The organism is Actinoplanes sp. NBC_00393 (genome assembly GCF_036053395.1).
Classification (GTDB): Bacteria; Actinomycetota; Actinomycetes; order Mycobacteriales; family Micromonosporaceae; genus Actinoplanes.
Genome location: NZ_CP107942.1, coordinates 8658172 through 8700000, shown reverse-complemented (window position 1 = coordinate 8700000; position 41829 = coordinate 8658172). Strand labels below are relative to the sequence as shown.

At 70.4% G+C, this 41829-nt stretch carries 43 protein-coding genes and 3 tRNA genes (2 of these 46 cut by a window edge); 19 read left to right on the top strand and 27 right to left on the bottom strand.

From position 1 onward, the window contains the following. The 4 genes from OHA21_RS40295 to OHA21_RS40280 all read right to left on the bottom strand — a co-directional run. Positions 1 to 629: the 5' portion of a Rieske 2Fe-2S domain-containing protein gene (locus tag OHA21_RS40295; protein WP_328464270.1), read on the bottom strand. 241 nt of this gene lie to the left of the window's left edge; 629 of the gene's 870 nt are visible here — the first part of the coding sequence; it begins with the start codon at positions 627 to 629; its stop codon lies off the left edge, out of view. A gap of 40 nt (positions 630 to 669) precedes the next feature. After that, positions 670 to 2037, bottom strand: a complete 1368-nt coding sequence (locus tag OHA21_RS40290) for a dihydrolipoyl dehydrogenase family protein (protein ID WP_328464268.1) — start codon at positions 2035 to 2037, stop codon at positions 670 to 672. Positions 2038 to 2164: 127 nt separating this feature from the next. Further along, positions 2165 to 3478: a cryptochrome/photolyase family protein gene (locus OHA21_RS40285; RefSeq protein ID WP_328464266.1), complete on the bottom strand. Its 1314-nt coding sequence runs from the start codon at positions 3476 to 3478 to the stop codon at positions 2165 to 2167. 1 nt (position 3479) lies between these two features. Beyond that, positions 3480 to 4367, bottom strand: a complete 888-nt coding sequence (locus tag OHA21_RS40280) for a phytoene/squalene synthase family protein (protein ID WP_328464264.1) — start codon at positions 4365 to 4367, stop codon at positions 3480 to 3482. A gap of 69 nt (positions 4368 to 4436) precedes the next feature. Between OHA21_RS40280 and OHA21_RS40275 the strand changes: the two genes are divergently transcribed. From OHA21_RS40275 to OHA21_RS40245, 7 genes are all read left to right on the top strand, one after another. Next, a complete protein-coding gene (locus tag OHA21_RS40275) occupies positions 4437 to 5549 on the top strand; it encodes a polyprenyl synthetase family protein (RefSeq protein WP_442874978.1) in 1113 nt (370 codons plus the stop codon). A 37-nt stretch (positions 5550 to 5586) separates the two neighbouring features. Next, positions 5587 to 7074, top strand: coding sequence for a phytoene desaturase family protein (gene crtI / locus OHA21_RS40270; RefSeq protein ID WP_328464262.1), 1488 nt, complete (start codon positions 5587 to 5589; stop codon positions 7072 to 7074). Beyond that, a complete protein-coding gene (idi, locus tag OHA21_RS40265) occupies positions 7071 to 7622 on the top strand; it encodes an isopentenyl-diphosphate Delta-isomerase (protein ID WP_328464260.1) in 552 nt (183 codons plus the stop codon). The genes crtI and idi overlap by 4 nt, the downstream gene beginning before the upstream one ends. Beyond that, positions 7612 to 8604, top strand: coding sequence for a MerR family transcriptional regulator (locus tag OHA21_RS40260; protein WP_328464258.1), 993 nt, complete (start codon positions 7612 to 7614; stop codon positions 8602 to 8604). The genes idi and OHA21_RS40260 overlap by 11 nt, the downstream gene beginning before the upstream one ends. A gap of 183 nt (positions 8605 to 8787) precedes the next feature. Next, positions 8788 to 8860 (top strand) — tRNA-Glu (locus OHA21_RS40255). Positions 8861 to 8917: 57 nt separating this feature from the next. Further along, positions 8918 to 8991 (top strand) — tRNA-Asp (locus OHA21_RS40250). Between the two features lie 14 nt (positions 8992 to 9005). Beyond that, a tRNA-Phe gene (locus OHA21_RS40245) sits at positions 9006 to 9082 on the top strand. Positions 9083 to 9431: 349 nt separating this feature from the next. Here OHA21_RS40245 and OHA21_RS40240 read toward each other — a convergent pair. Next, positions 9432 to 10562 (bottom strand): calcium-binding protein, encoded by a 1131-nt coding sequence (locus tag OHA21_RS40240; protein ID WP_328464256.1) that lies wholly within the window; start codon positions 10560 to 10562, stop codon positions 9432 to 9434. An 87-nt stretch (positions 10563 to 10649) separates the two neighbouring features. Beyond that, entirely contained in the window at positions 10650 to 11024 is a 375-nt protein-coding gene (locus tag OHA21_RS40235) for a DUF2510 domain-containing protein (RefSeq protein WP_328464254.1), read from the bottom strand. Between the two features lie 124 nt (positions 11025 to 11148). On the opposite strand from OHA21_RS40235, the gene OHA21_RS40230 reads away from it, so the two are divergent. After that, positions 11149 to 11457, top strand: coding sequence for a hypothetical protein (locus OHA21_RS40230; protein ID WP_328464252.1), 309 nt, complete (start codon positions 11149 to 11151; stop codon positions 11455 to 11457). Here OHA21_RS40230 and OHA21_RS40225 read toward each other — a convergent pair. Genes OHA21_RS40225 through OHA21_RS40215 form a run of 3 tightly spaced genes read right to left on the bottom strand, consistent with a single transcriptional unit; the run spans position 11444 to position 12983 of the window. Then, positions 11444 to 12148, bottom strand: coding sequence for a DUF2786 domain-containing protein (locus tag OHA21_RS40225; RefSeq protein ID WP_328464250.1), 705 nt, complete (start codon positions 12146 to 12148; stop codon positions 11444 to 11446). The two genes, OHA21_RS40230 and OHA21_RS40225, sit on opposite strands and share 14 nt — an antisense overlap. Next, positions 12145 to 12534, bottom strand: coding sequence for a hypothetical protein (locus OHA21_RS40220; RefSeq protein ID WP_328464248.1), 390 nt, complete (start codon positions 12532 to 12534; stop codon positions 12145 to 12147). Before OHA21_RS40220 ends, OHA21_RS40225 begins: the two co-directional genes overlap by 4 nt. A 50-nt stretch (positions 12535 to 12584) precedes the next feature. Continuing rightward, entirely contained in the window at positions 12585 to 12983 is a 399-nt protein-coding gene (locus OHA21_RS40215; RefSeq protein WP_328478843.1) for a hotdog fold thioesterase, read from the bottom strand. Positions 12984 to 13134: 151 nt separating this feature from the next. Here OHA21_RS40215 and OHA21_RS40210 point away from each other — a divergent pair, with 151 nt between their 5' ends. Continuing rightward, positions 13135 to 13383 (top strand): hypothetical protein, encoded by a 249-nt coding sequence (locus OHA21_RS40210; RefSeq protein WP_328464246.1) that lies wholly within the window; start codon positions 13135 to 13137, stop codon positions 13381 to 13383. On the opposite strand, the gene OHA21_RS40205 is transcribed toward OHA21_RS40210, so the two are convergent. The 4 genes from OHA21_RS40205 to OHA21_RS40190 form a co-directional block, all read right to left on the bottom strand. After that, a complete protein-coding gene (locus tag OHA21_RS40205; protein WP_328464244.1) occupies positions 13384 to 14643 on the bottom strand; it encodes a PrsW family intramembrane metalloprotease in 1260 nt (419 codons plus the stop codon). It lies immediately after the preceding gene. Further along, positions 14640 to 15221, bottom strand: a complete 582-nt coding sequence (locus tag OHA21_RS40200) for a hypothetical protein (RefSeq protein WP_328464242.1) — start codon at positions 15219 to 15221, stop codon at positions 14640 to 14642. Before OHA21_RS40200 ends, OHA21_RS40205 begins: the two co-directional genes overlap by 4 nt. An 82-nt stretch (positions 15222 to 15303) precedes the next feature. Further along, complete coding sequence (locus tag OHA21_RS40195) at positions 15304 to 15867, bottom strand: RNA 2'-phosphotransferase (RefSeq protein ID WP_328464240.1); 564 nt, start codon at positions 15865 to 15867, stop codon at positions 15304 to 15306. After that, positions 15864 to 16640, bottom strand: a complete 777-nt coding sequence (locus OHA21_RS40190) for a class I SAM-dependent methyltransferase (RefSeq protein WP_328464238.1) — start codon at positions 16638 to 16640, stop codon at positions 15864 to 15866. Before OHA21_RS40190 ends, OHA21_RS40195 begins: the two co-directional genes overlap by 4 nt. Before the next feature lie 19 nt (positions 16641 to 16659). Here OHA21_RS40190 and OHA21_RS40185 point away from each other — a divergent pair, with 19 nt between their 5' ends. After that, positions 16660 to 17031, top strand: coding sequence for a PPOX class F420-dependent oxidoreductase (locus OHA21_RS40185; RefSeq protein WP_328464236.1), 372 nt, complete (start codon positions 16660 to 16662; stop codon positions 17029 to 17031). A 133-nt stretch (positions 17032 to 17164) separates the two neighbouring features. Here the strand turns inward: OHA21_RS40185 and OHA21_RS40180 are convergent, their stop codons facing one another. Then, on the bottom strand, positions 17165 to 17374 hold the full coding sequence (locus tag OHA21_RS40180) for a BldC family transcriptional regulator (RefSeq protein WP_014687221.1): 210 nt from the start codon (positions 17372 to 17374) through the stop codon (positions 17165 to 17167). 281 nt (positions 17375 to 17655) lie between these two features. After that, positions 17656 to 18495 carry a hypothetical protein gene (locus tag OHA21_RS40175; protein WP_328464234.1) on the bottom strand — a complete coding sequence of 280 codons (840 nt, stop codon included), beginning with the start codon at positions 18493 to 18495 and terminating at the stop codon, positions 17656 to 17658. Positions 18496 to 18645: 150 nt separating this feature from the next. On the opposite strand from OHA21_RS40175, the gene OHA21_RS40170 reads away from it, so the two are divergent. Together OHA21_RS40170 and OHA21_RS40165 are read left to right on the top strand one after the other, a co-directional pair. Continuing rightward, positions 18646 to 19725, top strand: coding sequence for a Glu/Leu/Phe/Val family dehydrogenase (locus tag OHA21_RS40170; protein ID WP_328464232.1), 1080 nt, complete (start codon positions 18646 to 18648; stop codon positions 19723 to 19725). Positions 19726 to 19906: 181 nt separating this feature from the next. After that, positions 19907 to 20122 (top strand): DUF3073 domain-containing protein, encoded by a 216-nt coding sequence (locus OHA21_RS40165; RefSeq protein ID WP_328464230.1) that lies wholly within the window; start codon positions 19907 to 19909, stop codon positions 20120 to 20122. Between the two features lie 128 nt (positions 20123 to 20250). On the opposite strand, the gene amcA is transcribed toward OHA21_RS40165, so the two are convergent. From amcA to OHA21_RS40140, 5 genes are all read right to left on the bottom strand, one after another. Beyond that, entirely contained in the window at positions 20251 to 20478 is a 228-nt protein-coding gene (gene amcA, locus OHA21_RS40160) for a multiple cyclophane-containing RiPP AmcA (protein ID WP_328464228.1), read from the bottom strand. Then, positions 20447 to 21550, bottom strand: a complete 1104-nt coding sequence (gene amcB, locus OHA21_RS40155; RefSeq protein WP_328478841.1) for a cyclophane-forming radical SAM peptide maturase AmcB — start codon at positions 21548 to 21550, stop codon at positions 20447 to 20449. The genes amcA and amcB overlap by 32 nt, the downstream gene beginning before the upstream one ends. Positions 21551 to 21795: 245 nt before the next feature. After that, positions 21796 to 22947 carry a phosphoribosylformylglycinamidine cyclo-ligase gene (gene purM, locus OHA21_RS40150; protein WP_328464226.1) on the bottom strand — a complete coding sequence of 384 codons (1152 nt, stop codon included), beginning with the start codon at positions 22945 to 22947 and terminating at the stop codon, positions 21796 to 21798. 34 nt (positions 22948 to 22981) lie between these two features. After that, the gene (purF, locus tag OHA21_RS40145) at positions 22982 to 24592 is read right to left on the bottom strand and encodes an amidophosphoribosyltransferase (protein WP_328464224.1); all 1611 of its coding nucleotides are present in this window, start codon (positions 24590 to 24592) and stop codon (positions 22982 to 22984) included. A gap of 132 nt (positions 24593 to 24724) precedes the next feature. Further along, positions 24725 to 25087, bottom strand: coding sequence for a sterol carrier family protein (locus OHA21_RS40140; protein WP_328464222.1), 363 nt, complete (start codon positions 25085 to 25087; stop codon positions 24725 to 24727). Positions 25088 to 25238: 151 nt separating this feature from the next. Between OHA21_RS40140 and OHA21_RS40135 the strand changes: the two genes are divergently transcribed. Next, a complete protein-coding gene (locus OHA21_RS40135) occupies positions 25239 to 27065 on the top strand; it encodes a carboxypeptidase-like regulatory domain-containing protein (RefSeq protein ID WP_328464220.1) in 1827 nt (608 codons plus the stop codon). A 76-nt stretch (positions 27066 to 27141) separates the two neighbouring features. Here OHA21_RS40135 and purL read toward each other — a convergent pair whose 3' ends face one another. The 3 genes from purL to purS are packed head-to-tail and all read right to left on the bottom strand — an operon-like array spanning position 27142 to position 30631. Further along, positions 27142 to 29667 (bottom strand): phosphoribosylformylglycinamidine synthase subunit PurL, encoded by a 2526-nt coding sequence (gene purL, locus OHA21_RS40130; protein ID WP_328464218.1) that lies wholly within the window; start codon positions 29665 to 29667, stop codon positions 27142 to 27144. After that, a complete protein-coding gene (purQ, locus tag OHA21_RS40125; RefSeq protein WP_328478839.1) occupies positions 29664 to 30377 on the bottom strand; it encodes a phosphoribosylformylglycinamidine synthase subunit PurQ in 714 nt (237 codons plus the stop codon). The genes purL and purQ overlap by 4 nt, the downstream gene beginning before the upstream one ends. Continuing rightward, entirely contained in the window at positions 30374 to 30631 is a 258-nt protein-coding gene (gene purS, locus OHA21_RS40120) for a phosphoribosylformylglycinamidine synthase subunit PurS (protein ID WP_328464217.1), read from the bottom strand. The genes purQ and purS overlap by 4 nt, the downstream gene beginning before the upstream one ends. Before the next feature lie 290 nt (positions 30632 to 30921). Here purS and OHA21_RS40115 point away from each other — a divergent pair, with 290 nt between their 5' ends. Continuing rightward, positions 30922 to 31596: a S1 family peptidase gene (locus OHA21_RS40115; RefSeq protein WP_328464216.1), complete on the top strand. Its 675-nt coding sequence runs from the start codon at positions 30922 to 30924 to the stop codon at positions 31594 to 31596. 56 nt (positions 31597 to 31652) lie between these two features. Here OHA21_RS40115 and purB read toward each other — a convergent pair whose 3' ends face one another. After that, entirely contained in the window at positions 31653 to 33074 is a 1422-nt protein-coding gene (purB, locus tag OHA21_RS40110) for an adenylosuccinate lyase (protein WP_328464215.1), read from the bottom strand. A gap of 149 nt (positions 33075 to 33223) precedes the next feature. On the opposite strand from purB, the gene OHA21_RS40105 reads away from it, so the two are divergent. Further along, the gene (locus OHA21_RS40105; RefSeq protein WP_328464214.1) at positions 33224 to 33676 is read left to right on the top strand and encodes an SCP2 sterol-binding domain-containing protein; all 453 of its coding nucleotides are present in this window, start codon (positions 33224 to 33226) and stop codon (positions 33674 to 33676) included. A gap of 61 nt (positions 33677 to 33737) precedes the next feature. On the opposite strand, the gene purD is transcribed toward OHA21_RS40105, so the two are convergent. Next, positions 33738 to 34973, bottom strand: a complete 1236-nt coding sequence (gene purD, locus OHA21_RS40100; RefSeq protein ID WP_328464212.1) for a phosphoribosylamine--glycine ligase — start codon at positions 34971 to 34973, stop codon at positions 33738 to 33740. Between the two features lie 92 nt (positions 34974 to 35065). Here purD and OHA21_RS40095 point away from each other — a divergent pair, with 92 nt between their 5' ends. The 3 genes from OHA21_RS40095 (at position 35066) to OHA21_RS40085 (ending at position 39250) form a co-directional block, all read left to right on the top strand. Further along, a complete protein-coding gene (locus OHA21_RS40095) occupies positions 35066 to 36355 on the top strand; it encodes an adenylosuccinate synthase (protein ID WP_328478837.1) in 1290 nt (429 codons plus the stop codon). A gap of 3 nt (positions 36356 to 36358) precedes the next feature. Beyond that, complete coding sequence (locus OHA21_RS40090) at positions 36359 to 37315, top strand: diacylglycerol kinase family protein (protein ID WP_328464210.1); 957 nt, start codon at positions 36359 to 36361, stop codon at positions 37313 to 37315. A 153-nt stretch (positions 37316 to 37468) separates the two neighbouring features. Then, positions 37469 to 39250: a chromosome partitioning protein gene (locus OHA21_RS40085; protein WP_442874977.1), complete on the top strand. Its 1782-nt coding sequence runs from the start codon at positions 37469 to 37471 to the stop codon at positions 39248 to 39250. A 158-nt stretch (positions 39251 to 39408) separates the two neighbouring features. On the opposite strand, the gene OHA21_RS40080 is transcribed toward OHA21_RS40085, so the two are convergent. Next, positions 39409 to 39831: a DUF3151 domain-containing protein gene (locus OHA21_RS40080; RefSeq protein WP_328464208.1), complete on the bottom strand. Its 423-nt coding sequence runs from the start codon at positions 39829 to 39831 to the stop codon at positions 39409 to 39411. A 158-nt stretch (positions 39832 to 39989) separates the two neighbouring features. Beyond that, a complete protein-coding gene (locus tag OHA21_RS40075; RefSeq protein ID WP_328464206.1) occupies positions 39990 to 40979 on the bottom strand; it encodes an ADP-ribosylglycohydrolase family protein in 990 nt (329 codons plus the stop codon). A 78-nt stretch (positions 40980 to 41057) separates the two neighbouring features. On the opposite strand from OHA21_RS40075, the gene OHA21_RS40070 reads away from it, so the two are divergent. Next, positions 41058 to 41829, top strand: the 5' portion of a protein-coding gene (locus tag OHA21_RS40070) for an LOG family protein (RefSeq protein ID WP_328464204.1). 416 nt of this gene lie beyond the right edge of the window; the window shows 772 of its 1188 coding nt (coding positions 1-772); its start codon is at positions 41058 to 41060; the stop codon falls past the right edge of the window.

The following is a 41829-nucleotide window of genomic DNA, read 5'->3' as shown; positions in this document are numbered from 1 at the left end:
ACCGGCACCTCACCCGCACGCCGCACCGCGGGCTTGCCCTCGGGCAGCGACGCGAGCGAGCTGACTTCGGTCCACTCCTCCGGGAGACGCGACACCTCGGTCGCCGCGTGGCTGATTCCGGCGCCTTGGGCGTACGAGAGATGGCCGCCCAGATAGGCACCTGCTCCCGCGACCGACAGGCCGGCGAAGGCCAGCACCTTGCCCTGCTGTTGCCGCCCTCGGAGCCGGGCCACCAGCGACCCCGCGTAGAGACCGACCGCGATCGCGTTGGTCACCGCGTGGACCAGACCGACTCGCCGCCGGTCCTTGGTGAGGTCGGACCAGTCCACCCAGCCGGCGATCGCTGCGGGGGCGACGCCGGCGGTGCCGGCCGCGATCAGCGCGGTGGCCGCCTTCTGGGTGCCGGGTACGAGGCGTTCCGGGAGCAGGTCGAGGACGGCCGCCGACATGAAGGCGCCGACCGGCACCTGCACCAGGACCGGGTGCAGGGGATGCCCCAGCCAGGTCCCGTGCAGCAGGTCACGCAGCCGCCGTGGCCGGACCACGGTGGTGACTGCCGCCTGAATCTTGTCGCTCGCGCCGTCGAGGGCGTCCGCCTGTTCGAGCCGGGAAATCGCCTGCCGCAACATGTCTTTGGCCGTTCCCCGACGGGGCCCGGCCAAACACGGCCTATCCGAGGTTGAGGGCTTTCAGGGCGTCGCCGATGCCGCGGTGGAAGGTCGGGTACGCCCAGATGTTGCTGAGCAGTGTCGAGACCGGCACCTCGGCGTGCACCGCCACCGACAGGGCTCCGATCATCTCCCCACCGGCCGGCCCCGCCGTGGTCGCGCCGACCAGCACGCCACGGTCCTGATCGGCGACCACCTTGATCAGCCCTTCGTTGCCCGGCCCGTGGATGAAGCCCCGTGAGGTCGCTGAGAGCGGCACCAATCCGACGCGCACGTTCAGACCGGCGTCGACGGCCTGCTTCTCGGTAAGGCCGACAGCACCGATCTCCGGGTCGAGGAAGGTGACCCGCGGCCGCGCCCGGTAGTCGGCGCCGGGCCCGCCCTGGCCGAGGATGTCGCGGACCGCGATGTCGGCCTCGTACATGGCCATGTGGGTGAAGTTGCCGTTGCCGGTGACGTCGCCGACCGCCCATACGCCGTCAGCCGCGCGCATCCGGTCGTCGGTCGCGACGAACCGGGCCGACGGGTCGATCCCGACCCGGTCGACGCCGAGGTCCCGCAGGCGGGCGGCGCGGCCGGTGGCGACCAGCAGCTTCTCGCCGGTCAGAACGGTGCCGTCGCTCAGGGTGACCGTGAAGCCGTGGTCGTACTGGACGTTCGTGGCGCGGACGGCGGTGTGCAGGCGTACCCCGTCGGCGGTCAGGGCTTTGGCGGCGACTTCGGAGGATTCCGGTTCCTCCATGGCGAGCACCCGGTCGGAGCCCTCGATGATCGTGACCTGGACGCCGAAGCGGGCGAACGCCTGGGCGAACTCGCAGCCGATCGCACCGCCGCCGAGGACCAGCAGGGAGGCGGGCAGGGTGGGGGTCTCGACCGCGTCGCGGTTGGTCCAGTACGGCGTGCCGGCGAGACCGTCGACCGGTGGGATCACGGCCACGGTGCCGGTGGCGAGGACCAGGCCGCGGGAGGCCGCGTACTCCTGATCGCCGACCCGGATCCGGCCCGGGCCGGTGATGGTGGCCGTGCCGCGTACGAAAGTCCCGCCCTTGCTGGTGAAGCGATCCACCGCGACCTTGTCGTTCCAGTCGTCGGTGGCCTCGTCCCGGATCCGCTTCGCGACCGGTGCCCAGTCCGGTTCGACGGTGGCGGATCCGGCCAGACCGGGGATCCGCCGCGCCTCGGCCAGCGCGGTGCCGGCCCGGACCATGATCTTCGTAGGAATGCATCCCCAGTACGGACACTCGCCCCCGACCAGGGTGTTCTCGACGCCGATCACGTTCAGGCCGGCCGCGGCGAGCCGGCCGGCAACCTCCTCGCCGCCGACCCCGAGACCGACGACCACCACGTCCACTTGCTGTTCTGTGCCCATGCTGTCCACCTAAGCAAGCGGACCGGCGCCGAGAAAGCCCAGGGGCGCGAGGCCCGCCGGTGAACGTTTTGACGGACGCAACCTCCGACGGGCCTCGCCCACTGCCGCCCGGGGCGCCGGGCGGAGCTCAGGGCCGCAGCCAGACCGCCTCGTCCCGGTGCGACTCCAACGGCCCGGGGTAGTCGAGGCTGCTGCGCACCGGATCCGGGAGGCGCCAGGGCTGGTGAACGGCGGCGCCGTCGATCCCTTTCAACTCCGGTACGTAGCGACGAACGTACACGCCTTCGGGGTCGAATCGGAGCGCCTGCCGAATCGGGTTGAACCGCCGGTAGGGACGGGTGTCGTTGCCGGTGCCGGCCACCCACTGCCAGTTGCCGGAATTGTTCGGGACGTCCCCGTCGAGCAGCCAGCGGAAGAACCAGTCCACACCGAGCCGCCAGTCCAGGCCGAGGTGCTTGGTGAGGAACGCGGCGGTGATCAGCCGGGCCCGGTTGTGCATCCAGCCCTCGGCACGCATCTGGCGCATGCCGGCGTCGACCACCGGCACCCCGGTGAGCCCGTCCTTCCAGTGCTGCAGCGCATCCTCGTCGTAGCGCCAGCCGGTGTCGCCGGACTGCCGCAACGGCTCGGTGGAGAGCTTCGGGAAAGCGCTCGCGACCTGGTAGTAGAAGTCGCGCCAGCAGAGCTGGCGGACGAAGGCTTCGGCGCCACTCGATCTGGCTGCCGCGGCGACAGCCAGTGGCGAGACACAACCCCATCTGAGGTACGGGCTGAGCCGGCTCGTCCCGTCCGCCGGCAGATCGTCGTGCGCGTCGGCGTACCCCCCGATCTGCCGCAACCAGGCGCTCAGCCGGCGCCGTCCGATGGTCTCGCCGCCCTCGGCGGCATGCGGTGACTCGCCCTCGGGGATCGCCGGCAGCTCCCCGGCCGCGATGCCCTCCGGCAGGGTGATCCGTCGCGGTGCCGGCACCTCGGCCCGCCAATCAGTCGCTGACCAGGCGCGATAGTAGGGCGAGAAGACCCGGTACGCGCTGCCGCCGCCGCCCGGTCGCACCTGGCCGGGCGGCACCACGGTGACGCCCGGGGTGATCTGCAACTCGATCCGGTGCCGGTCACACTCGGCTCGCAGGCGGCGTTCGCGGCGGCGCGCGTACCCGGAGACGTCACCGGCCACCATGATCCGTTCCGCGCCTGCCTGGCCGGCCAACCGCATCGCTTCGGTGACCGGATCGCCCTGCCGGACCACCAGGTCGCCGCCGAGGCCGCGCAGCGACCCGCGCAGATCGGCCAGCGACTGGTGCAGGAACCGCGACCGGTTCGTGGAGAGCTCGCTCAGCGCCGGGTCCAGCACGTAGAGCGGAACGATCGGGCCGTCGCCGGCGAACAGCGGGTTGTCGTGCACCCGCAGGTCACGGGTGAGCAGGGCGATCGTGACGGCCATCTCAGGCGGCCGTCCGGACCGGGGTGCCGGGCCGGGTGAGCAGGCTGCGGACGGCGACCGCGACCCGGCGCTGGTTCGGCACGGTGGCCCGCCGGCTGAAGACGTCGTATCCGGCCGCCTCGATCTCGTCGAGGATGCCGCCGTAGAGCTGGAAGGCGGTGCGCATGCAGGCCTGGGAGGCCGGCTCGAGCAGCGGGATGCCGGGTGCGGCGGCCGCGTAGTGCTCGCGGGCCCGGGCCACCTCGGCCTTGATCAGTTCCTTGATCGCCGGGGTGGCGACACCGCGCTGCAGGATCCGGCGGGTCACCCCGTACTCGGCGAGGTGTTCCTCGGGCAGGTAGATCCGGCCGCGCTGGAGGTCCTCGGCAATGTCCCGGATGAAGTTGGTGAGCTGGAAGGCGAAGCCGAGCTGGCGAGCCGGTTCGCGGGCCGCGACCGGGTCGGACGAGCCGAGGATCGGCAGCATCATGGTGCCGATCACCGCTGCCGAACCCTCCATGTACTCCAGCAGGTCGTCGTAGGTCCGGTAGCTGGTGACGGTGATGTCCATCGCCATGCTGTGCAGGAACTTCTCGAAGTCCACCAGGTCCAGGTCGAAGACCGCGATGGTGTGCAGGACCGCCGGCAGCAACTCGTCGTCGGTCGGCTCACCGCGCAGGCCGGCCAGGAACCGCTCGGACCACGCGGTCAGCAGCGCGGCCCGCTCGGCGGACGGCCGCGACTCGGTGCGGTCGACGATTTCGTCCGCATATCGAGTGAATCCATAGAGGGCATGCACATGCCGTCGCTTCCACGCCGGTAGCAACCGGGTCGCGAGGTAGTAGGTCCGGCCATGCTCGCGATGTAGCTCACGGCAGCGCGCATAGGCCGCCGCCAAATCGGTACTCATCCCGAGCCTCCCGGCAGAATCGACGCACGAATCGACGCAACTTCTGGAAGTTAGGGTACGGTACTGCTCGTGGCCAATCACACCCTCGAGGGAAATCGTCTCGAAGCGATCCCGCGTCAGGCGGTTTCACACCATGCGCTGATCAATGCCGTCGAGGGGACGCTGGCCGACTTCCTCACCTGCCAGATCGCCGCCCTGGACGCCGTCGACCCCGCCCTCGGCGGATTCGCCCGCACCACCCGTGACCTGGTCATGGCCGGCGGCAAGCGGATCCGGCCGACGTTCGCGTACTGGGGGTGGCGGGGTGCCGCCGGCCCCGCTGAACAGCTCGAGCCTGTTCTACCCGCGCTCGGCGCGCTCGAACTCATGCACACGTTCGCTCTGGTGCACGACGACCTGATGGACGAGTCGGACACCCGGCGCGGGCGGCCCACGGCACACCGGTTGTTCGCGGCGCAGCACGGCGCCAAGTTCGGTGGGTCGGCGGCGATCCTGGTCGGCGATCTCTGCCTGGTCTGGGCGGATCAGCTGCTGGCGCGTACCCCGCTGCCCGCCGCGACCCTGCTGGAGGTCCGCAACCGCTACGACCGGATGCGGGTCGAGGCGATCGCCGGGCAGTACCTCGACGTCCTCGGCGAGACCGATCCCGGCAGCTGGTCGGTGGAACGCGCACTGGTCGTCGCCCGGCACAAGACGGCGAGCTACACAGTGCAGTGGCCGCTCAGCTTCGGGCTGGCCATGGCCGGCGGTGACGCCCGGATCGAGGAGGCGTACCGGCGGTACGGACTCGCGGTCGGCGAAGCCTTCCAGCTGCGCGACGACCTGCTCGGCGTCTACGGGGACCCGGCGGTCACCGGCAAGCCCGCGGCCGACGATCTGCGCACCGGGAAGCCGACCACCCTTCTGATGCTCGCCCACCAGCTCGCCACCCCCGAGCAACGGGCCGAGCTCACCACAGACCTCGCCGGAGCCGTCATCCCCGCCGAGGGCTCCGGCGAGCTGACCGCCCTGGCCCGGCGCGCCCGTCTCATCGCGGAGACGGGCGCGCCGGCCCGGATCGAGGAGATGATCCGGGCCCGGGTCGCCGAGGGCGTCGCGGCCCTGGCCGACGCCCCGATACGCCCGGACGCGCGAGCTGCCCTGATAGAGCTGGCCACCACCGCGACGCAACGCCCGGCATGATGAACATCCCCTCCCCCCGATCCTTTGGAGCCGTGACGTGCGTACCGTGACCGGACCCACCGACCGTGTCGTCGTGGTCGGTGCCGGCCTGGCCGGACTGGCCTGTGCGCTGCATCTCGCCGCGGCCGGACGCCAGGTCACCGTTGTCGAACGCGAGCCGATACCGGGCGGCCGGGCCGGCCGTCTCTCGATCAGCGGCTACGAGTTCGACACCGGACCGACCGTGCTGACCATGCCGGAACTGATCGCCGAACCCCTCGAGGCGGTCGGCGAGAAACTGAGCGACTGGCTCGAGCTCACGCCGCTGGACCCGGCATACCGGGCGTACTACCCGGACGGGTCCACTCTGGACGTGCGCACCGACACCACCCGGATGGCGGCCGAGATCGCCCGGGTCTGCGGCGCCCGGGAGGCCGACGGATATCTGCGGTTCGTCGACTTCGCCCGGAAGCTGTGGCAGCTCGAGCGGAACCACTTCATCGACCGGAACCTGGACACCCCGGTCGACCTGATGAACCTGAACCTGTTGAAACTGCTCGGGATGGGCGGATTCCGGCGGCTCCAGCCGAAGATCAACGAGTACTTCCGGGATCCCCGTACCCAGCGGATCTTCTCGTTCCAGGCGATGTACGCCGGGCTGGCTCCGCACGACGCCCTCGCGATCTACGCCGTCATCGCGTACCTCGACTCGGTCGCCGGGGTCTACTTCCCGGTCGGAGGCATGCATGCCGTGCCGCGCGCGCTGGCCGGCGCCGCCGAGAAGCACGGCGTCACCTTCCGCTACGACACGACGGTGGAGAAGGTCACCACGGCGAACGGCCGCGCGACCGGCGTGATCACGGCGGGTGGCGAGCACATCCAGGCTGACGTGGTCGTACTCAATCCGGATCTGCCGATCGCGTATCGCGATCTGCTTCCGCAGCGGCGCCAATGGCGCCCGCTGCGTTACTCACCGTCGTGTGTGGTCCTGCACATCGGCTCCAGCCAGGCCTACTCCAAGATCGCCCACCACAACATCCATTTCGGTACGGCGTGGAAGGGCACTTTCGACGAAGTGATCAACAAGGGTCTGCTGATGAGTGACCCGTCCCTGCTCGTGACGAATCCGTCGCACACCGACCCGACCGCGGCGCCCGACGGCAAGCAGTCGTACTACGTTCTCGCGCCCGCGCCGAACCTGCAGGCCGGCCCGATGAACTGGCGCGGCGGACTGGACCGGCGCTACGCCGACGAGCTGCTGCGGGTGCTGGAACGCCGCGGGTACGTCGGATTCCGCGACGGGGTCGAGGTGCAGCGGATCATCACTCCGGCCGACTGGGCGGACGAGGGCATGGCCGCCGGCACGCCGTTCGCCGCCGCGCACACCTTCGCCCAGACCGGCCCGTTCCGCCCGTCGAACCTGCACCCGACGCTGGGGAACGTGGTCTTCACCGGGTCCGGCACCCAGCCCGGGGTGGGTGTGCCGATGGTCCTGATCTCCGGCAAACTGGCCGCCTCCCGGATCACCTCTCGGAGCAACGCGTGACGGCACGGGAATCCCATCTGGTCGAACTCGTCGACGAAGTCGGCACCGCTATCGGCTCGCTGACCGTGCAGGAGGCACACGACGCTCCCGGGCGGCTGCACCGCGCCTTCTCGGTCTTCCTCGCCGACGACACCGGGCGGGTGCTGCTGCAACAACGGGCCGCGGCGAAGACCCGCTTCCCGCTGCGCTGGGCCAACACGTGCTGCGGGCACCCGGCGCCGGGCGAGGACCTGACGGTCGCCGCGGGCCGCCGGCTCACCGAGGAGCTCGGGATCGACGCGGTGCCGCTGACCGAGGTCGGGGTCTACACGTACCGCGCCGAGGACCCGATCACCGGACGGGTCGAGCACGAATACGACCACGTGCTCCTCGGCCGCGTACCCGACGGCATCGAGTTCCAGCCCGACCCGGCCGAGGTGTCGCGACTGCTCTGGGTGACGCCGTCCGAACTGCCGGAACGGGTGGCGGGCGACCCCGGGTCGTACGCGCCCTGGCTGGCCGGAGTCGCCGCCCGGCTCCTGGCATCGGAGCGGTCGGGTGGCAAATGACGGGCTGAGCGCGGGCGCGGCCGCACGCCGCCTCGGCGTCGCGGTGACCACGCTGCGCACGTGGCATCAGAGGTACGGGCTGGGCCCGAGCCGCCACGAGCCGGGACATCATCGGCGGTACACCGTCGAGGACATGGTCCGTCTGCAGGTCATGCAGCGGCTCACCGCGCAGGGCATCGCACCGGCAGAGGCGGCTGCGTGGGCTCGGCGCTCGGACGCCGTTGGTCCCGGTCTTCCGGAGGGCTCGGCTTCCGATCCCGATGTTCTGGATGGCCCGGCTTCCGGTGCCGGTTCTCCGGACGGACTGGCTTCCGGTCCGGCTTTTCCGCAGGCGCCGGCCGGCGGGGGACCGACCATCGCCCTGGGTGGCCGGGCTGATCCCGCTGCCCGAGGGCTGGCGCGCGCCGCCATGCGCCTGGACGCGCCGTCGATGCGCTACATCATCGAGGGCGCGGTCACCGGCCGTGGCGTCGTCCTCGCCTGGGATCGCGTGATCATGCCGGTGCTGATCGGTATCGGCGACCGCTATCAGGCCACCGAACGTTACGTCGAGGTCGAGCACCTGCTGTCCCGCACGGTCACCGAGGTGCTCGCCGGCGTACCGAGGCCGCCCCGGGACCGGGCCCCCCGCGTCCTGCTCGCCGCCGCCGACGAGGAACAGCACACGCTGCCCCTGGAGGCGCTCGCCGCCGCGCTGGCCGAGAACGGGGTGCCCAGCCGGCTGTTCGGCGCCCGGGTGCCGTCTCGGGCGCTGCTGGACGCTGTGAATCGAACCGGGCCGGCCGTTGTGGTGCTGTGGTCCCAACTGCCGGCCACGGGCGGGGTCGAACAGTTGGCGCGGCTGCTCGGCGTACCCCGTCCCCCGCTCCTGATCGCGGCCGCCGGCCCCGGCTGGCCCCTCGCCAACCTGCCCCCCGAAGTGACCCCGCTCGGCAATCTAGGGGACGCGGTCCGGGCCGTCACCGCTGCCGCCGCCGGATAGCCGACGCGTTTCCGCAGGTCAGAGACGCGTGGCAAGAAAAGGGGGTACCGATTTGGAGACCGCTCGGGGGATCACATATGCTTTGCAGGCCTCAAGCGGGGCGGGCCCAAAGCCATCAAGGCAGGCAAGCCACCAAGCACTGCTGATCGCACAGCCAGCGCGATATGCAATGATGGCGGAGTTGCCCTCATCGTCTAGTGGCCTAGGACGCCGCCCTTTCAAGGCGGTAGCACGGGTTCGAATCCCGTTGGGGGTACTGGTAAGTTAGTGGCGCAAGCGGCTGACAAACCGGAGCAAGACAGTTACGTAGCAAGGTCCTGTGGAGCAGTTGGAGTGCTCGCCGCCCTGTCAAGGCGGAGGTCGCGGGTTCAAGTCCCGTCAGGACCGCAACACCACCTCACGGCCAGGTAGCTCAGTTGGTACGAGCGTCCGACTGAAAATCGGAAGGTCGGCGGTTCGACCCCGCCCCTGGCCACCAAGCTCTTCGCCGGGCTTTGAGCGTCGTCCACCTGCGGAAACGTACGGTGGACGTTCTGCTTTCCGGGGCCGTTTCGCCCTCTCGAAGTCACCCTCTGGTGACCGCAGATTCCCCATGATCGCCGTCGCGAGTCGCCCGCCGGCCCGCGCCGGGCGCAGCCCAGGACAAGGATCCGGCCCGGGGAGACGCCGCGGGCCTTTCTTGTACCTCAGCTCTCTGCTGGGTCGGTCTCGGCCGTGTCCGCGTGCGGCGTGTCCCGCTCGTGGCTCGGTGCCGCGAAGGTGGGCGGCGCACTGGGCAGAGATTCATTGCCGGGCCCGCGGATGTGCGGGCCCGGCGCTGTGGTTGATCAGGGCTCGCAGGCGGTTGCCGTGTCGCCGCGGCCCCGGAAGCAGTCGTCGCCCACGGCTCCGTTGGTGCCACCGTCCAGGCGGTCCGCTCCGGCCGGCTCGTCGACGCCGTACAGGATGTCGTCGCCGGATTCGCCGTAGAGCTTGTCGCGGCCGGCCGAGCCGTCCAGCGAGTCGTTGCCGGCGCCGCCGCGGAGGACGTCGTCGCCCAGGCCGCCGGTGAGGAAGTTGAAACTGCTGTTGCCGGTCAGGGTGTCGTCGCCGAGGCCGCCCTCGATGGCCTCGATGTCGGCGCCTACCCGGTCCTTCTCGCCGGGGCGGCCGTCGTCGGCGACGCCGTCCAGGTCGACGCGGACGGCCTTGCGGTAGTTGCTGTAGTCGGCAGTGTCCACACCGGAACCGCCCAGCAGGATGTCGGCCGAGACCGCGTCGGAGGACATGTCGCCGTACAGGATGTCGTTGTCGGCGCCGCCTGAAATGCGGTCGCGGCCCTGGTAGCCGAGCAGGATGTCGGAGCCGGCGTCGCCGTACAGCTTGTCGTGGCCGGCCTCGCCGAAGATGGTGTCGTCGCCGTTGCCGCCGCGCAGCGTGTCGTTGCCGGTGTCGCCGTGCAGGGTGTCGGCGCCGTCGCCGGCGGCGATCGTGTCGTTGCCGGTGCCGCCGTCGACGTAGTCGTTGCCGGCGAGGCTGGAGATCCGGTCGGCGCCGGAGCCGCCCTTGATCTTGTCACCGCGGGATCCGCCGGTGATCCGGTCGCCGCCGGTGCCGCCGTCGGCCGTCATCCGCACGTCGGTGCTGTTCACGATCGTGTCGACCCGGTCGTACGTGTAGACCGTGACCCGGGTGGGCGCCGCGCTGGGCGTACACCGGACTTTGCTCTTGTCGCCGGCGACCGCCTTGCATCCCTTGCCCGCCTTGACCGCCACCTGGTCGTCGATCGTGATCGTGTTGCCGCTGCGGGTGATCAGGACCTTGTTCTGCTTGCCGGAGGCGGCTTTGTACTGCACCTTGGTGCCGCTGACCGTGGCGACGCCGGTGGTGGCGGCCTGGGCGGGCGCGGCAAGCGCTCCCACGGAGATGGTGGCGAGCAGAGCGAGGCCGGCACGGGTGGGCCAGGCGGAACGGGCCATCGAGATCCTTCCGGGGGATGCGGCATCGAAGATCACCGCGACCCGAGGATCATAGAACGATACGGTCCCGACGCGCCGCCCCGGAATTCAGAGCAGCACCGATACCAGGCCCAGCGTCATCCCGCAGATCGCCTGAACGCGACCGACGGTGGAACGCCGCAGGCCAATTACTCCCCAGACCAGAGCAGCCACCGAGACGAGCAGCAGCGGGTTGAACACCAGCCCGACGATGCCGAAGATCAAAGCGTGCAGAGCCGGTGAGTTCCGGCCCTCGGCCCGGTCGGTCTCGGCGTCGCCCAGCCCCCACCGGAACCGACGGTTCGCCACGGAGGGTGGCGTGAGTGACATCACGAACGGTGCCGGCTGCAGATGGTTCGTCCACCGGAAACCGTCCCACCACCGCTGTTGGGGTGTCCCGGCCGGGTCGGCGTACCAGCCGGCGGGCACGGTCGTGTCGCTCATGGAAACGTTGATCGGGCGCCGAACAGCGGGCTTGAGGAATTGCGGGCCTCTTGAAGGGGAGCCGTCTCGTCTATCAGAGTGTTATCGAGATCGGTCACTAGCACCGTGGCGAGGAGACGACGTCGTGCAGACCTTCACGAACGACGCGGAGCAGGCGGCCTTCAAGCTGGCGGAGGCGCTGAGCGAGAAGGCCATGACCTGCATGAGGTACGCGGAGGAGGCGGCCGAGGCATTCCGCAGCGGCCGGATCGCGATGCGCCGGCAGTTCAAATCACGCGGACTGTCCGAAGCGGAGGCCGACATCCGCTGGAAGGGCACCTCGCAGGCGTCCCGCTCGATCGCCGACAACGATTTCTTCATGTCGCAGGCGACGATGTACAACAATGCCGCCGCCGCGCAGTACGCGAAGGCGCTCTACCTCAGGATGAAGTGACCGCGTCGCCGCCGCCCAGATGGGCGTTCTGACCGGCCCGGTAACCACGGATCCGGCCACTGCCCTGCAACCGGCGTGGCGGCAGTTTGGCCAGTTGCGGGTACAGGTCGTCGCGCCGCCGCTCGACCAGGTCGGTGCGGTCGACGAGGACCAGTTCGGCGCCGGGTGTCTCGGCGGCCGCAGATCGTTCCGCCGCCCAGAGCCGGGCGCTGACCGCCTGGCTGTAACCGACCAGCCAGGACCGCCGGTAGGCGGCCGGATGCTCGCCCCACGGCACCGGGCTGGCGGCCAGGCCGTGCGCCGCCTGGACCAGCAGCGAGGTGAAGAGCAGCTCGACCCGGGCCAGGTCGGCCGCGTGCCCGAACAGATGACTGCGCGCCAGGCTGCGCCGGTCGAGGTGCACGACGCGGCAGCGCATCGGCGCCGCCACCGCCGCGAGCAGGCCGGCCTTGTCCCGCGCGTACGGCGGGTCGATGGTGATGACGCGGTCCCCGACCGGGTCGGCCGCCGGATCGGCGACGGCGAGCATCGCCTGGTCGACGCCGTATTTCGCGATCAGCTCGGCGGCCTTCTCGGTGAAGGCTTCGGCTTCGTCCGGGGTACAGGCCGGGTCCTCGGCCATGGCGAGCAGCTTGCGCACGCGGGCCAGCAGGGCATCAGACATCAGAAAGTACGCGTAGAGCCCGCTCACGCCGCCCGATGACGCAGGGTGGCGACCGTCGATCCGGCGAGGGCGAGCAGGCAGTCGGGCAGTCGCCCGTCCGCGATCGCGGCGCCGAAGAGTGCCTCCCCGGTCGGGAAGTCCCCGTTCACATAGGCGCTGACGAACCGGGCCACCCACCGCTTGTCGTAGCGAGCATCGTCGATGCCGGGGAACTCCAGGGTCCAGGCGCCGCCCGGTGGCACCTGGCCGACCATGGTCGCCGCGAGGCACCAGGCCACGTCCCACGCTCCGACGACGCCCTCCCGGTCGACGACGGCGTCGAAGGTGTCGGCAACGGCAGCGCTGTCGCCGGTGAGCGCACAACGCAGGATCTGCGCGGCGTCCTCGAACGCGTCCTGTGGTACTTCGGTCACGTCAGAAAAGGTACGTCCAACCGTCAAGGAATGCTCGTCGACGAGGCTTTTCAGGCACCACGGAGCAGACAGGTGATCCGCGCCGTGCAGACCCGGTCGCCGCCCTCATCCGTGATGACCACCTCGTACGTCGCCACGGCCCGCCCCCGGTGCACCGGCAGTGCGACACCTGTCACCAGACCCGAACGGGCGGCCTTGTGGTGGGTGGCGTTGATGTCGACGCCGACCGCGAACGGCCGGTCCACGGTCTGCCCGTGCAGCACCGCCCCGACCGATCCGAGTGTCTCGGCGAGCACGCAGGAGGCTCCGCCGTGCAGCAACCCGTACGGCTGGGTGTTGCCCTCGACCGGCATCGTGCCGACGACCCGGTCCGCGCCGGCCTCGGTGATCTCGATGCCCATCCGCTCGGCGAGCGCACCCCCACCGCTGCTGGTGAACAGGTGCTGCATGCCGTCCTCCGCGATATCCACGTCGGCGTACGTTACCGGCGAGTCACGGCCGCACCAGCGACAACCGTCACACCGGGATTGACTGATCCAGCGATCATTCGGGTACTGACGGGCGATCGGGTCGGACCGACCGGCTCAGGGGAGGAGCATCGTGAGCGAGCCGCAGGAGATCATCGAGACCCGCGGGAACGACCGCGTCGACCTGGTGACCAGCGACGCGAACGGTGACGGCCGTCCCGATGTCTGGGTTTCCGACACGGACGGCGACGGCAAGCCGGACCTGTACCAGTTCGACACCGACGGCGACGGGAAGGTCGACATCACGATGGTCGACCTGAACGAGGACGGCAACCCGGACGTGGTCGTCGACGGCGACGGTGGTCTGCCGCCGAAGATCTGATCACGATCCGCCCAGCGCGGAGAGCGCGACCCAGAGGACGGCGATCGCCACGGCGGTGGTGCCGACCGTCGAGGCGGTGTGCCGCCAGGAACGGGTGCCCTCCACCGCTTCCGGGTGGCCCAGGTCGATGAGAACGGCGCGCTGTACGCGTACCTCCGCGCAGTCCGCCGTCGCCGACCCCGATGCCCGGCTGAGCTCGACAGCCAACCGTGCCTGGGCGCGCTGGAGACGCCGCACCGCCGTGCGGCCCCGGCGACCGGCACGCGCCGCGGCATACCGCCGGGCCGCCGCCCGGCGTGACCCGGAACCGAGCACCCGCAGCTCCGCCGTGGTGATCAGTTCCGGGTCCCGCAGCGTGGCCAGCTTGGCCACGTAGTAGGCCGCCTCCTGGTCGTGCGCGCGCCGCACCAGGAAGAGGATCAGCAGCAGCGGCGGCAGACCCTTGAAGACCAGCACCGCGAGCAGGGCCAGCGCGCCGTCGCCGAGCCCGTCGCGGAACAGCGGCGAGTTCCAGAGCACGTGCGAGGCCCAGGCGCCGAACAGGGCGAGCCCGGCCATCGCGAGCCGGTGCCCGCGGGAGCGGTCCGGATTGACCACGAGGTAGCCGATGCCCGCACCGGCCAGCGCACCGAACAGGGTGTGGCTCCAGACGCCAGCCAGGAATCCGCGTACCAGGAACGTGGTGACCACCGGCTGGACCTGGTCGCCCTGCCCGGCCATCGCCACCGCACCGATCGCGAAGACCACGTCCTCGACGATCTGGAAACCGAGCCCGACCAGGGCGCCGTAGACCACGCCGTCCAGCACGCTGTTCACCTGCGCCCGGGCGATCAGCACGATGGCCACCACGCCGAGCGTCTTGGCGATCTCCTCGACCGTGGGCCCGGCCAGGGCGGCGCCCCAGTCCGCGGCCAGGGCCGGCGAGCCAAGCTTCGCGATCAGGTTGTCCAGCGCGGTGCTGCCCGGGATCGACACGCTGGTGGCGACCAGGCCGCCCCAGGCGAAGGCCAGCACCCGCAGGCTCGGCGGCTCGCGCTCCAGGAAGTCCAGCTCCGAGACAAAGAGCCAGAAGGGTACGGCCAGCAGCGCGAACATCGCGATAGCGGTGATCGTGGCGACCGGGTACACGCTGAAGAACCGGCCGGTGATCTGGGAGATCCGCACCGCCCCGGCCGCCAGCAGCGTGGCGACCACCCAGAACGCGGGCTGGCGGGTGAGCGCGGCCGCCCGGGCGACGCCGGGACGGACCGGCTCGCTCACCGGCGACCCTCGAATCGAAGGGTACGGATACTCGAGTCGATCGCCGGCAGAGCGCGTGCCAGATCGGGGTCCGCCCCGGTGACCGTGACCTCGATGGTGAAGCCGTGCGCGACGAAGACCGCGTACCGGCCGCCCTGGTCACCGGCGGTGTACCCGCCCTGGATCCCGGCCAGCCCGCCGGCCGTCGAGACCGCGAGCTGGGTGCCGGAGACCTGGTGGCCGGACGTGCCGGTGATGCGCTGACGCAGGCGTACGGCGGCGGCGGTCAGGTCGCCGTCGAACGGCTGGACGGCGATCGCGTACTGCACCGGGCCGAGGTGGAACAGGGCCGAGCCGCGCTCCCGGCCGGGTCGCGCGCCGGTCAGGTCGAGGGTCGCGCCCGGCGGCGGGACGATCGTGGCGCCCGCGCCCACCGCGTACGGCTCGCCGGCGGCGACCGGGCGCTCGGCCGGCACGGCCCGGTCGAGCCACGGCAGACCGAAAGCGAGACCGGCGAGGATCAGGACGACGACGAACGCGAAGGGCAGCCCCACGATATGGGGGAGATCGCTGACCTGACTCCGCGTAACCCTCCCCATCCGTCCAAGTTAACGGCGGTTCCCGGCCGATGTCCGGCGAACCGGTGGCCGGCCACTGTGGATGGTCGATCAACCTGGCAGATTACGCGTTTGTCCGTTTTACCGACAGGTGCTGTGACGGCACGATAGCGGTAAGCCATACCCCGTTGTCACTGCGATGGAAGACGTGTCCCTCGTCGGCCATCACCCCGGCCGCGACACTGAACACCACCACATCGGGCGAGCGGCGGCGACCGACAGTGATCGCTGTCGGCAGGTCCGTCGAGAGGTGGACATGGTGCCGGCTCCGCGGGCGCAGCCCTTCGCGGAGGATCGCCTCCAGGTTGGCCCGCGGGGTCCCGTGGAACAGCTCGCCCGGGGGCACGGCCGGCGGCAGGTCCAGGTCGACGACGACCCGGCGCGAGTGGCCCTGGCTCGCCCGGATCCGGTCCACCCCGTCCGGACCGGCCGCGACCGCGAACCGCGCCTTGTCGTTGCCCGCCACCACGACGTCGAGCTCGGCCCGGCTGATGCCCAGCGCGGCGAGCAGAACCGGGACCGGCACCCAGCCGTTCGCGTCGAGCGTCAGGCCGGCCACCTCGGGCCGGTGCCGCAGCACCAGGGACATCCGCTTGCTGAGGCGGACCTGGTCGCGGCTGAGCGTCATCCGGTCAACTCCATGACCGCAAGGTAGTACGGCCGGTCCCGGTCGTCGATCGATTTCAGACGCCACGCGGTGCCCGCCAGCAGGCCTTCCAGTTCGGCTGTGGAGCAGTTCAGGTAGTCGAACCACTCGGTCGCCAGCTCCCGGTACCGCAGCCGCAGCCGAAGCTGGCCTCCGAGCCGACCGCGCTCCCGGTTCCGCTGGTGGTACCCCGCGTGCAGCGGGTCCCGCGTGCCGTACGGATCGGAGCCCTGGGCCACGATCCGGGCGCCCGGGGCGGCCAGCCGGGCCAGGGCGGCCAGGAACACCGGCGCCCGCTCGGGGCTCTCGAGCAGGCCCAGGTTGTTGCCGAGCAGCAGGAACGTGTCGTAGCGGACCGCAGCCCGGGAGAACTCGTCGACCGTCGCCAGCACCGTGTCGCGCAGACCCCGCTTACGGGCCACCTCGATCGCGCCGAGCGAGGTGTCCAGGCCGGTCACCGCGATACCGCGGCGCTGCAGCTCGAGCGCGGACCGGCCGGCGCCGACCCCGACGTCGAGCACCCGGCCCCGGCACAGCTTCAGGGCTCGATGGTCGTACGGCTGCCAGTCGTCCGGCTCGTCCAGGTAGTGATCCGCCGGCGCGCCGTTGATCAACCCGTCGTCCCGCTCGATCACCTCGATGACCGGCCGGGGCAGTCGCCCGCCGGCCAGGGGCCTGGGTCCGATCCCGGTGCGCACCGCGTACGCATCCCTGATCATCTCGCCGAAGGCGTCGCCGATCTTCGGCTCATCCATGGTCACTACTCTTGAGGACATGGCCGCACTGGAGCAACTCGGGTCGGAGAAGTACGTCCTGCTCACCACGTTCCGCCGGGACGGGCGCGCGGTGCCGACCCCGCTGTGGGTCGTCCCGGACGGCGCGGGTCTGGCGTTCTGGACCGTCGCCGGAAGCGGAAAGCTCAAGCGGATCCGCAACAGCGGGCGGGTCACCGTGGCCGCCTGCGACATGAAGGGCAACCCGACCGGCGAGGCGATCGAAGCCACCGCCCGGATCGGCGACCACGCCGACCGGTTGCGCGTCGGCGACGGGATCAAGAAGAAGTACGGCATCGTCGGCCGCCTGACGATGCTCGGCAGCCGGCTCCGCCGCGGAGTCGACGGGACGGTCGCGGTCCTCGTCAACTGACGCCGGGTCCACCCCGGAAAACGACAGACGGCGCCGGCTGTTGCCGGCGCCGTACTGACATGATCGGAGAACGTAGAAGGGGCGATCGCCTTCCCCAGCGTTCGCCCCTTACCACGATCTCGGTCGACTTGGGTCAGTCGCCCTGGCGCTGCGTGGGGATCTGCCCCTGCAGCAGGGCGCGAACCTCCGACTCACGGTAGCGACGGTGGCCACCCAACGTGCGAATTGCGCTGAGCTTGCCCGCCTTCGCCCACCGAGTAACGGTTTTCGGGTCGACACGGAACATCGACGCCACCTCGGCCGGCGTTAGTAGCGGCTCAGGATCGTGCGTACGCGATGCCATCGGTCACTCCTCCACAGGTGCCTAAAAACATCGGCCGGGGTCCCGCCGGCCGGTGCGTCTCTCATGGTCCGGCTAGTCCCCGATGTCCGACATGGGCCGAACGGACGAACGTCCCCAGATAGACGGATGAAGCATGCCCGATTTTTACGCGTTTTCTACGCCAGATAGTGTCTCGTTTAGTCCGATTATCACGCTTCGCGGACCGCCGATTACGAAGAGTGTTCGCTTCGGGAGCGCTCTCCAGGACAGTGATTAGTATGCGTCTGTCCTATTTCCGCAGGTCAGTTGCATCGCTCCAGAAGCTGGACCAGACGCCACCTCGCGACCAACTTCTCGTACGCCTCACTGGCTGACTCAGCGTCACCGCGAGAAAGTGCCGAGAGTCCGGCCGCCACCAGTCCGGGGGAATCGTCCTCCGCGAGGTTGTCCTCCGGGAGGAGGTTGACGAGGCCGCCGTAGTCGAGCTCCACCACCGAACGGGGGTGGAACTCCTCCAGCCAGCGGGTGCCCTCCTCGACCGCCTCGGTGATCGGCGCATCGCCGAGGGCCTTGCGCAGCACCGACACCGCTCGGTGCGCCCGCCGGCGCGCCTTGGAGATCTCGGTGCGGTAGCGCAGCGTGCGCCGGCGCCCGGACAGCGAGATCTCCCGCTCCTCCAGGTCGACGAAGGCGAACCAGCGCAGCGGCACACCCCAGGTGGCGATCTGCTCGTGCACCCGCGGCACGCCCTGCTCCAGAACCTTGGCGCCGCTGCGCCAGTCCTCCACCACGGCCTTGGCCTGACCGGCCAGCACCGGCGGCACGAAGGCGTCGGCGAGCACCGCGGGCACGCCGTCCCGCGCGTTCAGGGCGGCCTCGGCGACCCGCAAGCGCAGGTTCCACGGGCACACCAGGATGGAGTTGTCCCACTCCAGCACGTACGCCTCGTCGGGCAGATCGGGCAGCCGGGTCCAGCCCGCGCCGAGCGCCTCGAGCACAGCGGTGCGCTGCCGGACCGGACCCTCGATCGGGCCCAGATCGCGGCCCTCCCGCGCGTACTGGCGCCAGAAGACCTGCCGGTCCCGGTCGAAGGCGGTCAGCGGTTCGTAAACCCGTAGGTACGACGCGAACAGTGACGGCACGGCGCGATCCTTTCACGAAATCGGCCGGGTGGAACTTCCCGCGCGGACGTAATCCCCGTGGCATTCCCGCGACTACGCTCGGCGGTGTCCGGCACACCCCGCCGGGCGCCGTGGCCCCACGAAGGCCGTACCAGATCAGGAGAACTCAAGATGGGTGTGTTCGACACCGACGGCAACGAAGCCACCGGGCACGAACAGGTCGTCTTCTGCCAGGACCGGGCGTCCGGACTGAAGGCGATCATCGGCATCTACTCGACCGCGCTCGGACCGGCGCTGGGCGGGACCCGCTTCTACCCGTACGAGAGCGAAGAAGCCGCCCTCGCCGATGTGTTGAAGCTGTCCCGCGGCATGGCCTACAAGAACGCCATCGCCGGCCTGGACCTGGGCGGCGGCAAGGCAGTGATCTGGGGCGACCCGGGGCGCGACAAGAACGAGGCGCTGCTGCGCGCGTACGGGCGGTTCGTCGAGTCGCTCCGCGGCCGCTACTACACCGCCTGCGACGTCGGCACCTACGTGCCGGACATGGACGTGATCGCCCGCGAGACCCGGTACGTGACCGGCCGCAGCCGGGAGAACGGCGGCGCCGGCGATTCGTCGGTGCTCACCGCCTGGGGCGTCTTCCAGGGCATGCGTGCCGCCGCCGAGCAGACCTGGGGCAGCCCGTCGCTGAACGGCCGCACGGTCGGCATCGCCGGGCTGGGCAAGGTCGGCAAGTACCTGGCCGGCCACTTGCTCACCGACGGCGCCACCGTGGTCGCCACCGACGTCAGCCCGGCCGCCCTGGCCTGGGCCCGCGCTACCCACCCGGAGATCCACCTGGTGGCCGACACCCAGGCGCTGATCACCGCCGACATCGACGTGTACGCGCCCTGCGCGCTCGGTGGCGCGCTGAACGACGACACCGTGCCGGCCCTGACCGCCAAGGTGGTGGCCGGTGGCGCCAACAACCAGCTGGCCCACCCCGGCATCGGCAAACTGCTCGAGGACCGCGGGATCCTCTACATCCCCGACTACGTGCTGAACGCCGGCGGCGTGATCCAGGTGGCCGACGAGATCCACGGCTTCGACTTCGAGCGGGCCAAGCACCGGGCGACCGGCATCTTCGAGACCACCCAGCGGATCCTGCACCTTGCCGGGGACGAGGGGGTCCCGCCCGCGGTCGCAGCCGACCGGCTCGCCGAGAGGCGGATGGCGGAAGTCGGACGTCTGCGCTCGATCTACCTCAACTGAGGCGGTTAAGTAGCTGCCGCGCGGCGCTGGAATGAATGAACTGCGACGCGCGGCAGTGTCACACGCAACCCGAGGTGCCGAACGCGGCGTCGTCCATGTACCGTAAGACCCACGAGAGATGCCTGACGTCATCGGGGCCCGCCTTCGGGCTGCCCCGAATTCTGTGCGAGGGGGTCGAGCCATGGGGCGCGGCCGTGCTAAGGCCAAGCAGACGAAGGTGGCCCGGGAGTTGAAGTATCACTCCCCGAACACCGACCTCACCGCCTTGCAGCGCGAATTGGCGGGTGCCCGTCAATCCGACGGTCATTTCGACGACGACAACGATGAGTTCGTCGACGATGACGAGGATGACGCTGAGGACGACCAGGATTCCTGGTCGCCGACAAGGCGGCATTGACCCCGTTCTGCACAGAGCACGCGGACTGACCGCGTGCTCCCGTGTGTCGGTGTCACCCCACATCCAACGGTTACAACGATGAAGCCCACGCGGGCTGTCTGCCGCGTGGGCTTCGACCGAGCCGCTCTTCAGCGCGGCCGGTTGTTCCAGTTGTAGAACGTGGGGATGTTTTCGAAGTGGTTCCAGGCGCAGACCGCCGAGCCGCCGTCCTGCGGCGCTTCCTCGGCTCGTCGTACCCTGGCGGCTTCCGCCTCCGCGATGAGCGCGGCCAGGCCGGCCCGAGCGCCGTGCACCCGTGCCGTCACCGGATCCGTCTCCACGCCTTCAGACAGCCGTGGCTTCGTGATCTCGGGCATGGTCCAGCACTCCCTCCAATAGGCGAATCTTGCTGTTACGGCAGTGGTCCGTCTCGGTGACGTCGAACCGGCCGTGTTCGAAGTAGCGGTTTGCGGCGTGCGCTCCGCCACAGAAGCCGAAGTAGGGGCAGGTCTGCCGGCACGACTCGATCCCGCGGAGGAACTCGCCGATCCAGGCCGTGTCCTCGGCGCCGGCCAGGATCTCGGGCAGGGCGGTGGTCAGCACGTTCCCACTGCTGAAGTCGCCGTACCGGAGGTCGCGGAAGCCGGCCAGCTCGGGTGAGAGCAGGACGACCGAGCCGTCGAAGGCGACCGTGGGTATCGGGTCCAGCTGGCGGGGCAGCAGGTCGTCCGCGGTGCCGTCGAGGACTGCGGAGGCGTATCGCAGGGACCACTCGATCTCGCGCAGATGGATCGTCGGGTTGCGGCGCCAAGCACCCACCAGCTCGGCCCAGAAGGCGCTCACCGCTGCCGGATCGTGGCGGTTCGCCCGGGTGTTGACGCCCTCCAGCTCCTCGACGTTGATGCCGAGGACTTCGCAGCCGAGGTCGAGGAAGTACTCGTACAGCTCAGTCGCGACGCCCGGCTGCGGGTCGCCGACCACGCACAGCGTGGAGAAGGGGATGTTGTGCCGGCGTAGCGCTTCGACGCCGCGCATGATCAGGTCGTAGGCCGGCTTGTTGCCCCGGTCCACCCGGTCGCCGTTACGTTCCCGGGGCCCGTCCACGCTCACGCTGACCCGCACGTCGTGCTCGATGAAGAACTCGCACCAGGCGTCGTCGATCAGCGTCGCGTTCGTCTGCACGTGGTGCTCGATGCCCGCCCCGAACGGCGCGAAGAGCGCGGCCAGGTGGGAGAGACCTGCGGCGAGCGGCTCACCGCCGTGCCACACCACAGAAAACCTTCCGGTACGCGCGAAGCCCGCAACCCCGTCCGCCACAGCGGCCGCCACCTCGACCGGCATCTTCTGGTTCTCCCGCCGGAACGGGAGATAGCAGTAGTCACACGCGAGGTTGCACAGCGTGGTGGGCTGCATGACGACGTAGCTGGGTATCGCCGAGATGCCCCGCATCCCACTCCACGCATCCGCCATGTCTACTCCCGTCCAGTACCCACCCAGTTAAGGCCGGTGGACACCTCGAGCTGGTGACCCGTGCGGCGCCAGCCGCGCGGTCGGACCGTGCGGCGCCAGCCGCCCGGTCAGGTTAGGCTTCGCAGTCCAGCACACAAGCGAAAGATCCGCATGTGCCGGACATCGACACACGCGGATCATTTCACGCTTGCGCTATCGCGAACCAGGCTCACAAACGGCCAGAGTCAGCCGCGGGTGTAGGAGCCCATCATCTGCACCTCGCCGGTGCCCTCCAGGACCTCGCCGACCTGCCACGCCTCGATACCGCGGCCGGTCAGGTAGGCCATCGCACGATCCGCATCGTCCGAGGAGACGATCGCGAACATGCCGACGCCCATGTTGAACGTGGCTTCCATCTCGGAGTCCTCGATCCGGCCCTTCGCCTGGATGAGGTCGAAGATCGGCTGCGGGCGCCAGGTGGACCGGTCGACGACCGCGTCCACGTGGTCGGGCAGGATCCGCACCAGGTTGCCGGGGATGCCGCCGCCGGTGACGTGCGAGAACGCCCGGACGTCGGTCTCCTCGATCAGGCCCAGGCAGTCCTTGGCGTAGATCTTGGTGGGGGTGAGCAGCTCCTCACCCAGGGTCCGCTGGGTGCCGAAGTCGTCGACCACGGTGTCCAGCCGCATCCGGCCGGCGCCGAGGAGCACGTGCCGGACCAGGGAGTAGCCGTTGGAGTGCAGACCCGACGAGCGCATCGCGATGACCGCGTCGCCGACCTCGACCCGCTCCTTGCCGAGGATCTCGCTCTCCTCGACCACGCCCACACCGGTCGCCGACACGTCGTACTCATCGGGGCGGAGCACGCCGGGGTGCTCGGCGGTCTCGCCACCGAGCAGGGCACAACCCGCGTAGCGGCAGCCGTCGGCGATGCCGGCGCCGATCTCGGCCACCTTGTCCGGGACGACCTCGCCGCAGGCGATGTAGTCGAGCAGGAACAGCGGCTCGGCGCCGCAGGCCACCAGGTCGTCGACGACCATGGCGACCAGGTCGATGCCGATCGTGTCGTGGATGTCCAGCTGCTGCGCGATCACCAGCTTGGTGCCGACACCGTCGGTGGACGAGGCCAGGATCGGGCTCTTGTACTTCTGCGTGTTCAACCGGAACAGGCCGGAGAAGCCGCCCAGGTCGCCCATCACCTCGGGCCGGGTGGTCTTCTTCACCTTCGACTTGAGCAGCTCGACGGCACGGTCACCGGCGTGGATCGAGACACCCGCTTCCGCGTACGTCGCCGAGCGCTTACGAGTGCCGCGGCCGCCACCCGCTGTCCACAGCTGGCGGTCCGCGCCTTCGGCGCCGTTCGATCCGGCACTGTTGCGCTCGGACACGTGCGTCACGGTTCTCCCCTTAGCGGTTCTGTGTATCTGAAAGTCACGGGCGGTGCAGCGCGCCGGCGCCACCGGGGCTGCCGACCAGCGGAGTCGACACCGGGCGGTCTTCCTCCGAGTACTCACGGGCCTCGTAGTCGGACTCGAGCTCGGCGACGGCCGCGTCGGTCGCCTCCGGTGAGGCGCCCGGCATGCTGGCCCGCCGCCCGACACCCTCCAGCACGTGCTTACCGATGAGATCCCCGGCCGGGAGCTCGATCGGGTACTGCCCATCGAAGCAGGCCATGCAGAGACGCGTCTTCGGCTGCTCGGTCGCCTGAACCAGGCCGTCCAGCGAAACATAGCCCAGGCTGTCGGCGCCGATCGAGCGGCGGATGCCGTCGATCTCCAGGCCGTTGGCGATCAGCTCGGCGCGCGTGGCGAAGTCGATGCCGTAGAAACAGGGCCACTTCACCGGCGGCGAGGAGATCCGGACGTGGATCTCGAGCGCTCCGGCCTCCCGCAGCATCCGGATCTGGGCCCGCTGCGTGTTGCCCCGCACGATCGAGTCGTCGATCACCACGATCCGCTTGCCGCGCACGACCTCGCGCAACGGGTTCAGCTTCAGCCGGATGCCGAGCTGGCGGATCGTCTGCGAGGGCTGGATGAAGGTGCGACCGACATACGCGTTCTTCATGAAGCCCGCGCTGTACGGAATACCGGAGGCCTCGGCGTAGCCGATCGCGGCCGGGATCCCCGACTCGGGCACGCCGATCACCAGGTCGGCCTCGACCGGGTGCTCGTGGGCCAGCTTGCGGCCGACCTCGACGCGCGCGGAGTAGATGTTGCGGCCCGCGATCGTGGTGTCCGGCCGGGCCAGATACACATACTCGAACAGGCAGCCCTTGGGCTCGGGCGCGGCGAAGCGGCTGGACCGCAGGCCGTGCTCGTCGATCGCGATGATCTCGCCCGGCTCGACCTCACGGACGAAGCTGGCGCCGGTGATGTCGAGCGCGGCGGTCTCGCTGGCGACGACCCAGCCGCGCTCCATCCGGCCGAGGACCAGAGGACGTACGCCCTGCGGGTCGCGTGCCGCGTACAGAGTGTTCTCGTCCATGAAGACGAAGCTGAAGGCGCCGCGCAGAGTCGGCAGCAGCTCCAGCGCCGCGGCCTCGACCGAAAGGTCGGGGCGGCTGGCGAGAAGAGTGGTGACCAGAGCGGTGTCGGATGTGGCGTCGCCCACCTCGAGGCCGCGATCCGCAACCTCCTTGGCGAGCTCGGCGGTGTTGACCAGGTTGCCGTTGTGAGCCAGCGCGATGGTCGTCCCGGCCGGCGTGGCCCGGATCGTGGGCTGCGCGTTCTCCCAGTTCGACCCGCCGGTGGTGGAGTAGCGGGCGTGGCCGATCGCGAGGTGACCGCGGAGGCTGGCCAGCGTCGGCTCGTCGAAGACCTGGGAGACCAGGCCGATGTCCTTGTAGACGACGACTCCCGAGCCGTCACTCACCGCGATGCCGGCGGCTTCCTGGCCGCGGTGCTGGAGAGCGTAAAGCCCGAAGTAGGTGAGTTTGGAAACCTCTTCCTCGGGGGCCCAGACGCCGAAGACGCCACAGGCATCCTGGGGGCCGCGTTCCTGGGGGTCGAGATCGTCGGTCAACCGGCCGTCGCCTCGGGGCACCTGCTCGCTCCCTCGCGTTGTTAAATCTGCGCAGTGGATCTGCATAAACGGCTCGAAGCGCTGATCTGCTCGAACTCGCGGGTCCGCTCCGATCGCCCAGTGTACGCGAGCCCGCGGGTACCCGACCCGGGCTCATTGCCCGGTGAGCGGCAGGTACTCGGACAGATCGGTCCGTACGCCGCTCGCGCGGAGACGTCCGTCACGAACCGCCGCGTTCCACTCCAACCGCCCGGTGGCCACGAGCAGCCATGTCACCGGATCCGTTTCGACCACATTGGGCGGTGTGCCACGGGTGTGCCGCGGACCGGCAACACACTGAATCGCACCGAAAGGTGGAATCCGGACCTCGACCGATCGGCCAGGTGCTCGGCGGGACAACTCGGTCAGCAGTGCTCGGACGGCATCACGCAGCGCCGGACGCTCGGGTTCGACACCCCGGTCCAGCGCGTCCAACGCCTCGGTCACGGACTCGGAATTATTGTGCGCAGGGGACACGTCGGGACGATACGACCCGGTGTGCCGAGAACGGCACACCGCCCTGGGTCGCGCAAATGACGTGTGGCAAGGCATAGTGGCCGACGGTGTAAAAGTCGCGGGCTCTTACCGGCCGCCGAAACCGGTGACCGCGACCGGAAGGGCGGTGGACGTGACAACGCACCTGAGAGGCCGAGCGACGCAGGCCGGTGCGTTCCTGGCGCTGGTCATCGGCCTGGTGGCCGGTGTGCAGACGGCTGCACTGGCGGACCCACCCACCGTGCAGATCCAGTCACTGTCGCCGGCCGAGGTCGACTCCGGAAGTACTGTAACCATGCGGTACACCGTTAGTAACCCCGGGAATGGAAATGGTGGCGGAAATCAGCCCGGCTTCGTGAATATCGCGGTCGGTGGCATTTCCTGCACCGGCGGTGACTGCAGCCAGGGCCGGCAGCTCGAGGGCTCGGAAGATTTCGAGGCGACCCTCACCGCGCCGAACGTGAACGCCGGCGAGACCCGGCAGATCACCGTGACGGTCACCGCCACGGTCAACGGCGAGGCCCCCGGCACCGACAGCCAGACGATCACGGTCCGCGGGCCGGAAGCGCCGCAGACGGTGCGCCAGGTGTCCGGCCGGATCAAGGACAACGAGGGTGACAAGCTCTCCGGTGTCGCGGTCGCCATGCAGGACAGCGGCGGCCACCGGTACGAGACCACCACGAACGGCGACGGCGGGTTCTCCTTCACCTCGTCGGACAGCAACCCGATCAGCCCGGGCGCGATCACCGTGGCCGCGCTGAAGGAGGGTTTCCAGAGCAAGACCGTCAACGTTCAGGGCACGGCCGGCCGCTCGGTGAACGTGCCGATCACCCTGAAGAAGGTCGCCGCCGCGAGCCCGTCCGCGTCCCCGTCGGTCAGCGCCTCGGCGTCGGCCCCGGCGACCGAGGCGCCGGCCGAGGAGGAAGAGGCGACCGACGAGGCGACCAGCGCCCCGGCCGCGCTCGACACGAACCAGACGTCCGCCGAGTCCGAGGGCAGCAACTGGCTGCTGATCATCATGGGCGTCCTGCTGGTGGCCGCCGGTATCGGCGCCTTCGTGCTGGTCTGGCTGCGCCGGCGGAACAGCGGTAACGACGACGACGCGCTCGACGGACCGACCCCCGGCTTCGGCGGGCCGGGCGGCGCGATGGCCGGTGGCAGCCCGTTCGACGCCACCCGGGTCGCGGCTCCGGTCGGCGCCGGGCGCGGTGGCGACGCCACGATGATCGCGCCGGCCGGCGGCATGCCCGCTGGGATCGGCGACGCCCCGACGATGATCCACCGGCCGGTGGTCGAGGACGAGTTCCCCGACCCGTACGGCGCTCCGATGCCGGCCGCGGGTGGCTTCGGTGGCGGCGGCAACCAGTGGGACGACCAGGGCGGCGGCTACGGCGGCGACCAGCAGTACCCGCAGCAGGGCAACGGGTACGGCGCGACCCAGGCCGGCGGCTACGGCAACGAGGCGGCCCCGCAGCGGTACGACGAGCACACCAGCCTGTATCAGCCCGAGCAGCCGCAGCGCTACGACGAGCACACCAACCTGTACCAGCCTGAGCAGGACGGCGGTTACGGCGGCCAGCAGGGTGGTTACGGCCAGCAGCCCGGGTACGGGCAGCAGGGTGGCTACGACGACCAGGGCGGCTGGGGCGGCCAGGACGACGGGTACGGCGCTCCGCAGGGTGGGTACGGCCAGCAGCCCGGGTACGGGCAGCCGGGCGGCTACGACCAGCAGCAGTACGGCGGCGGGTACGACCAGCAGCAGGGCCAGGGCGGTTACGACGACCAGGGCGGCTGGGGTCGCCAGGACGACGGCTACGCCCCCCAGCAGGGCGGTGGGTACGACCAGCCGCAGCAGCCGGGCCAGGGCGGCTACCGCGACCAGGGCGGCTACTACGGCGGCCAGCAGGGTCAGCCTCAGCCCGGTCAGCAGCGGCCGAACCGCGACTGGATGGACGACTGACCCGAAGCACTGACGACGAAAAGGCCCCGCGCGATCGAAATCGCGCGGGGCCTTTCGCTGTCAGGCTTCGAACTGATCAGGCGGTACCGATCGGGCCGCCCGGCGCCTGCGGGTCGGTGATCTCCAGCGTGACCGACCGCACCGTCTCCGTTGCGGGGGTGTCGGCGTGCCGGCTCACCAGCTCCGCCGTGCCACCGAACAGGTTCGGCAGGGTCGACGAGTACGCCGTACGCAACTCGTCGAGCGGGATGCTGAACTGACCCTGCACCTCGAGCGCCGCCTCCTGCGAGGTGACACCGATCGCGGTGCACGGCACGCCGAGCTCGGCAGCGAGCGCCGTGAACGCCTTCTCGTGACCGCGCGGGACGGCGACCAGGGCCCGGCCGGCCGACTCGCTGAACAGGTGGACGAACGGCGTGTTGCCGTCCTCCGGCAGGGTCACCGTCGCGCCGACGTTGTAGCGCAGCGCGCTCTCCACCAGCACCTGCGACAGACCGCCGTCGGAGAGGTCGTGCGCCGCACTGACCAGCCCGGCCTTGGAGGCCCGGCCCATCAGCGCACCGAGCGCCTGCTCGGCCGTCAGATCCACCTTCGGCGGGCGGCCACCCAGGTGCCCGTGGGTCACCCAGGCCCACTCCGAACCGGAGAGCTCCACCCGGGTCTCCCCGAGCAGGAAGAGCACGTCGCCGGCGGACTTGAAGCCCATCGGGACGCGGCGGGCCACCTCGTCGAAGAGGCCCATCACACCGACCACCGGGGTGGGGTGGATCGCCGCGGCGCCGGTCTGGTTGTAGAAGCTGACGTTGCCACCGGTCACCGGGGTGCCCAGCTGCTGGCAGCCGTCCGCCAGACCGCGTACGGCCTGGGCGAACTGCCACATCACGGCCGGGTCCTCCGGCGAGCCGAAGTTCAGGCAGTCGGTCACGGCGATCGGCTCGGCGCCGGTCACGGCGACGTTCCGGTACGCCTCGGCGAGCGCCAGCTTCGCCCCCTCGTACGGGTCGAGGCGGGCGAACCGGCCGTTGCCGTCCACCGAGAGCGCCACGCCGAGGTTCGTCTCCTCGTCGATGCGCAGCACGCCGGAGTCCTCCGGCTGGGCCAGCACGGTGTTGCCGAGCACATACCGGTCGTACTGCTCGGTGACCCAGGACTTGTCGCACAGGTTCGGCGAGGCGACCATCCGCAGGACGGTCTCGCGCAGCTCGTCACCGTTCGCCGGGCGGGGCAGCGTCTCGGCCCGGTCGGCCTGCAGCAGGATCAGGTCGGACGGCTCGCGCAGCGGGCGCTCGTAGACCGGCCCGTCGTCGGCGAGCGAGCCCGGGGGCACATCCACCACGACGTGGTCGTTCCACGTGATCAGCAGGCGGCCCGGCGTACCGTCCTCGGCGGCCGGGGTGACCTCGCCGATCGCGGTGGCCCAGACGCCCCACTTCTCGGCGACGTCGAGCACCGCCTTCAGGTTCTCCGGGGTGACGATCAGGAGCATCCGCTCCTGCGACTCGCTGGCCAGGATCTCGGTGGGCGACATCGAGGCCTCGCGCAGCGGGACCCGCTCCAGCCAGACCCGCATGCCGGTGCCGGCCGCCGCGGCGGTCTCGGTGAGCGCGCAGGTCAGGCCGGCGCCGCCGAGGTCCTGGATGCCGCTGACCAGGCCGGCGTCGTACAGCTCCAGGCAGCTCTCGATCAGCAGCTTCTCCATGAACGGGTCGCCGACCTGCACCGACGGACGGCGCTGCTCGGCCTCCTCGTCGAAGGTCGCCGAGGCCAGCACGGAGACACCGCCGATGCCGTCCCGCCCGGTCCGCGCGCCGAGGAGCACGACGACGTTGCCGACGCCGGTGGCTTCCTTCTTCTGCAGCCGCTCGACCGGCAGCACGCCGATGCTCAGCGCGTTGACCAGCGGGTTGCCCTGGTAGCACGGGTCGAAGACGATTTCGCCGCCGATGTTCGGCAGGCCCAGGCAGTTGCCGTAGCCACCGATGCCGGCCACCACGCCGGGCAGCACCCGTGCGGTGTCCGGGTGGTCGGCCGCGCCGAACCGCAGCGGGTCCATCACCGCGACCGGGCGGGCGCCCATCGCCAGGATGTCGCGGACGATGCCGCCGACCCCGGTGGCCGCGCCCTGGTACGGCTCGACGTAGCTGGGGTGGTTGTGCGACTCGACCTTGAAGGTCACCGCGAGCTTGTCGGAGATCTGCACCACACCGGCGTTCTCGCCGATGCCGGCCAGCATCCGGGTGTTCTTCGGCACCTTGGCGACGAACTCGCGCAGGTGCACCTTGCTCGACTTGTAGGAGCAGTGCTCGCTCCACATGATCGAGTACATCGCCAGCTCGGACGCGGTGGGCCGGCGGCCGAGGATCTGACGGATCTTGTCGTACTCGTCGTCCTTGAGCCCGAGGTCGGCGTGCGGCTGCAGCTCGTCCGGCGTGGCCGCCGCGCGCTGCACCGTGTCCGGACCGTCCTCGAACTCATTGACCAGCACATCCGTGGCGGCGAAGCCGCTCGGCTTGTTCGTCGGTGCGGCCGCCGCCGGCGGCTGGTTCGGCACGCCGCGCGAGGCCTCGGCCCCGCTGGTGGCCGTCTCCGGCTGCGTGGTCATCGCTGTTGTCCCCCTGCGAGCTGACCGTCCGCGGACGCCCCCGCCAGGGACCGCAGGACGGAGGTGAAGAAGCCGAGGCCGTCGAGCGACGGGCCGGTCAGCGCCTCCACGGCGTGTTCCGGGTGCGGCATGATGCCGACGACGTTGCCGGCCTCGTTGGTGATCCCGGCGATGTCGCGCTGCGAACCGTTCGGATTTCCGCGGATGTACCGGGCGATGACCCGGCCCTCGGCCTCCAGCTGGTCCAGCGTGCGCTGGTCGGCGACGAAGCAGCCCTCGCCGTTCTTCACCGGGATGAGGATCTCCTGGCCCGCGGTGAACCGGTTGGTCCACGCGGTGTCGGTCGCCTCGACCCGCAGCCACTGATCCCGGTTACGGAAGTGCAGGTGCTGGTTGCGGGTCAGCGCGCCGGGCAGCAGATGTGCCTCGCACAGGACCTGGAAACCGTTGCAGATGCCGAGCACGGGCAGACCGCCACGTGCGGCGTCGATGATCGACTCCATCACCGGCGCGAACCGGGCGATGGCGCCGCACCGCAGATAGTCGCCGTACGAGAAGCCGCCGGGCAGCACGACCGCGTCCACCCCGTGCAGATCCGGGTCGCCGTGCCAGAGGCGGACCGCCTCGGCGCCGGCGATCCGGGCAGCGCGGGCGGCATCCCCGTCGTCGAGTGAACCAGGGAAGGTGACCACACCGATCCGCATGGTCAGGCGACCTCCGCCGCGGCAGCCTCGACGATCCGGACGTCGAAGTCCTCGATCACGGGGTTGGCGAGCAGCTTGTCGGCGATCTCGCGGGCCCGATCGAGGTCGGGTTCACCGGCGAAATCGATCTCGATCCGACGACCGATGCGGACTGAGGAGACATCGGTGACGCCGAGCCGGGGCAGCGCATTCGCCACCGCTTGACCCTGCGGGTCCAGGATCTCCGGCTTGAGCATGACGTCGACCACGACGCGAGCCACGGGCACTCCTGACTGATAGGTGTAAGCACGCGAAGCCTACCTGGTGGAGCGTGTCGGCAAGCCACGGCCCAGTGTCGGCAGGCTGACGGAACGGTCATTGAGCTGGGAATCTCCCCGTGATCTCGCACACCCGTGCGTTTCGGACACCGCGCAGACCAGGGGTCATCACACCGTGATAGGTGTCGATTGAGTTGTGGGCCGTCAGCCGTCCATGCCCTAGGTTGCATCCATCGAATTCGATTCACCCGCGCGCGCACCTCGTCGACCCATCCCCAGAAAGGAATCTCGACGTGCGCATTCGACTTCTGGCCGCACTGGCGGGACTCACCGCCGGTCTGATCGCGCCGTCCGCTGCCCAGGCGGACGACGTCACCCCGTACATCATCGGTGGGAGCACGGTCTCGTCCGCACCGTGGGCTGCTGCTGTGCTGAGCAACGGCAGCTTCACCTGTTCCGGCACGATCATCTCGGCCAACTACGTGCTGACCGCACGGCACTGCATCAGCGGCACGATGTCGGTCCGGGTCGGCAGCGTGAACCGTACGAGCGGCGGGGTGACCCGGACCGTCTCGAGCACGTCGACCCGCTACGACCTGGCGCTGATGCGGCTCAGCAGCCCGGTGACCACCAGCTACATGCCGCTGTCCAGCGCGTACCCGCCGGTCAACTCGACGAACTCGATCTACGGCTGGGGCATGACCTGCTACTCCGGATGCTCGGCGTCGACCGTGCTGAAGACCGCGTCTGTCCGGGTCACCTCGACCAACCAGACCGACGCGTACGGCGGCCGGGCGATCGGCAGCACCCGGATCAACGGCAACGCGTGGCGCGGCGACTCCGGTGGCCCGCAGGTCTACAACGGCGCCCAGGTGGGTGTCGCCTCGACGGCTGATGGGTCGAGCCGTCAGTACTACGGCAGTGTGGCTTACAACCGGGCCTGGATCACGTCAGTCGCCGGCGTCTGATCCTTGCCGCACAACGCCCGCCCGTTCATCGTGAACGGGCGGGCGCAGTGCGCGTACTAGAGGATCGGCGCGGGCGCGTATCCGGCGGCCTCGGGGTGCCGGGCCACGATCGCGGCGATCCGGTCGGCCACCGCGCTGACCTGCGCCGGCGCGGCGCCGACGAACGCGGCCCGGTCGGCCACCAGGGTGTCGATCTCGGCCCGGGAGAGCTGCAGCCGCTCGTCGGTCGCCAGCCGGTCGAAGAGGTCGTTGACCGCGGCGCCCTTCTCCCGCATGGCGAGCGCCACGGCGACCGCGTGCTCCTTGATCACCTCGTGCGCCACCTCCCGGCCCACGCCCTTGCGCACGGCGGCGACCAGCACCTTCGTCGTGGCCAGGAAGGGCAGGAACCGGTCCAGCTCGCGGGCGATCACCGCGGGGTACGCCCCGAACTCGTCCAGCACGGTCAGGAAGGTCTGGAACAGGCCGTCGGTGGCGAAGAACGCGTCCGGCAGGGCGACCCGGCGGACCACCGAGCAGGAGACGTCACCCTCGTTCCACTGGTCGCCGGCCAGCTCGCCGACCATCGACAGGTAGCCCCGGACGATCACCGCGAGCCCGTTCACCCGCTCCGAGGACCGGGTGTTCATCTTGTGCGGCATCGCCGACGAGCCGACCTGGCCCGGTTTGAAGCCCTCGGTGACCAGCTCCTGGCCGACCATCAGCCGGATCGTGGTGGCCAGCGACGAGGGGCCGGCGACCACCTGGGCCAGCGCGGAGACCACGTCGAAGTCGAGCGAGCGCGGGTAGACCTGGCCGACGCTGGAGAGCACCCGGGCGAACCCGAGATGCTCGGCCACCTTGGCCTCCAGCCGGGCGAGCTTGTCGAAGTCGGCGTCGAGCAGGTCGAGCTGGTCGGCCGCGGTGCCGACCGGGCCCTTGATGCCGCGAAGCGGATACCGGCTGATCAGATCGTCCAGTCGCTCGTACGCGATCAGCAGTTCCTCGGCGGCCGAGGCGAACCGCTTGCCCAGCGTGGTGGCCTGCGCCGCGACGTTGTGCGAGCGCCCGGTCATGACCAGGTCGGAGTGCTCCACGGCGAGCGCGGCGAGCCGGGCCAGAGTGGCCACGACCCGGTTGCGGACCAGCTCGAGCGAGGCGCGGATCTGCAGCTGCTCGACGTTCTCGGTCAGGTCGCGGGAGGTCATCCCCTTGTGAATCTGCTCGAAGCCGGCGAGCTCGCTGAACTCCTCGATGCGCGCCTTCACGTCGTGCCGGGTGACCCGCTCCCGGGCCGCGATGGAGTCCAGGTCGACCTGGTCGAGCACCGCCTCGTACGCCTCGACGACACCCTCCGGGACGGCCACGCCGAGGTCACGCTGAGCCCGCAGGACGGCGAGCCACAACCGGCGCTCCATCCGGATCTTCTCCTCCGGGGACCAGAGGGTGACGAGGTCGGTGGAGGCATAGCGGGCCGCAAGCACGTTCGGGATGGTCACGGCGCCGATTGTTTCATGGTCGGGAGGAGTGGCCCGACGGCGCTGAGGAGTACAACGACTGTTTGTGGGTGGCACACTGCACAAAAACGCGGCATCCTCGCTAAGGTTACCGGCGAGTAGGTTCGACGCTCATCCCGAAAGGTCTACTGATGACTGAATTCAACCCCGAGTCGCTTTCGTCGATCGGCCCGAAGGAGTTCGCTCAGCTCGTCAAGTCCACTCCGGACTCGAAGATTGCCGAAGTGATGGCGTCGGACGCGCGGACGAAGATCCTCGACGAGGTGTTCAACCGGATGCCCACGCTGTTCCGCGCCGACAAGGCCGGCAGCACCTCGGCCGTCATCCACTGGATCATCACGGGTGGCGCCGGCGGCAGCAGCGACACCTACGAGACCGTGATCGAGAACGGCGCCTGCACCGTCACCAACCAGCCGGTACGCGACCCGAAGCTGGCCATGACCATGGACGCGGTCACGTTCCTGAAGACCGTCGCCGGCGACGGCAACCCGATGATGCTGTTCATGACCGGCAAGATCAAGGCCAAGGGTGACCTGAGCCTGGCCGCCAGCATCGCGAAGCTCTTCGACATCCCGAAGTCCTGAACAAGCGCTGAGGTCCGGGTGCGACCGCACCCGGACCCGCACGCGTCGCGCGTACGAAAGCTCAGATTCTGCCTTCGACCGCGCGCTGCGCGATGTCGGTGCGGTATTGGGCGCCGTCCAGGCGCACTCCCTTGACCAGCGCATATGCCGCCTCGCGGGCGGCCACGAGGTCCGCACCGGACGCGGTCACGCTGAGCACGCGCCCGCCCGCCGAGACCAGCGCACCCTCGGCGTTGCGGGCCGTGCCCGCGTGGATCACACCGGGCACCTCGGCGCCCTCGATCACATCACCGGTACGCGGCGTGCCCGGATAGTTGTGCGCGGCCACCACGACCGTGATCGCCGAGCCGTCCTTCCAGCGCAGCGGCTCGTGGGCGGCCAGCGTCCCGGTGGCGGCCGCGTTCAGCAGACCGGCCAGCGGTGACTCCAGCAGCGCCAGCACGACCTGGGTCTCCGGGTCGCCGAAGCGGGCATTGAACTCGATCACCTTCGGGCCGGCCGGGGTGAGGGCGAGTCCGACATAGAGCAGCCCTGCGAACGGGGTCCCCCGACGGCGCATCTCGGCCAGGGTCGGCTCGACGGTCTCCCGCAGCACCCGCTCGGTCAGATCGGCCGGCGCCCAGTCCAGCGGGGCGTAGGCGCCCATGCCACCGGTGTTCGGGCCCTCGTCGCCGTCACCCAGACGCTTGAAGTCCTGCGCCGGCATCAGCGGGGCGGCCGCGGTGCCGTCGGTGACCACGAAGAGCGAGACCTCGGGGCCGGACAGGTACTCCTCGATGACGACCTTGCCGCAGGCCTCGGCGTGGATCAGGGCTTCCTCGAGGTCATCGGTGACGACCACACCCTTGCCGGCCGCCAGGCCGTCGTTCTTCACCACGTAGGGCGTACCCAGCTCGTCCAGGGCGGCGCGGACCTCGGCCATGTCGGTGCAGGCGAACGAGCGGGCGGTCGGCACCCCGGCGGCCAGCATGACCTCCTTGGCGAACGCCTTAGAGCCCTCCAGCTGGGCGGCCGCCGCGCTCGGGCCGAAGCAGGCGATGCCCTTGGCCCGGACCGCGTCGGCGACCCCGGCGACCAGCGGCGCCTCCGGACCGATCACCACCAGGTCGGCGCTCAGCTCCACGGCGAGCGCCGCGACCGCGGCGGGATCGGTGGCCTTGACCTCGTGCAGCTCGGCGACCTGGGCAATTCCCGGGTTGCCCGGCGCGGCGGCGAGGAAGGTGACGGACGGGTCGGCGGCGAGCCCGACGGCAAGCGCGTGCTCGCGCCCACCGGAGCCGATCAGAAGTACGCGCACGACGGCCCATCCTACCTGCGGTGCGGTCGCGTAAACTTCGGCAGTACCCGGACTCCTCCAGGTACGACCCGTTCGGGAAAGGCATTACCGAAGTGCCGGTGATCGTGTTGGTCGGCGCCCAGTGGGGCGACGAGGGCAAGGGCAAAGCCACGGACCTGCTGGGGGACCGGCTGGACTACGTGGTCAAGTTCAACGGTGGCAACAACGCGGGCCACACTGTCGTCATCGACGGCGAGAAGTACGCGCTGCACCTCCTTCCGAGTGGAATCCTCTCGCCGAATGTCGTACCCGTGATCGGCAACGGCGTCGTCGTGGACCTCAACGTGCTGTTCCAGGAGATCGACGGCCTGGAGGCGCGCGGCATCGACACCTCACGGCTGCGGATCAGCGCCAACGCGCACGTCATCGCGTCCTACAACCGCTCGATGGACAAGGTCAGCGAGCGGTTCCTCGGCGCCCGCCGGATCGGTACGACCGGACGCGGCATCGGCCCGACCTACGCCGACAAGATGAACCGCATCGGCATCCGGGTGCAGGACCTCTTCGACGAGTCGATCCTGCGGCAGAAGGTGACCGCGGCCCTGGCGTTCAAGAACCAGGTGCTGTCGAAGATCTACAACCGCAGCGCGGTCAAGGGCGAGGAGGTCGTCCAGGAGCTGCTGTCCTACGTCGACCGGCTCCGGCCGTACGTTGCGGACACCGCCCTCGAGCTCTCCCAGGCGATCGACGGCGGCAAGGTCGTGCTCTGCGAGGCCGGCCAGGCCACCCTGCTCGACGTCGACCACGGCACCTACCCGTTCGTGACCAGCTCGAACGCGACGGCCGGCGGCGCCTGCACCGGCTCCGGCATCCCGCCGACCCGGATCGACCGGGTGGTGGCCGTGCTCAAGGCCTTCACCTCCCGCGTCGGCGAGGGCCCGTTCCCCACCGAGCTGCACGACAAGTACGGCGACTACCTGCGCGAGGTCGGCCACGAGTACGGCACCACCACCGGCCGCCCGCGCCGGATCGGCTGGCTCGACCTGGTCATCGGCCGGTACGCGCAGCGGATCAACGGGGTCACCGACTTCGCACTGACCAAGCTGGACAACTATGACGGGCTCGACGAGATCCCGGTCTGCGTCGCCTACGACGTGAACGGCGTCCGCCACGACGAGATGCCGGTCAACCAGACCGACTTCCACCACGCCAAGCCGATCTACGAGACGCTGCCCGGCTGGAAGGAAGACATCTCCGGCTGCCGCAGCTTCGACGACCTGCCGAAAGACGCGCAGCGGTTCGTCGAGTTCGTCGAGCAGCGGATCGGCGCGCGCATCTCCATCGTGGGCGTCGGGCCGGGCCGCGAGGCGGTCATCGAGCGGCACTCGGTCCTCGGGGCGTAACGGATGTACGACGTCGTTCTCCTCAGCCTGGCCGAGGGGTCGGGTGACGCCTGCGGCTCCGCTTGTGGCGGCTGCGGGACCGCTGCGGCGGCGGTGTGCGCTCCGCGTACCCCCGTCTTGACCTGCGCCGACGCGTTGCGTGCCGCCGGCGCCCGGGTCGAAACGGTGATGGCCGGCTCCGATCAGGAGATCGACGCGGTGCTGGCCCGCTTCGACGGTCCGGCCAGGCCGGACGGCCTGACCTGGCCGGACCCGGAGACCAAGCTGCGGTTGGTGGTGGCGAGCGCCACCGACGGCCAGTTGCGCGCCGTCGTGCGCCGGCTGGTCCGGCGGTACGCTCCGCCGCCCAGCAAACGACCGGCCGACCTGCCCAGCGCCCGGACCGTGCCGGACCTGCCGCCGCTGGCGATCCTCCCGCTCGACCCGGGAAACACTTCGGACCTCGCCGCACAGCTCGGTCTGCCGCGCACCCCCGCCGAGGTCGCGGCGGCCGTGCTCAACGGGGACGTGCGCCGGCTCGACCTGCTGCGCAACGACGGCGGCTCGGTCACCCTGGACGGCGCGCTGCTCGGCGGCGCGGACGACAACGGACGCGCGGTTCCGTGGCGCGGCCGGGTCGAGGTGGACAACGCGTTGCTCACCGACGGTGAGGAGCCGGTCCTGGCGTGTGCGGTCGGTAACGGTGGCGGCTATGCCGAATTCGACGGCCTGCAGCTGCTCGCCGACGGCGACCCCACCGACGGCCGGGTCGAGGTCGCAGTGGCGGTCCCGGTCGTGGTCAAGCAGCGTTTCAAAGGCACCCGGGTACGCATCGAGGTGCGCCGGGCCCGCGGCCGGGCGGTCTCGGTGCTGCCCCGCGACGGCGACCTGCAGTTCCTCGACGACGGGGTGGCGGGATCCACGAGCCGCAAGCGATCCTGGTGGACCGAGCCGGGCGCCTGGGCGGTGTACGCAGGCTGACACTTATGCCACCCTGAACGGACAATGAACCCTTTTCAACCTGGCATCGGGCCGAAGGCATCCGAGCCGTTGGCTGGTGCCGGGTGGTGCCGCCCTGGCCACGTGGAAAAGGGTTCATCGGCCGGATGTCTGCCTTAACGGGAGGTCGTATTCGTGGAGGACGAGCACGCCGACCGGGATGTCGAACCGTTCTGGGCCGAGGAGCCGGAGACACCGGTGCACGGGCGGGCTGTGCAGCTCCCGCCTTCCGGGGTCCCGCTCCCGGGCTCCGGACCTCCGGCGTCCCAGCCTCACCTTCCGCGCGCCGAGTCCCCGGCGGCGGCCTCCCCATCGCCGCACCCGGCCGAACCCCCGGCAGCCCAATCTCCGCACCTCGCCGCGGCCTCTCCACCTCCGCCTTCAGCCTCGGCGTCCGCGGCTCCCCTTCCGCCCGCCGGATCCCCGGCCCCGGCCTCGCAACCTCACCTCCCGCCTGCCGGCGTGATCCAGGTGGAGCCCGGGGTGTTCCGGCCAGTTACCGACGCGGTCCTGCCGCCGGGCGTCCACCTGCCGGCCCAGCGCGAGCCGGCCGAGGATGCCGGTGGGCACGCCAACGCTGACTCGCCGTGGGCGCAGCCGCCGCGCCGGTCGCAGCCGACCGAGCCTGTTGCACCGGTCGCGCCGGTGGCTCCCGAGCCTGTTGCACCGGTCGCGCCGGTGGCTCCCGAGCCTGCTCAACCGACAGCCGCTTCGGCGCAGGCTGCGGCACCGCCCGCCAGTTCGCGCCCCACCACGCCGGTTCTGCCTGCCGCCGGCATTCACCAGCCGGGAACGCCCGCAGCGGCCCCGCCCGCCCGGCAACAGCCGCAGGCCGCGCCGCCGCCGGCCGCACAGCAACCACCGGCCGGGCAGCAACCACCGGCCGGGCAGCAATCGCCGGGCGGGCAGCAGCCGCCCGGTTCTGCACCGCCTTCCGGAGCTGAGGCTGGGAATCCGTTCGAGGAGCTGGCGTGGATCGGTGACGGGACGCCGACGGCGGAGGAGTTTGCTCGGCGGCGGCTGGCGAAGCCGGCTCAGCAGACGGCGACCATGGGGGCTCGGGCGATGCTGCACAAGGGCACGCTTGGGCTGGTCAAGTTGGCGCCGGGTAAGCGGGAGCTGGAGTACAAACAGGACGTCGAGATGGTTCGGCGGAACTTCGGCGGTCTGCGGCAGGTGACCGTGGTCAATCCCAAGGGCGGGGCGGGCAAGACGGTCGCGGTGCTGCTGTTGGCGATGACTTTTGGGCAGAAGCGCGGCGGGTACGTGCTGGCCTGGGACAACAACGAGACTCAGGGCACCCTGGGGATGCGGGCGCAGCAGGATTTCCACGCTCGTACGGTTCGGGACATGATGCGCGACCTGGATCTCTTCCAAGGGGCGCAGGGGCGGGTCGGTGACCTCTCGCAGTATGTGCGTGCGCAGGGCGAGGGGATGTTCGACGTGCTCGCGTCGGACGAGTCCGCGACGGCCGGGGAGATGCTGACGGCTGGTGCATTCGCGGAGATCCGGGATGTGGTCAGCCGGTTCTACAAGTTGATCTTCGTGGACACCGGCAACAACGTGCGGGCGGAGAATTGGCAGGCCGCCATGGACGCCACCGACCAGCTGGTGATCACGATGTCGGCCCGGAACGATTCGGCCGAGACTGCTGCCCGCATGCTCGATCACCTGGAGCAGGGCGGTCGGCGGCGGCTGGTCCGGCAGGCGATCACCGTGGTCACCATGCCGCCGACCCGGAAGGACATCGATCTGCCGGCGATCCAGCAGCACTTCGCCGCGCGTACCCGGGCGGTGTTGCTGGCGCCCTATGAGAAGTTGATCGATTCGGGCGAGCCGATCCGGTACGGCGAACTCTCCGCCAACACCAGGGATGCCTGGCTGAAGATCGCAGCCTCCGTGGCCGAGGGCCTTTAGTGCTGCTTACGCCCGGCGCCCGCGCTGGGGCCCGCACCATCTGGGTGATCGCGCGGTAGTGCGGGACGGTCCAAATTCTTTGGGGACGGCGTCGCGCGTACCGATGAAGATGCGGAACGGTGGCTGCCTGCAGCGACCACCGCTCCGCGTCAGATAAATCAGCTCAGGGCGTCGGCAGCGGCCGGGTCGCTGTCGCGCAGGAACTGGGCGCATCGGGCTGCTTCGTCGGCCTCGCCGATGGCGGCTGCGGCCAGGGACAGGGCGTGCAGGCAGCGCAGGAAGCCGCGGTTCGGCTCGTGCGACCACGGGACCGGGCCGTGGCCCTTCCAGCCGTTGCGGCGCAGCGAGTCCAGGCCGCGGTGGTACCCGGTGCGGGCGTAGGCGTAGGCGGTCACCGGCTCGCCCGCGGCCAGGGCGTCGGTGGCCAGGGGCGCCCAGGCGGCGCTGTATGCGGGGTAGTCGGCGGCGACCGCCTTGAAGGCCGCGGCGTTGCCCGTGGCGGCAGCCTCGGCCAGCGCCTTGTCCGCCTGGGCGTCGGCGGGCAGGAGGGTGGCCGGGGGCTCGGGAAGGAGGTTCTGCATGACCTCATTCAACCCGGACGCCCGGCAATCATTCCGCCCAGCGTCCCAAAACCATCCCGGCGGCGCCCGGGGAGGGATCGCTGGCGGCCGGGTGGGATCGCCGGCGGCGGCCGCGGAGGGGTACCGCAAGCCGAAGTGAATCGCCGGCGGTGGAGGGGTCAGTCCCAGGCGGCGCCGAGGCGGAAGAGGCGGTCGGCGTACTCGATCTGGGTTTGCCATTCGGCCGGGAAGGCCGGCAGGCCGAGCGCGGCGCCGGCGAAGGCGCCGGCCAGGCAGGCGATGGAGTCGGAGTCGCCGGAGGAGGCGGCGCCGCGGCCGAGGACGGCGACCGGCTCGTCGGGCGAGATCAGGTAGACGTAGAGGGCCGTGGCCAGCGCTTCCTCGGCGATCCATCCGGCGCCGGTGGCCAGGCACGGGTCGCCCTCGTAGGCGCCGGCGGCGAGGGCCTCGGCGACCCGGTCGAGGGCGGCGGCGCACTCGTCCCAGCCCAGGGCGATGAATTCCTCCGGGGAGGAAACCGTGGGGCGTTGCCAGAGCTCGCCGAGCCAGTCACCCCGGTAGACCTTGCGCTGCGAGGCGCAGCGTTCGCGGAGCGCATCCAGCAGGTCGGCCGGCGGGAGGCCGTCGCTGAGCCACCGGACCGCGTACGCCGTGAGCTCACTCGCTGCCAACCCGGTGGGGTGACCGTGGGTGAGCCCGGCCTGAAGTTGCGCGGCCCCGGCCCGCTGGTCATCGGTCAGCCCGCGCATCAGGCCGACCGGGGTGACCCGCATGTTCGCCCCGCAACCCTTGGAGTCGGGCTGGGTGGCCCGGGTCCACGGACGCCCGTCGGCGAGCGCCGCGCAGGCCCGCAGGCAGGTCATGCCGGGGGCCCGGTCGTTCTCCGGGCTGGCCGCCCACTCCACGAACCGGCGCCGCAGCACCGGCTCGAACGTCTCCGGGGTGACCGCGTGCACCTCGAGCAGGGCCTCACCGACGGCGAGGGCCATCTGGGTGTCGTCGGTGACGAGCGCGGGCTCGCCCTCCAGCCGGCGTGGGCCACCGGGACCATACCGGGCCACGATCTGCGCGTACTCCTGGAACTCGGTGGGTTTCCCCAAGGAGTCTCCGTACGCCAACCCGAAGAGCGATCCCGACGCAGCACGCATGCGGACAACTCTAGGTAGTACGTCAACGCGTGCGGGGTGGCCGACGTCACCGTGCACGTTTCGCGCAAGATGGACCACATGCCGGATCCGTTGCAACCAGTGCTCGGTGGGGACGCCCCGTTCGACGCGACCGAGTTCGAGATCGAGTCGCGTGCCGAGTTCGACTCCCACGTCCGCAAGAACACCCTGGCCGGGCTCGTCGTCCTCGGCGTGCACCTGGACCGCGATCCACCGGATCTGACCGGCGTCGACGTGCGCGGCACGCTCTTCGTAGGCTGCCGGCTCGCCGGGCCGGACGTGGAGATCGACCTGATCCGGCGCGGCGCCCACCTGGTGCCGCCGTTCCAGACCCGGCCCTACCCCACCCATCCCGCGCTGCTCTACACGGCCGACGACCTGGCCGCCGGGTTCGCCGACGGCGGGTTCGCCGGCATGTACGACACCGTGGTCTTCGACCATTTCGTCGCGCACGGCGGTGCGGTGCCGGACATCCGGGAGGCGCTTGCGCAACGGCTTCACGACGCGGGCATCGACAACGCGCTCGGCAAGGCGCTGTCCGCGTGGGCGGCGGTGCACGGTCACGAGGGACCGGTCGGGATCATGGGCGGGCATGCGGAGTTGCGCGGGGCTTCGGCGTACCGGATGGTCGCGGACCTGACCCGGCAACTGGCCGGCGTCGGGCGGCTGATCGTGACCGGGGGCGGGCCCGGGGTGATGGAGGCCGCGAACCTTGGCGCCTACTTCGCCTCGCGGTCGGAGAACGAACTGTCCGACGCGATCGACAAGCTGGCCACCGCGCCGCGGTTCCAGGACCACGACCCGTACACCGCGGCTGCCCTGGCCGTTCGCG

Bases quoted from the DNA above. Each gene is read 5' to 3' on its own strand.
- OHA21_RS40180 (WP_014687221.1), bottom strand. From the start codon at position 17,374: ATGGCATCGCGTACGCACGATCCTGAGCCGCTACTAACGCCGGCCGAG.
- purL (WP_328464218.1), bottom strand. From the start codon at position 29,667: ATGACCACGCAGCCGGAGACGGCCACCAGCGGGGCCGAGGCCTCGCGC.
- amcB (WP_328478841.1), bottom strand. From the start codon at position 21,550: ATGCGGGGCATCTCGGCGATACCCAGCTACGTCGTCATGCAGCCCACC.
- OHA21_RS40090 (WP_328464210.1), top strand. From the start codon at position 36,359: ATGTACGACGTCGTTCTCCTCAGCCTGGCCGAGGGGTCGGGTGACGCC.
- OHA21_RS40075 (WP_328464206.1), bottom strand. From the start codon at position 40,979: ATGCGTGCTGCGTCGGGATCGCTCTTCGGGTTGGCGTACGGAGACTCC.
- OHA21_RS40285 (WP_328464266.1), bottom strand. From the start codon at position 3,478: ATGGCCGTCACGATCGCCCTGCTCACCCGTGACCTGCGGGTGCACGAC.
- OHA21_RS40280 (WP_328464264.1), bottom strand. From the start codon at position 4,367: ATGAGTACCGATTTGGCGGCGGCCTATGCGCGCTGCCGTGAGCTACAT.
- OHA21_RS40105 (WP_328464214.1), top strand. From the start codon at position 33,224: ATGACTGAATTCAACCCCGAGTCGCTTTCGTCGATCGGCCCGAAGGAG.
- OHA21_RS40185 (WP_328464236.1), top strand. From the start codon at position 16,660: ATGGCCGCACTGGAGCAACTCGGGTCGGAGAAGTACGTCCTGCTCACC.
- OHA21_RS40080 (WP_328464208.1), bottom strand. From the start codon at position 39,831: ATGCAGAACCTCCTTCCCGAGCCCCCGGCCACCCTCCTGCCCGCCGAC.
- OHA21_RS40215 (WP_328478843.1), bottom strand. From the start codon at position 12,983: ATGCAGCACCTGTTCACCAGCAGCGGTGGGGGTGCGCTCGCCGAGCGG.
- OHA21_RS40200 (WP_328464242.1), bottom strand. From the start codon at position 15,221: ATGGGGAGGGTTACGCGGAGTCAGGTCAGCGATCTCCCCCATATCGTG.
- OHA21_RS40290 (WP_328464268.1), bottom strand. From the start codon at position 2,037: ATGGGCACAGAACAGCAAGTGGACGTGGTGGTCGTCGGTCTCGGGGTC.
- OHA21_RS40170 (WP_328464232.1), top strand. From the start codon at position 18,646: ATGGGTGTGTTCGACACCGACGGCAACGAAGCCACCGGGCACGAACAG.
- OHA21_RS40165 (WP_328464230.1), top strand. From the start codon at position 19,907: ATGGGGCGCGGCCGTGCTAAGGCCAAGCAGACGAAGGTGGCCCGGGAG.
- OHA21_RS40240 (WP_328464256.1), bottom strand. From the start codon at position 10,562: ATGGCCCGTTCCGCCTGGCCCACCCGTGCCGGCCTCGCTCTGCTCGCC.
- OHA21_RS40235 (WP_328464254.1), bottom strand. From the start codon at position 11,024: ATGAGCGACACGACCGTGCCCGCCGGCTGGTACGCCGACCCGGCCGGG.
- amcA (WP_328464228.1), bottom strand. From the start codon at position 20,478: ATGCCCGAGATCACGAAGCCACGGCTGTCTGAAGGCGTGGAGACGGAT.
- OHA21_RS40190 (WP_328464238.1), bottom strand. From the start codon at position 16,640: ATGGATGAGCCGAAGATCGGCGACGCCTTCGGCGAGATGATCAGGGAT.
- OHA21_RS40195 (WP_328464240.1), bottom strand. From the start codon at position 15,867: ATGACGCTCAGCCGCGACCAGGTCCGCCTCAGCAAGCGGATGTCCCTG.